Source organism: Ensifer sp. Root954 (assembly GCF_001429005.1).
Lineage (GTDB): Bacteria > Pseudomonadota > Alphaproteobacteria > Rhizobiales > Rhizobiaceae > Ensifer > Ensifer adhaerens.
In genome coordinates this window covers 54,691-111,018 of record NZ_LMJM01000024.1, presented here as the reverse complement: position 1 = coordinate 111,018, position 56,328 = coordinate 54,691, and the positions used below count along the sequence as shown (strand labels likewise).

54 protein-coding genes (1 of these 54 only partly in view) are annotated in these 56,328 nt (G+C 63.4%); 27 read left to right on the top strand and 27 right to left on the bottom strand.

The annotated features are described in order from the left end of the window. Positions 1-143: 143 nt before the first annotated feature. A complete protein-coding gene (locus ASE71_RS18420; protein WP_060518954.1) occupies positions 144-2,396 on the top strand; it encodes a glycoside hydrolase family 9 protein in 2,253 nt (750 codons plus the stop codon). A gap of 12 nt (positions 2,397-2,408) precedes the next feature. Next, positions 2,409-3,545: a Gfo/Idh/MocA family protein gene (locus ASE71_RS18415; protein ID WP_082566321.1), complete on the top strand. Its 1,137-nt coding sequence runs from the start codon at positions 2,409-2,411 to the stop codon at positions 3,543-3,545. 44 nt (positions 3,546-3,589) lie between these two features. Here the strand turns inward: ASE71_RS18415 and ASE71_RS18410 are convergent, their stop codons facing one another. The 6 genes from ASE71_RS18410 to ASE71_RS18385 form a co-directional block, all read right to left on the bottom strand. Further along, a complete protein-coding gene (locus ASE71_RS18410) occupies positions 3,590-4,627 on the bottom strand; it encodes a Gfo/Idh/MocA family protein (RefSeq protein WP_060518781.1) in 1,038 nt (345 codons plus the stop codon). A gap of 190 nt (positions 4,628-4,817) precedes the next feature. Further along, on the bottom strand, positions 4,818-5,162 hold the full coding sequence (locus ASE71_RS18405; RefSeq protein ID WP_034788940.1) for an ArsR/SmtB family transcription factor: 345 nt from the start codon (positions 5,160-5,162) through the stop codon (positions 4,818-4,820). Between the two features lie 119 nt (positions 5,163-5,281). Next, positions 5,282-6,025 (bottom strand): HugZ family protein, encoded by a 744-nt coding sequence (locus ASE71_RS18400; RefSeq protein ID WP_060518950.1) that lies wholly within the window; start codon positions 6,023-6,025, stop codon positions 5,282-5,284. A 92-nt stretch (positions 6,026-6,117) separates the two neighbouring features. After that, positions 6,118-7,167, bottom strand: a complete 1,050-nt coding sequence (gene choV, locus ASE71_RS18395; protein WP_060518773.1) for a choline ABC transporter ATP-binding protein — start codon at positions 7,165-7,167, stop codon at positions 6,118-6,120. Further along, positions 7,164-8,009, bottom strand: a complete 846-nt coding sequence (gene choW / locus ASE71_RS18390; RefSeq protein WP_034788930.1) for a choline ABC transporter permease subunit — start codon at positions 8,007-8,009, stop codon at positions 7,164-7,166. Before choW ends, choV begins: the two co-directional genes overlap by 4 nt. 82 nt (positions 8,010-8,091) lie before the next feature. Then, positions 8,092-9,048, bottom strand: coding sequence for a choline ABC transporter substrate-binding protein (locus ASE71_RS18385; RefSeq protein ID WP_034788927.1), 957 nt, complete (start codon positions 9,046-9,048; stop codon positions 8,092-8,094). A 249-nt stretch (positions 9,049-9,297) separates the two neighbouring features. Here ASE71_RS18385 and ASE71_RS18380 point away from each other — a divergent pair, with 249 nt between their 5' ends. From ASE71_RS18380 to ASE71_RS18345, 8 genes are all read left to right on the top strand, one after another. After that, positions 9,298-9,885: a thymidine kinase gene (locus tag ASE71_RS18380; RefSeq protein ID WP_034788924.1), complete on the top strand. Its 588-nt coding sequence runs from the start codon at positions 9,298-9,300 to the stop codon at positions 9,883-9,885. A gap of 77 nt (positions 9,886-9,962) precedes the next feature. Continuing rightward, positions 9,963-10,364: a c-type cytochrome gene (locus ASE71_RS18375; RefSeq protein WP_082566328.1), complete on the top strand. Its 402-nt coding sequence runs from the start codon at positions 9,963-9,965 to the stop codon at positions 10,362-10,364. Between the two features lie 221 nt (positions 10,365-10,585). Further along, positions 10,586-11,674: a hypothetical protein gene (locus ASE71_RS18370; RefSeq protein WP_060518771.1), complete on the top strand. Its 1,089-nt coding sequence runs from the start codon at positions 10,586-10,588 to the stop codon at positions 11,672-11,674. Between the two features lie 58 nt (positions 11,675-11,732). Further along, complete coding sequence (locus tag ASE71_RS18365; RefSeq protein ID WP_034788914.1) at positions 11,733-12,881, top strand: hypothetical protein; 1,149 nt, start codon at positions 11,733-11,735, stop codon at positions 12,879-12,881. A 2-nt stretch (positions 12,882-12,883) separates the two neighbouring features. Further along, positions 12,884-14,800: an AAA family ATPase gene (locus tag ASE71_RS18360; RefSeq protein WP_060518769.1), complete on the top strand. Its 1,917-nt coding sequence runs from the start codon at positions 12,884-12,886 to the stop codon at positions 14,798-14,800. Between the two features lie 19 nt (positions 14,801-14,819). Continuing rightward, positions 14,820-16,109: a DUF6638 family protein gene (locus tag ASE71_RS18355; RefSeq protein WP_060518767.1), complete on the top strand. Its 1,290-nt coding sequence runs from the start codon at positions 14,820-14,822 to the stop codon at positions 16,107-16,109. A 3-nt stretch (positions 16,110-16,112) separates the two neighbouring features. Beyond that, positions 16,113-17,339, top strand: coding sequence for a DUF2333 family protein (locus ASE71_RS18350; RefSeq protein WP_060518765.1), 1,227 nt, complete (start codon positions 16,113-16,115; stop codon positions 17,337-17,339). A 166-nt stretch (positions 17,340-17,505) separates the two neighbouring features. Further along, positions 17,506-19,185, top strand: coding sequence for a formate--tetrahydrofolate ligase (locus ASE71_RS18345; RefSeq protein WP_034788903.1), 1,680 nt, complete (start codon positions 17,506-17,508; stop codon positions 19,183-19,185). Positions 19,186-19,270: 85 nt separating this feature from the next. On the opposite strand, the gene ASE71_RS18340 is transcribed toward ASE71_RS18345, so the two are convergent. Further along, on the bottom strand, positions 19,271-19,780 hold the full coding sequence (locus ASE71_RS18340; protein WP_060518763.1) for a DUF1993 family protein: 510 nt from the start codon (positions 19,778-19,780) through the stop codon (positions 19,271-19,273). A 209-nt stretch (positions 19,781-19,989) separates the two neighbouring features. On the opposite strand from ASE71_RS18340, the gene ASE71_RS18335 reads away from it, so the two are divergent. Beyond that, on the top strand, positions 19,990-20,442 hold the full coding sequence (locus tag ASE71_RS18335; RefSeq protein WP_060518761.1) for a YiiD C-terminal domain-containing protein: 453 nt from the start codon (positions 19,990-19,992) through the stop codon (positions 20,440-20,442). Positions 20,443-20,469: 27 nt separating this feature from the next. On the opposite strand, the gene ASE71_RS18330 is transcribed toward ASE71_RS18335, so the two are convergent. Next, positions 20,470-21,378: an extensin family protein gene (locus ASE71_RS18330; RefSeq protein ID WP_060518759.1), complete on the bottom strand. Its 909-nt coding sequence runs from the start codon at positions 21,376-21,378 to the stop codon at positions 20,470-20,472. 296 nt (positions 21,379-21,674) lie between these two features. Here ASE71_RS18330 and ASE71_RS18325 point away from each other — a divergent pair, with 296 nt between their 5' ends. The 3 genes from ASE71_RS18325 to ASE71_RS18320 all read left to right on the top strand — a co-directional run bounded on the left by ASE71_RS18325 (position 21,675) and on the right by ASE71_RS18320 (position 26,247). Continuing rightward, the gene (locus ASE71_RS18325; RefSeq protein ID WP_060518758.1) at positions 21,675-23,777 is read left to right on the top strand and encodes a TonB-dependent hemoglobin/transferrin/lactoferrin family receptor; all 2,103 of its coding nucleotides are present in this window, start codon (positions 21,675-21,677) and stop codon (positions 23,775-23,777) included. Between the two features lie 124 nt (positions 23,778-23,901). Then, positions 23,902-23,946 (top strand): trpE operon leader peptide TrpLE, encoded by a 45-nt coding sequence (gene trpLE / locus ASE71_RS36490; protein ID WP_178385070.1) that lies wholly within the window; start codon positions 23,902-23,904, stop codon positions 23,944-23,946. Between the two features lie 111 nt (positions 23,947-24,057). Then, positions 24,058-26,247, top strand: a complete 2,190-nt coding sequence (locus ASE71_RS18320; RefSeq protein ID WP_060518756.1) for an anthranilate synthase — start codon at positions 24,058-24,060, stop codon at positions 26,245-26,247. A gap of 87 nt (positions 26,248-26,334) precedes the next feature. On the opposite strand, the gene ASE71_RS18315 is transcribed toward ASE71_RS18320, so the two are convergent. Further along, positions 26,335-27,261, bottom strand: a complete 927-nt coding sequence (locus ASE71_RS18315; RefSeq protein WP_060518754.1) for a LysR substrate-binding domain-containing protein — start codon at positions 27,259-27,261, stop codon at positions 26,335-26,337. 179 nt (positions 27,262-27,440) lie between these two features. Here ASE71_RS18315 and ASE71_RS18310 point away from each other — a divergent pair, with 179 nt between their 5' ends. From ASE71_RS18310 to queF, 3 genes are all read left to right on the top strand, one after another. After that, the gene (locus ASE71_RS18310; RefSeq protein ID WP_060518752.1) at positions 27,441-29,015 is read left to right on the top strand and encodes an MFS transporter; all 1,575 of its coding nucleotides are present in this window, start codon (positions 27,441-27,443) and stop codon (positions 29,013-29,015) included. A gap of 123 nt (positions 29,016-29,138) precedes the next feature. Continuing rightward, positions 29,139-30,059: a cation diffusion facilitator family transporter gene (locus ASE71_RS18305; protein ID WP_370689595.1), complete on the top strand. Its 921-nt coding sequence runs from the start codon at positions 29,139-29,141 to the stop codon at positions 30,057-30,059. Between the two features lie 144 nt (positions 30,060-30,203). Further along, positions 30,204-30,668 (top strand): preQ(1) synthase, encoded by a 465-nt coding sequence (queF, locus tag ASE71_RS18300; protein WP_034788869.1) that lies wholly within the window; start codon positions 30,204-30,206, stop codon positions 30,666-30,668. A 16-nt stretch (positions 30,669-30,684) separates the two neighbouring features. On the opposite strand, the gene ASE71_RS18295 is transcribed toward queF, so the two are convergent. Both ASE71_RS18295 and ASE71_RS18290 read right to left on the bottom strand, forming a co-directional pair. Next, positions 30,685-31,206 (bottom strand): chloramphenicol phosphotransferase CPT family protein, encoded by a 522-nt coding sequence (locus tag ASE71_RS18295; RefSeq protein WP_063891162.1) that lies wholly within the window; start codon positions 31,204-31,206, stop codon positions 30,685-30,687. Positions 31,207-31,218: 12 nt separating this feature from the next. After that, positions 31,219-31,797, bottom strand: coding sequence for a HupE/UreJ family protein (locus ASE71_RS18290; RefSeq protein ID WP_060518747.1), 579 nt, complete (start codon positions 31,795-31,797; stop codon positions 31,219-31,221). A 239-nt stretch (positions 31,798-32,036) separates the two neighbouring features. Between ASE71_RS18290 and ASE71_RS18285 the strand changes: the two genes are divergently transcribed. Next, positions 32,037-32,621: an ATP-dependent Clp protease proteolytic subunit gene (locus ASE71_RS18285; protein WP_034788862.1), complete on the top strand. Its 585-nt coding sequence runs from the start codon at positions 32,037-32,039 to the stop codon at positions 32,619-32,621. A gap of 410 nt (positions 32,622-33,031) precedes the next feature. Further along, positions 33,032-34,741, top strand: a complete 1,710-nt coding sequence (leuA, locus tag ASE71_RS18280; RefSeq protein ID WP_060518745.1) for a 2-isopropylmalate synthase — start codon at positions 33,032-33,034, stop codon at positions 34,739-34,741. 84 nt (positions 34,742-34,825) lie between these two features. On the opposite strand, the gene ASE71_RS18275 is transcribed toward leuA, so the two are convergent. Both ASE71_RS18275 and ASE71_RS18270 read right to left on the bottom strand, forming a co-directional pair. After that, a complete protein-coding gene (locus ASE71_RS18275; RefSeq protein ID WP_060518743.1) occupies positions 34,826-35,653 on the bottom strand; it encodes an anti-sigma factor family protein in 828 nt (275 codons plus the stop codon). A 3-nt stretch (positions 35,654-35,656) separates the two neighbouring features. After that, complete coding sequence (locus ASE71_RS18270; RefSeq protein ID WP_034788854.1) at positions 35,657-36,175, bottom strand: RNA polymerase sigma factor; 519 nt, start codon at positions 36,173-36,175, stop codon at positions 35,657-35,659. Positions 36,176-36,460: 285 nt separating this feature from the next. Here ASE71_RS18270 and ASE71_RS18265 point away from each other — a divergent pair, with 285 nt between their 5' ends. After that, positions 36,461-37,480, top strand: a complete 1,020-nt coding sequence (locus tag ASE71_RS18265) for a DUF3313 domain-containing protein (protein ID WP_082566320.1) — start codon at positions 36,461-36,463, stop codon at positions 37,478-37,480. Positions 37,481-37,553: 73 nt separating this feature from the next. Here ASE71_RS18265 and ASE71_RS18260 read toward each other — a convergent pair whose 3' ends face one another. Both ASE71_RS18260 and ASE71_RS18255 read right to left on the bottom strand, forming a co-directional pair. After that, entirely contained in the window at positions 37,554-38,102 is a 549-nt protein-coding gene (locus ASE71_RS18260; RefSeq protein ID WP_082566327.1) for a tetratricopeptide repeat protein, read from the bottom strand. A gap of 183 nt (positions 38,103-38,285) precedes the next feature. Then, on the bottom strand, positions 38,286-39,188 hold the full coding sequence (locus ASE71_RS18255; RefSeq protein ID WP_034788848.1) for a metallophosphoesterase family protein: 903 nt from the start codon (positions 39,186-39,188) through the stop codon (positions 38,286-38,288). 110 nt (positions 39,189-39,298) lie between these two features. Between ASE71_RS18255 and ASE71_RS18250 the strand changes: the two genes are divergently transcribed. Continuing rightward, positions 39,299-39,766, top strand: a complete 468-nt coding sequence (locus ASE71_RS18250) for an NUDIX domain-containing protein (protein WP_034788845.1) — start codon at positions 39,299-39,301, stop codon at positions 39,764-39,766. Positions 39,767-39,796: 30 nt separating this feature from the next. On the opposite strand, the gene ASE71_RS18245 is transcribed toward ASE71_RS18250, so the two are convergent. Next, on the bottom strand, positions 39,797-40,774 hold the full coding sequence (locus ASE71_RS18245) for a glutathione S-transferase family protein (RefSeq protein WP_060518739.1): 978 nt from the start codon (positions 40,772-40,774) through the stop codon (positions 39,797-39,799). 260 nt (positions 40,775-41,034) lie between these two features. Here ASE71_RS18245 and ASE71_RS18240 point away from each other — a divergent pair, with 260 nt between their 5' ends. Next, the gene (locus ASE71_RS18240) at positions 41,035-41,580 is read left to right on the top strand and encodes a GNAT family N-acetyltransferase (protein ID WP_060518737.1); all 546 of its coding nucleotides are present in this window, start codon (positions 41,035-41,037) and stop codon (positions 41,578-41,580) included. Between the two features lie 9 nt (positions 41,581-41,589). On the opposite strand, the gene ASE71_RS18235 is transcribed toward ASE71_RS18240, so the two are convergent. From ASE71_RS18235 to ASE71_RS18210, 6 genes are read right to left on the bottom strand one after another with little or no spacing between them, the layout of a single operon-like run. Continuing rightward, positions 41,590-42,012 (bottom strand): GNAT family N-acetyltransferase, encoded by a 423-nt coding sequence (locus ASE71_RS18235; RefSeq protein ID WP_060518734.1) that lies wholly within the window; start codon positions 42,010-42,012, stop codon positions 41,590-41,592. Between the two features lie 6 nt (positions 42,013-42,018). Further along, the gene (locus tag ASE71_RS18230; protein ID WP_082566318.1) at positions 42,019-42,498 is read right to left on the bottom strand and encodes a GNAT family N-acetyltransferase; all 480 of its coding nucleotides are present in this window, start codon (positions 42,496-42,498) and stop codon (positions 42,019-42,021) included. Beyond that, positions 42,495-44,564: a hypothetical protein gene (locus ASE71_RS18225; protein ID WP_060518732.1), complete on the bottom strand. Its 2,070-nt coding sequence runs from the start codon at positions 44,562-44,564 to the stop codon at positions 42,495-42,497. The genes ASE71_RS18230 and ASE71_RS18225 overlap by 4 nt, the downstream gene beginning before the upstream one ends. 10 nt (positions 44,565-44,574) lie before the next feature. Beyond that, positions 44,575-47,403, bottom strand: a complete 2,829-nt coding sequence (locus ASE71_RS18220; protein ID WP_060518730.1) for a DUF4159 domain-containing protein — start codon at positions 47,401-47,403, stop codon at positions 44,575-44,577. Beyond that, a complete protein-coding gene (locus tag ASE71_RS18215) occupies positions 47,400-48,320 on the bottom strand; it encodes a DUF58 domain-containing protein (protein ID WP_034788827.1) in 921 nt (306 codons plus the stop codon). The genes ASE71_RS18220 and ASE71_RS18215 overlap by 4 nt, the downstream gene beginning before the upstream one ends. A 3-nt stretch (positions 48,321-48,323) precedes the next feature. Beyond that, positions 48,324-49,337: an AAA family ATPase gene (locus ASE71_RS18210; protein ID WP_034789050.1), complete on the bottom strand. Its 1,014-nt coding sequence runs from the start codon at positions 49,335-49,337 to the stop codon at positions 48,324-48,326. A gap of 273 nt (positions 49,338-49,610) precedes the next feature. Between ASE71_RS18210 and ASE71_RS18205 the strand changes: the two genes are divergently transcribed. The 3 genes from ASE71_RS18205 to ASE71_RS18195 are packed head-to-tail and all read left to right on the top strand — an operon-like array spanning position 49,611 to position 52,119. Continuing rightward, positions 49,611-50,234 (top strand): DUF1285 domain-containing protein, encoded by a 624-nt coding sequence (locus ASE71_RS18205; protein WP_034788824.1) that lies wholly within the window; start codon positions 49,611-49,613, stop codon positions 50,232-50,234. Continuing rightward, positions 50,231-50,863, top strand: coding sequence for a CoA pyrophosphatase (locus tag ASE71_RS18200; RefSeq protein WP_060518728.1), 633 nt, complete (start codon positions 50,231-50,233; stop codon positions 50,861-50,863). Before ASE71_RS18205 ends, ASE71_RS18200 begins: the two co-directional genes overlap by 4 nt. Next, a complete protein-coding gene (locus ASE71_RS18195) occupies positions 50,860-52,119 on the top strand; it encodes a CCA tRNA nucleotidyltransferase (protein WP_060518726.1) in 1,260 nt (419 codons plus the stop codon). The genes ASE71_RS18200 and ASE71_RS18195 overlap by 4 nt, the downstream gene beginning before the upstream one ends. 45 nt (positions 52,120-52,164) lie before the next feature. On the opposite strand, the gene ASE71_RS18190 is transcribed toward ASE71_RS18195, so the two are convergent. Beyond that, positions 52,165-52,350 (bottom strand): DUF1059 domain-containing protein, encoded by a 186-nt coding sequence (locus tag ASE71_RS18190; protein WP_034788815.1) that lies wholly within the window; start codon positions 52,348-52,350, stop codon positions 52,165-52,167. Between the two features lie 194 nt (positions 52,351-52,544). Between ASE71_RS18190 and ASE71_RS18185 the strand changes: the two genes are divergently transcribed. Continuing rightward, a complete protein-coding gene (locus ASE71_RS18185; RefSeq protein WP_060518724.1) occupies positions 52,545-53,090 on the top strand; it encodes an adenine phosphoribosyltransferase in 546 nt (181 codons plus the stop codon). A gap of 45 nt (positions 53,091-53,135) precedes the next feature. Here ASE71_RS18185 and ASE71_RS18180 read toward each other — a convergent pair whose 3' ends face one another. The 3 genes from ASE71_RS18180 to ASE71_RS18170 form a co-directional block, all read right to left on the bottom strand. Next, positions 53,136-53,348, bottom strand: a complete 213-nt coding sequence (locus ASE71_RS18180) for a hypothetical protein (RefSeq protein WP_060518722.1) — start codon at positions 53,346-53,348, stop codon at positions 53,136-53,138. A 138-nt stretch (positions 53,349-53,486) separates the two neighbouring features. Then, positions 53,487-53,957 (bottom strand): MaoC family dehydratase, encoded by a 471-nt coding sequence (locus ASE71_RS18175; RefSeq protein ID WP_082566317.1) that lies wholly within the window; start codon positions 53,955-53,957, stop codon positions 53,487-53,489. Next, complete coding sequence (locus ASE71_RS18170; protein ID WP_060518721.1) at positions 53,957-54,409, bottom strand: MaoC family dehydratase; 453 nt, start codon at positions 54,407-54,409, stop codon at positions 53,957-53,959. The genes ASE71_RS18175 and ASE71_RS18170 overlap by 1 nt, the downstream gene beginning before the upstream one ends. Positions 54,410-54,597: 188 nt before the next feature. On the opposite strand from ASE71_RS18170, the gene ASE71_RS18165 reads away from it, so the two are divergent. Continuing rightward, entirely contained in the window at positions 54,598-55,704 is a 1,107-nt protein-coding gene (locus ASE71_RS18165) for a hypothetical protein (RefSeq protein ID WP_063891160.1), read from the top strand. Between the two features lie 59 nt (positions 55,705-55,763). On the opposite strand, the gene ychF is transcribed toward ASE71_RS18165, so the two are convergent. After that, on the bottom strand, positions 55,764-56,328 hold the 3' portion of the coding sequence (ychF, locus tag ASE71_RS18160) for a redox-regulated ATPase YchF (RefSeq protein WP_034788804.1). It continues 539 nt past the right edge of the window; the window shows 565 of its 1,104 coding nt (coding positions 540-1,104); its start codon lies beyond the right edge, outside the window; it ends in the stop codon at positions 55,764-55,766.

The following is a 56,328-nucleotide window of genomic DNA, read 5'->3' as shown; positions in this document are numbered from 1 at the left end:
GCGACGGGTCTTGGCGACAGCGAAATTTCGCCGCGCCGCCGGATCTTTTCTCAAGCTTAACTTGTTTGCGGCAACGCTCTGCTGCCATGGCTTGTCGGCTCCGTGGCGCCTTTTGGGTGGCCGGCGAGTTCGGAGTTGGAAACGTGTCGAGGTTCGGGATAGCACACGCGGCGATTGCCGCGCTCTTCCTGCCGGGCCTGGCAAGGGGCGCCGAACTGATTGCTGACGGCCACTTTGACAAAAGACAGGACACGTTCTGGGCGAGCGACGGGCTGGCGTTCGCGCGCGAGAACGGCCGGCTTTGCGTCGAGGCTGCACGGGGCGGTGAAGCCTGGAGCCAACTCATCGGCACCAATGGCTTGAAGCTCGAGCCCGGTCGCATCTACCGTTTGTCGATGAGGGTGATCGCCGAGCCGGCGCGCAGCGTCCAGGCAAGGGTGCAGCGCGCCGCCGATCCCTGGACCATGGTGGACGAATTCACGATGGAAGGCACGCCGGAGGGCAGCCTTTTTTCGGCGGAGTTCGCGGGGCAGGAGCCGGACGAAGCGCAGCTCGTTTTTCCGCTTGGCGGCGGCGAGGGCGGCCGTGTCTGCCTCGACGACGTCTCGCTGGTGGCGACCGGGGCTTCCTCGCCGGCGGCGCGGCGGGCGGCCGAAGGGCCGGCCATTCGCGTCAACCAGCTCGGCTACCTGACGGATGGCCCGAAGCGGGCGACCTTCGTCGCCGATGCGAAACAACCCATCGATTTTCAACTGTTGGATTCTGCGGACAGGATCGTCGGCAAGGGCAAGACGCAGCCCCACGGTTTCGATCCGACGGCCGGGGTCGAGACGCAGGTTGCGGACTTCTCAGCGTTCAAGACGCCGGGCGACGGCTATCGACTGGTGTCCGGCGACTGGGCAAGCGACCGCTTTTCGATCGGCGAGGATCTCTACACGCGGTTGCGGGTCGATGCGCTATCCTGGTTCTACCCGCAAAGAAGCGGGATCGAGATCAGGGGGGCGATCGCCGGCAAGGCCTATGCCCGATCGGCCGGCCATGTCGGCGTCGCGCCGAACCAGGGCGACAAGGCGGTTCCGTGCCTTGGCGGCGCGCAGGCCGAGGCGCACTACGGCGGCTGGTCCTGTTCCTACCAACTGGACGTCACCGGCGGCTGGTATGACGCGGGCGACCACGGCAAATATGCGGTGACCGGAGCGCTGGCTGCTGCGCAACTGCTTGCCGCCTACGAACGCGGCCTGACGTTTGCGCCCAAATCGGCGGTGACGCGCGATGGGCTGTCGCGTATTCCGGAAAACGGCAATGGCCTTCCGGATATTCTCGACGAGGCGCGCTGGGAGCTGGAGTTCCTGCTGCGGATGATGGTCCCGGACGGCGAGCCGCTCGCCGGCATGGTGCACCACAAGATCCACGATACGGCCTGGACCGCCGCACCGATGCTGCCGGGCGACGACCCGCAGCCGCGCGCGCTTTACCGCCCCTCGACCGCGGCGACGCTCGATGTTGCGGCGGTGGCTGCCCAGGGCGCGAGGCTCTTTGCCGAGCATAACCCGACATTTTCCGCGCGGCTGCTTTCGGCGGCGCGCAAGGCGTGGGTGGCGGCGAATGCCAATCCGGCGCTCCTTGCCCCCAAGTCCGATGGGTTCGGCGGCGGCGGCGACTACGACGACGACAGCATTTCCGACGAGCTTTTCTGGGCGGCGACCGAGCTTTATCTGACGACCGGCAACGGCGAATATCTCAAGACCCTGCGGGCCTCGCCGCTCTGGGAAGCGGATATGTTTTCGCCCGGCGGCGCTTTCAACTGGCGCGACGTTGCCGGCTTCGCGCGGCTGCAACTCGCCCTTTATGGCAGGGCGTTGCCGGCGGTCGATCAGGAAACGATCCGCAATTCGGTGCTCACGAGCGCTCAGCACCTGCTGTCGCTGCAACAGGCGGAGCCATTCGGTATCGTCTACCGGCCGAACGAGCGCCGCTACGACTGGGGATCGAACCAGTTGATGCTGCAGAACATCGTCGTGCTGTCGGCCGCCTACGATCTCTCCGGCGACAGGGTCTTTCTTGACGGCGCGCGCGAGGGCATGGACTACATCCTCGGGCGCAATGCGATGGGGCTTTCCTACATAACCGGCTATGGCAGCCGCTCGCCGCAGAACCAGCACAGCCGCTGGTATGCCCGTCAGCGCGATCCGCAGCTGCCAAATCCGCCCGTCGGTTCGCTTGCCGGCGGTCCGAACTCGACCTTTGTCGACGACATCGCCAGGGAGCGGCTGCGCGGTTGCGCGCCGCAAACCTGCTATGTCGACGATATCGAAGCCTATGGGTCCAACGAAATCGCCATCAACTGGAATGCGCCGCTCGTTTACGTCGCGTCGTTCCTGGCCGACGCGCGATAGGAGACTGAAAGCGTGACCGGGATTGCCTTTGTCGGAACCGGCTTCGTCGCCGACTATTACATGACGACGCTTGCCAACCATCCGGAGCTGCGGCTCACCGGCGTCTGGGACCGCGATGCCGAGCGCCTCGACGCGTTCGCACGCTACTGGAAGGTTTCGCCCTACGCCTCGCTCGACGCCGTGCTTGCCGATCCCGCGGTGTCGATCGTCGTCAATCTGACGACGCCGGAGAGCCACTATACCGTAAATTTCCGGGCGCTTTCGGCCGGAAAGCACGTCTATTGCGAAAAGCCCCTGGCGATGACGGTGGAGCAGGCGAGCGAACTCGTCGACCTGGCAAGGGCCAAGGGGCTTGTTCTGGCCGGTGCACCGGCCAATGGGCTCAGCGACGCGCAGGCGCTCTGCGCCCGTCTGCTTGCGGACGGTGCCATTGGCACGCCGCGGCTTGTCTATGCCGAGATGGAAGATGGCCCGGTGTTCAAGGCCAACTGGCGCGCCTGGCGCAGCCGCTCGGGCGCCCGCTGGCCGGGCGTGCATGAATTCGAGGTCGGCTGCACGCTCGAACATGCGGGTTATGCAGCAAGCTGGCTTGTCTCGCTCTTCGGCCCGGTCGCCGAAGTCAGTGCCGTCTCGGCGCTGACCTTTCCGGACAAGGGGCCGGGAACCGAGACGCTGGCGCTCGGGCCCGATTTTTCCGTGGGTTGCCTGACGTTCCGCTCCGGCCTGACGGCGCGGGTCACCTGCGGCCTGGCGGCGCCGCGCGACCGCTCGCTGACGATCATCGGCGAAAAGGGCATGATCGCCGTTCGCGATCTCTGGGACAATCGCTCGCCGATCCATCTGGAGATCTTCGGGGCGAAGCGGCCGCTCCTGCATCGCGGGCTCGACTGGCTGGAGTGGAAACTCGGCCGCAAGCTTCCGCTTCGGCTCTATCCCGGAACCAAGATGCGCTATCCGACGGCGCCATCGGCAAGTGCGCTTCCGGCCTTTCCGTCGCAGATCGATTTCGTGCGCGGCATTGCCGTGCAGGCGCAGGCGCTCAAAGGCGGTGAAACACCGTTCTTCTCCGGCGCGACCGCGCGACATCTGACGGAGGTGGTGTTGGCACTCAACGGCGGCTGGCGGGACTACCGTCCGCTCGACCTCTAGAGGCGCAGCGTCGGCCACGTTTTGCGTTCCGTTTCGAGGTAGAACTAGCCTGCCTCAGGTGTCCTTGAGCGGACCGTCTCGATGATTTCCAGGGCCTTTATGCTGGCCGATAGCGGCATCAACGGATGTTCGCTGCGGCCCTCGAGAATCGCCGCGCTTGCTGCCTCGATCTCGAATTGCAGGCCGCTCCCGGGGAAGTGATGATCGTGGCGGGTAAGGCCGGGCAGCGGGATATGCCGGGCCAGCCGGTAGGCCGTTTTTCCGTTGAAAGCCAGTAGCTTGCGCGCCGCGCCGCCGGTGGAAACGAAGAGGCGGCTTGCCTTCAGAAACGGTGTGTCGATAACCAGCGTGCCGCGCTCGCCCTCGATAACGAAGCGATTGTGCCCGTTTCGATCGAAGCCGCAGCCGAGTTCAGCGTCAAAGCCGTCATAGGCCAGCTTGATCTTGGCTGAACTGTCGACGCCGGTCGGCGCGCGCTTCCATGTGCCATCGACGGACCCGGGGTGCCCGAACAGATTGAGGCAAAGGGCGATCGGATAAATGCCGAGGTCGAGCATCGACCCGCCGCCGAGCGCCGGATCGAAGAACCGGCTGCCGGCGTCGAACGGTTTCTCGTAGGCGAGGTCCGCCCGGACATGGCGGATCGCGCCGAGCGTTCCGGCCGCGAGCAGTTCGCGAACCCTGGAAATCGCCGGAAGGAAACAGGTCCACAACGCTTCCATGGCGAAAGTGCTGCCGGCGGCAGCGGCGTTTGCAAGCGTGCGCGCGTCGGCCGACGACGTCGTCAGCGGCTTTTCGACGAGCACGGCTTTGCCGGCGGCCAAGGCGAGGGTGGCCTGTTGAAAGTGCTCAGCATTGGGTGAGGCGACGTAGATCGCGTCGATATCGGGAGAGGCCGCCAGTGCCTCGATGCCCTGATAGCCGCGGATGCCGCCGAAACGCCCAGCGAAGCTCTCGGCCTTCTGCGCGCTGCGGGACGAGACGGCGACGAGGCTCGCATGGGTTGCGAAGCGGAAGTCCGAGGCAAGACTGTTTGCGATCGTGCCGGTTCCGGCGATGCCCCAGCGGACCTTGTCACGCATATCCCGATGTCCGCTTTCCGGCTGATTCTGTCGCGGTGCATCGTGCCCCGGAAGTCTCAAGGCTCGGTAAATGCCAGCAAGCGCCGGCACCTTTCGCGTGCAAACTGGGAAGACTATCCGCCAAAGAATAAGCCCCGCGCGATTTCTCGTGTGGGGCTGTTCGAACGGGTCCGCAGGTGCGGACCGAATATCAGGCCGATTTACGGACCGGAGTCTTTTCTGCAGTGGCGCTCTGGTCGTCACCGTAGATTTGATTGAGCGTGCCTAGAATCCGCATGACCGCGTCGGATGAGCTCGAATAGTAAATCGTCTGCGCATCGCGACGGGTGCTGACGAGATTCTGAGCACGGAGCTTAGAAAGATGCTGGGAGAGAGCCGACTGGCTCAGCCCAACCTTGTTGGCCAATGCGCCGACTGCCATCTCTTCCTTCACGAGGGAATCGAGGATGAGGAGGCGCTTAGGATTTGCCATGGCCGAGAGGAAACCGGCTGCTACCTCGGCTTCATCGTGTTTTTCAGGCGAAAGTGGCTGCATTGCGTGCTCCATGCGAAAATTACATCACACGTAGTTATGGTTGACGAAGCAAGATAATTAGTCGTGATGCATAAAAGGGCAACCACCTACTGCAAGAAATGGGGGTAGCTCTCCAGCGATTAACCGTTAAGTTCACGCAAAATTGCCCGTAAATTGGAACTATCTTCGATAGGTGTCGGGAACTCAAGGCGTTTTAGCTGATCGCCATCTGCAAGATCGAGCCCCGCGGCGTCGATACCCACGACTTTCCAGTTGCCTTCCGGTGCCTTGCAGAGCTTCACCGCATAGCGCTGAACTGCGTCAGAATGATCCGTATTCATGTGATCGATCGCGTTCGCCTCCATCGCGGCGAGCGAGGCGATGGCAGGCGTGTCGATCAGAAGGTCTTCGGCGGTCAAGACATAGGCGCGGCCGAAGCCGCCGTTGAGACTGGCACGCAGCGGCGACAGCCGGAAGAAGCCGAAATCGGGAAAATCGACGTAAAGTTTCGACTTGGGGTGGCGGCGGACGAATCGCTCGCGGATGCGGATATGTGCTTCGCTGTCGCGCGCAACCTGTTCGGCGGTGCATTGCACGGTCAGGCGAGGATGGGCGAGGGGGTCGCCCTTGCCAGGCTCGCCGGTCAGGAGCGAGGCCCTGGCGTCGGCCAGCAGCGCCTGCGTGTGTGTCGACAGTTTCGAGATCAGGATGACAGGCACCCCGTCGACATCCATGCCGACGAGCACGCGGCTGACGAAGGGGAAGCCGCCGCTCTCCGGCTCAATCGCCGCAAGCGATGCGCTGCGCGCGCCCCGCAGAAGCGTGCGGGCCAGCGTGCGGGCTTCGTTATCGGTGTCGCGCAGAACGTTCGGCTTGTCGCTCATGGTCTTTCCCTTTCCTGCCATGCGGTCGTTGCCGGGACGAAAAAAGCCCGGAACGACGCTCCGGGCTTTTATTGGCTTGTTGAGCGGCTTCGTCAACTTTTGTTGCGGTGGCGCGTCAGTCCCTGGACGATATCCTGGGCGTCGATGGTGCCGACCACGGAACCGTTGTCGACGACCCCGATGCTGCCCGGCTGGCGGGACATTGCGTCGAGGATGTCGACGAGCGGTGTCGTGGGCTTGGCCGTCGCGGTCACGCCGGCAACAGTCACTCCGCGCTGGACGCCGGTCTGCATCACGTCTTTCGCCGTCAGCATGGTGATCGGGTTCATGTGCTGGACGAAATCGGCGACATACTGGTTGGCCGGGTTCTTGACGATATCTTGCGGCGTGCCGCACTGGATGATGCGCCCGCCCTCCATGATGGCGATGCGGTTGCCGATGCGGAAGGCCTCGTCGAGATCGTGGCTGACGAAGATGATGGTCTTCTTCAGCCGCCGCTGGAACTCCAGCAACTCGTCCTGCAGGCGGGTGCGGATCAAGGGGTCGAGGGCCGAGAACGGCTCGTCCATCAACAGGATCGGTGCACCGGTCGCAAAGGCGCGGGCAAGCCCGACGCGCTGCTGCATGCCGCCCGAAAGCTCGTTGACCTTGCGACCCGCCCATTTCGAGAGATTGACGAGTTCGAGCTGTTCGCCGACGCGCGCCTTGCGTTCGGCGTCCGGCATGCCGGCAAGCTCAAGCCCGAAGCCGACATTGTCGGCGACGGTGCGCCAGGGCAGCAGCGCGAACTGCTGAAACACCATCGAGACCGTGTGCATGCGGAAGTCGCGCAGCGACTTCGGACTGGTTCGATAGGGATTGAGCGCACCATTTGCGGTCTTCACCTCGACGTCGCCCCGCACGACCGGGGCAAGGCCGTTGACCGCGCGAAGCAGCGTCGACTTGCCGGAGCCCGAAAGCCCCATCAGCACGAGGATCTCGCCCTCGGTGATTTCGAGCGAGGCGCCGGCGACGCCGAGCACGAGGCCGGTTTCGGCGCCGATCTCGTCGCGGGTCTTGCCCTGGTCGACCATCTGCAGCGCGACTTGAGGGTTGTTGCCGAAGATGATGTCGACATTCTTGAAAACGACGGCGTTGGTCATGCGCCTTCTCCTTCGTCGGACGAGCGGAAAAGGCGGTCGAGAATGATCGCTAGGATGACGATGCAAAGGCCGGCTTCGAAGCCCTTGGCGATGTTGACCGTGTTCAAGGCTCTCACGACCGGAACGCCGAGGCCGCTGGCGCCGACGAGCGCGGCGATAACCACCATCGACAGCGACAGCATGATGGTCTGGGTGAGGCCAGCCATGATCTGCGGCATGGCAAAGGGCAGCTCCACCTTGCGCAATACCTGGCCGGGCGTCGCGCCGAAGGCCTGTGCGGCTTCCACCAGCGACGGCGGCGTCGAGATGATGCCGAGGCGCGTCAGCCGGATCGGTGCGGGAATGGCGAAGATCACGGTCGCGATCAGACCCGGAACCATGCCGAGGCCGAAGAGGATCAGCGCCGGGATCAGATAGACGAAGGTCGGGATCGTCTGCATCAGGTCGAGGATCGGCCGCATGACGGCGTAGACCCATGGGCGACGGGCGGCTGCGATGCCGAGCGGCACGCCGACGGCCATGCTCACGGCGGTGGCAGCGAGCACAAGCGCCAGGGTTTCCGTCGTTTCCTTCCAGTAGCCCTGGTTGATAATCAGGAGCAGGCCCAGGCCGGTGAACAGCGTTATGCCGATCGAACGGCGGAACCACCAGGCGAGCCCGGTGATGACGGCGACGACGATCAGCGGGTGCGGGGCATAGAGCACCCAGAGCAGCGAGTCGGCGACGGCCTGAAGGAAGCGGGCGAGCTGGTCGAAGAAGAAATCGAAATTCGTCGTCAGCCAGTCGACGAATGCCTTGGCCCAGCCGCCGATGGGGATGCGGTTATCGGTCAGATATTCCACGAAGGTAATCCGTCTCGTCAGGTCAAAAAGGAGCGCATGACGCGGTGAAAAAAGGCGGGGTCATTCCCCGCCTTGATGCCGATCAGAGGCCGAGCGCGGCCTTGACTGCGGCCAAGCCGTCGCCGCCATCCTTGGCGGTCACGCCGGCGAGCCACGGATCGACGGCAGTCGGGTTGGCCTTCAGCCATTCCTCGGCCGCCTTGTCCGGCTCCTGGCCGTCGTTCAGGATCTTGCCCATGATCTCGTTTTCCATCTGGAGCGAGAACTTGAGGTTGGTCAAAAGCTTGCCGACGTTGGGGCACTCGGTGGTGTAGCCGGCGCGCACATTGGTGAAGACTTCCGCGCCGCCGAAATTGGCGCCGAAGATGTCGTCGCCACCCGAAAGATAGGTCAGCTTGAAGTTGGCGTTCATCGGATGCGGTTCCCAGCCGAGGAAGACAACCGGCGCGCCGTCCTTTTCGGCACGGGCGACCTGCGCCAGCATGCCCTGCTCGGAGGATTCGACCACTTCGAAGCCCTTGAGGCCGAAGGTATCCTTGTCGACCATGTCGATGATCAGGCGGTTGCCGTCATTACCCGGCTCGATGCCGTAGATCTTGCCGTCGAGTTCGGTCTTCTTGGTGGCGATATCCTTGAAGTCCTTGATGCCGAGCTCGGCGCCCTTGGCGTTGGTCGCCAGCGTGTACTTGGCACCGACCAGGTTCGGCCCGAAGGATTCGACCGACTTGTCGTCGAGGAAGGGACGAACATCGTTTTCCTGGGTCGGCATCCAGTTGCCGAGGAAGACGTCGATGTCCTTGTTCTTGAGCGAGGTGTAGGTGACCGGAACCGAGAGAACCTTGATGTCGGTCTGGTAGCCGAGGCCCTTTAGAACGGTGGAAACGGTGGCAGTGGTCGCGGTGATATCCGTCCATCCGACGTCGGAGAAACGGACGGTGCCACAGCTTTCCGGCTCGGCAGCTGCAGCCTGCTGAGCGGTGATGGCGACGACCGAAACGGCGCCTGCCAGTATCAGTTTGAGAGAGAGTCGTTTTTTCATCGTTGTCGTTCCCCTGCCTCGATTATTGTTTTAGCCAAACACCATTGGATAGCGAATTCAAGCGCTTTGATGTCGGAGGAAGTGTATTGCGTCAATATGCTGGCGGGGTGCACGATGCGACGCTCGATGTCGCAATGTCCACGAAATAGTCTAGTCCGCCGAAAAACTGTGGGTGCTGCAAACGGGCTCTGGCCTTCCCGGCCAAGCCTCGTCATTACCCAAAAAACGGAAAAACCGGACGCGGTGACTATGGCCAAACTCTATTTCAGCTATGCGACGATGAATGCGGGCAAGAGCACGATGCTCCTGCAAGCCTCCTACAACTACCAGGAGCGCGGCATGCGCGTGGTGATGCTGATCGCCGCCCATGACGACCGGGGCGGCGTCGGCCGCATTTCCTCGCGCATTGGTCTTGGTGCGGACGCCATTCCCTTTCACGGCGACGACGATCTCTATGGGCTGATCGATCGGTTGCACTCGGATGGCGAAGGCGAGATCGCCTGCATCTTCGTCGACGAGGCGCAGTTCCTCAATGAGGGGCAGGTCTGGCAGCTCGCCCGCGTCGCCGACCGCATCGGTATTCCGGTCATGGCCTATGGTCTGCGTACGGATTTCCAGGGCAAGCTGTTTCCGGGCTCGATGGCGCTGCTGGCGATTGCCGACGAGCTGCGCGAGGTGCGCACCATCTGCCATTGCGGCCGCAAGGCGACGATGGTCGTGCGCCTGGACGGTGAGGGCAAGGTCGCGCGCGAGGGCGCCCAGGTCGAGGTTGGCGGCAACGAGAAATATGTCTCCTATTGCCGGCGCCATTGGGACGACCTGATGCGCTGCGAGTGAGTGCGGCGTCGTGGCGGCTTGAAACCGCCACGCGCGCGATGCCATTCTTCGCCTCTATCGCACGCCAGGGGTCTTCGATGTTGCGTCTCGTCACCAGCCTTTCCATCACGCTCTGTCTTGGCACGCTCTGTCTTGGCGCAACGGTCGCCCATGCCGGCGGCGACGCTACGGCTGGCGCTGCCGTCTTTCGCAAATGCGCGGCCTGTCACACGGCAAGCGAGCCGACAAACCGCGTCGGCCCAAGCCTCATGGGTGTCGTCGGACGCCCGGCCGCGTCCGTCGCCGACTATAACTACTCCGATGCAATGAAGGCCTTTGGCGCTGAGGGTCGCGTCTGGGACGAGGCGACGTTGAGCGAATACCTGCTGAGCCCCAAGGCAATGGTCGGTGCCACCAAAATGGCTTTTGCCGGTCTGAAGAAGCCGCAGGACATCGCCGACGTGATTGCCTATTTGAAGGCGTCGCCGGCTGCCAAATAGGGACGACGCAAACCCCGGACGGAGAACCGTTTCCCATCTTTCCTGGACCTGCGCGCGGCAATGCCGTCGATATCTCAAGCACTTCGCTGTGGTGGCTGATCAAAAAGCTGCCGGGAAAGGCTTGTTCTCTTTCGGTAAACACCCTTTATATAACTGCAATCGAAGGCTGAATAATTCAGCCGGGCTGGCGGATATCGCCACGGTGGACCGAGGGGCAGGGCATGGCGACTCTTCAGAATTTTGACGCGGAGATCGAAAAGACGAAGGGCGTGGTCGAGCAGATGCGCGGCAAGCTCCAACAATCAGGTGTCGTGCTCGAACAGTTCGCCAAGGCCGAAACCAAGCTCGGCGACGTCAATTTCGACATCGAGAATGCCCGCATCCAGGACGTGATCAACCAGCAAAAGGTGATGGAAGCCAACATCGCCGACCTGATCATCGGCCTCGAAGACGCGACCAATGTCTTCGGCTCCGAATTCGAGAGCATGAAGAACTATACGGGCTACGAGAAGTTCATCGGCATCTTCTCCAAGCAGAAGATGCAGCGCATGCGCACCGACCGCGTGCGCAACATGTCGCTTGCCGGCAACCTGCAGGAACTGCTTTCCAAGTCCGACATGATCGTCGGCATCCTCAAGGAACAGAAGTCGATCCTAGACCAGCGCTACAAGACTTCGGAGCAGAGCCTGATCCAGGTGATCGAGCGCCGCAAGGGCACGATGGCGAACCTCGAAGCGGTGCAGAAGCGCATCGAGGAACTGAACCCGCTGCTGCTCGACATCGAAAACCGCATCGCCGCCTCGACCGAGCAGAAGGTGCGCACCGAGCTCGAAGGCGAGCGCTCCGCGCTTGCGACCGAATATAACGAGAAGCAGGCCAAGGAACAGGAACTGCTGGCCGAGAGCCAGACGCTCGAGCGCTATACCTCGATGTTCCAGACCTTCGTCGATTCGCTCAACAACCAGATCGCCGCGCAGAACACGCTGATCAACAAGCTGACGATCGATACCGAGCAGCGCATCGTGCTCTACAAGGCGCTGGAAGATTCGCTGAAGACCGCCGCCCAGCAGGACGTCGCGCACAAGATCAACACGCTCGGCAGCCAGGTCGACACGGCCGCCGAGGAGACGATGGCCGGCATCGGTGCCGCCGCGCAACGCCACATCGGCGATCTCCTGGAAATGCATGAAAAGAACATGCTTTCAACGCAGGATATCCAGCGCCGCAAGAAGCTGGCAGACGATGCCTTTGCCCGCCGCTTCCAGGCTGTCATGGACAAGCACAACACTGCCAATTACGTGAAGCAGTGAACGGGCGGCGCATGATCCGAACCGAGTTTGCCTTTCGGCACGCGCCACGGGGATTTGCATGAAGGTCGCGGCTTCATCCGCTGTCGCACAGTATTTCGCGTCGATCCACGCGGCACTCGCCGGGCTTGAGCTCTTTCTCGGCGACCGCAACTCGCCGCTCTATCGCAACACCGTCGTCGGCGAAGTGATCGTTCCCTATCTTGGCCGGCTGAAGGCCTCGATCGACTGCTGGGAGAACAGGATCGGCTTCGTCGACCAGTTCCGGATTTCGCGCGCCGAAAGCGGCTTTCCGGTCTTTCAGAACGTGCTGGAACTGGAGAACGATCGCCAGACGGCGACGAAGCGCCTGGCCGATATTCCATCGGCCGATGCGCTGCGCGACGAGATGGTCGACTTCATCCTGCGCCAGAAGGCGTTTCCAGAAGCGCTGCAGACGCGCATGGCCGAGCGGCTCTATCTGGAGCAGATCGGCAAGGGCGAGATCTTTTCGCCCTTCATCCTGCCGGAGACCATCCGTGTCGCCGTCAATTCCAAGACGATGCGGCCCTATTACATCGTGAGCTGGGGCGCCTTCGACGGGGCCAATACTCTGCCGATGGTCTACATGGCGACGATCGAGGATTCCTCGGAAAAGATCGTCGACATGCTGGTGACCGCTGATGGCAAGCTCAACCCGCAGGTGGAAATTCCACTGCCGGTCGGCGGCCTGCTCAATCCGGAGCTTGCCAGCCGCTTTGACGATTTTGCGTCCAAGAACAGCAGCTATTCGCTGACACCGGTGACGATCGCCACCAATCTCGACAAGGATTTTGACGAGCTGCATCCGAAGCAGTTGCGCCGCATCGTGCTCGGGCCGTTCTACTCCGCCGGGATCACCGAGAACAATGCGCGCATCAACGACATCCTCTCGAAGGTACGCAAGACCGAGAACGCCTGGCTCCTGACCTGGACGGTGCAGGAGGTCTTCTCGAAATCGGAGCGGCCGGCCAAGCGCGGCTTCTGGTCGTCGACCCCGGCGCAGGAAGAATTCCACATCGACACCGCCAATCTGGAAGCGACGCGCATGGGGGTTTCTTCCTACGAGAAGCACGCGCTGGTGCCGCACGACGCCTATCAGGCGCTCTATGCCGCCGGCGAGGCGGAACAGGTGTTCGGCGACTACAAGGTCCACGTCATTTCCGGCAACCAGGTCGTGAGCGAGGTTTGACGATGACACTCAATACGGGGCTGACGACGCTGCACGAGGACGACATCGCCAAGCACCAGGCGGTGGCGCAAGGGTTGGTGACGAAGCTCATCATCCTGGAGCGGGAAGATGCCGCCGCCGGAACGTCGCTTGCCGGCACCGGCCGGCGCTTCGTGTCGACAGTTTCGACTGGCGGCCAGCGGCGCACGCGCGAGGTGGAGCTGACGAAGACGATTCAGGCGGTGCGCCAGGGCGACCCGATGTTCTCTCCGGCCCAGCACGCCGTGCTCTACCGGACGCGGCGCGGCATCCAGGTGGCGCTGGCCGTCGCCGATGTCTTTGCCCGCCAGACGAGCCTCGAACAGCTGCAGGCGAAGAACGCCACCTCGCCGCTTGGCGGAGAGGAGGCGAACCAGTTCAGGGCGCTGCTGTCGGCTTCGGCTTACGTCGCGGCCTTCACACTCGCTGCCTATCTCGGCGCGACCCTGGCGGGCGAGGGCGAGCCGGTCGACGATGCTGTCGAGCCCGACTTCCTGTTCGACACGCCGCAGGACGCGCTGAAGAGCCTGATTTCGGCGCTCGATCGCGGTCTTGCCGGGGCCCCCGATGATCTGGCGCTGACCGCCCGGGCGCGGGCCTTCTCGCGTGTGGCGATCGAAGGGCTGATTGCCCGCAAGGCGCGCTTTACCGGGCTGCAGAGCTTCGAGACCGTGCATATCCGGCTCGACCAGGACGATTTTACGCTGAACGGTTTGGACGTCGCACCCGGCCAGAAGCGCAAGCCACTGGTCATGACCTTCAAGAAGCCCGAGGAGATCATCGGCAACCACATCGCCAAGTATCAGGCGCTGAAGCTTGCCAAGATGCTGATGGCCTACGACTTCGACCGGCAGATGAACCCGTTCGTCGAGCTCGGCGGCTTCCTCTTCACCTTCATCGGCGACGGCATGCCGGGCACCGGCAAGACGATCCTGATCCAGATGCTGGCCGGCATGCTCAACGACTATTGCGAGATCGCCGGCTACGCCTTCCACTACGAGAACTTCGGCGTCGACCAGATCTCCTCCTATCAGGGCAAGTCCGGGCAGAACTGCAAGGAGTTCGTCAACAACGTCATCAATCCGCGGGCGATCGGTTTCGGCACGATCGATGATGTCGACCAGGTGGCGGCGAAGCGCTCCGACGATCGAGCCTCTGCCGGCCAGCACGAGGTGACGGCGGTGTTGATGGAGAGCTTTGCCGGCGCCTCTACCGTGGTGCGCGGCAACTGCACCTTCGGCATGTTCTCCAACTACCCGGAGAATGTCGACGACGCGCTGCGCCAGCGCGCTGGCGCCCGCTGGCTGGTCGACGGTCCGCAGACCGAAGACGACTACATCGACATCTTCGCGCTGCTCGTCGGCAAGAACCACAAGATCCCGCTTGGCGAGCACCAGCTTTTCGAGGGGCAGGAGATCAAACGCGCGGTTGCTCAGTCCTATGCTGAGCACGCGCGGCCGAAGGAAGATGGCCTCGCCGCTGTCTGGGAGCGTTACGAGAAGGAGAAGGGCGCGATCGCCTCGCTTGCCGATGTCGGCGCCTATCTGCACATGATCAAGGAGGCCGAGCCGCGCTTTACCGGTCGGGCGATCAAGAACATCACCGACGCGATCAAGCTGAGAGCAATGGACGTGGAACTGCCGGATGACTGGTTCAAGGACGCCGGCTCCTTCATGCACAAGGGCTATGACGAGAAGAAAGCGATGATCGAGGCGCTGCGGGGTCCGATCACCATCGACATGGTGCTGCAGGAGATCAACCGCTACGCCGACAGCGAATTCCGCTACACCGACAAGTCGGACGATGCCGCCGTCACCGACATCATCCGCCGCGAGCGCCAGCGCGAAAAGGCGATCCGCGAGATCGAGGCGATGAAACGCGACGGCCGGTGGCAGGGGTGATGCTAGGAAAAACTGACCGATGAAACGCCTGCTTGAAGCGGAACTCATCTATGGACGGCTGCTCGATATCTCCGAGCCGCATCTGATCGCGCGCTACAACAAGGCGCTCGAAGGGTTTGGCCTGCGACCGACGGCGCTGACCCAGTTCAGCATCGACATGACCGGCTTTTCGCCTGAGATCGCCGACGAACTGGGGGATCGTGACTACCTCGATCCGAACCGGGTCAACCGCCGCTTCATCATCATGACGCCGGAGCAGGCGGAGCTGCCGGTCGTGCATACGAGCTTTTCCAACACGGCCGCGCTGATGCACGAGTTCTTCAACGCCAACAGCCGTGCGATCAACGCGATTACCATCAAGGATGCGCTCTATGGCGAGATCGAGGATTCGGTCTCGGTCGTAAACGACATCGACGATCTCTTGTCGATCAACGAGGTGCGGTTCCGGGTGCTTTCGGCCGAGGACATGCTCGGCAAGGCGGCCGAGCTGCGTGGTCTCGTCGACCGCTTGAAGAAGGTGCCGACGGCCTGGGCCGACGACGAGATGCTGACGCGCATGGTCGAGCTTGCCAAGCAGACCGGCGATATCCGCCAGAACGCACTGGTGCCGGATCAGCTCGTCTTCCATCACGAAGCCTTCTGGGCCAATCATTTCGGCGGCGTCTATGTCTTTCTCGACGACAAGACGACGACAGTCATCTGCGACCCCTCGGTGCCAGGCTTCCGCCGCTCGCGGCCCTGGCAGGTGAGCTATATCGCCATAAACGATCACGCCCGGATCTACGATTTCCTCGCCTCGACCAAGCGGCTGCAACTGCCGCAGGCCTCCTGGGTCGAGGATTCCGGGCTCTATCAGCACCGCGCAGACATGGTGGTGCGCGGGCTGATCAACGAGAGCGACCCGACGGCCGATCTTGCCAATGCCGACCGGATCTGGCTGCAGACCTGGATGCACCGATATGCCGCCGCGGTCGCAAAAGACGGCGCCTATCCGTTCCTGCAGGAGATGATCCGCACGGTCGCTGCCACCGGCACGATCAGGATGCAGGACGTGGCGCCGGCAAATCGCTTCATGTTGGTGCGCGCAGCACCCACCCATCCGGACCAATGGCTGGTCAACCGGCTGATATCCCAGCTCGTGCCCCGCGATTTCGTCTCGCGCTTCGTCTTCGACAAGCAAGGTTTCTACGACGCCTACGAGCGTTATAGCGAAAGCTTCAAGGAGTACGTTGTGGCGACGCTGACCGGCACATATCTGAAAGACAAGGCGGCCTTCCGCCACAAGCTCTATGGGCTCAGAGAGGAATAGGACATGTTCGATCCGATCGTTGCGTTTTTCCAGCGTGTCTTCACCGCGATCGGGCGCGGCATCGGGCTCGTCGTTGCCTGGCTGCTTTGGCCCTTCGTGGCGGCGGGCAACTGGTACCGGCAGCGCAGCTGGCTGCTCAAGGGGCCGATCGGCCTCATCCTCATCGGTCTGGTCCTGTTCTACGGCTACTTCATCTGGCAGGCCCAGGCCTGGACGAACTTCAACGAAGACTACATCGACCAGTACAAGCTGGCAGAGCGCAAGGTGCCCGCCGGCTCGCCGATGAGCGGCCCCGGTGCGACGTCGACGGGACAATCGACGACCGGCGGCACTGCCAACAACCTTGCGGGTGTCGCAACGCAGCCGATGGAATCGACGCCGGAGGCGCTCGCGGCCGTTCAACTGCCGGCCGGCACCGTGTGCCAGACGTCGGCGATCGTCGATGTCACCGCCGACCTCATCGATTTCAATGTCAACGAGAATGCCTGGATCTCGTCGATGCTGCTCTACAAGGTCGGCCTCTTCGGGCTCGACTGGGACGACACGCCCTGGCTCGACAACAAGGCGTCGTTCCAGCGCGGGGTCAACCAGGCGATCCGCCGTACTTCCGTGGAGCTCGTCGACTCGCTCGGTCGCATGCGCGGCACCTCGGGCATCAACAACGCCCTGCAGAGCGCGCGCGGCAACATGCAGTTCGATGAAGAGACCTGGTACTTCGGGATCAACCCGTTCGGTCCGAAAACTCCGACGCCGAGCTTCTATCGCGCGGCGATGAAGGATCTGAGGTCTTTCAACACCTCGCTCAGCAAGTGTGAGGCGATTTTCGACGGCCGCTCCGATAACCTCGTCGAGTTCCTCGACCGTGTCGCCAACGACCTCGGCAACACCTCGGCGATCCTGCGCGAGCGCTCGGAAAACCACAATGGCGGCTGGTTCGACACGCGTGCGGATGACCGCTTCTGGTTCGCCTATGGCCAGCTCTACGGCTACTACGGCATCCTTTCGGCTGCCGGTGCCGACTTCGACAACGTCGTCGCTCAGCGCGGCCTGTTGCCGATCTGGACGGAAACGATCAAGCAACTGCGGGCAGCACTCCGCATCCAGCCATGGATCATCTCCAATGGCGAGGAAGCCGGCTGGATCATGCCGACGCATCTGGCGACGATGGGCTTCTATACGCTGCGCGTCCGCTCCAACATCGTCGAGATGCGCGACATCCTCGCGCGCTAAGACCGAACGGTAAGGTGGCGCCCGAGTATCCGGGCGCTGCCGATTACTTGAGTTCAAGCGGGACGCGGGTCGAAAACCGCAGACGCGTTTCCTCATCCCGCTCCGGTATCATGAACTGCGCCTTGAAAGGCGCGGGTAAAAACGAGACCCTGGGGAGGGGACTGTCATGGCGGAGGTCAAGTCCGATATCGAGATTGCGCGCGCGGCGAAGAAAAAGCCGATCCTGGAGATCGGGGCCGCACTCGGCATACCGCCGGAGGACCTGCTGCCCTACGGCCATGACAAGGCGAAGATCAGCGCCGATTTCATCGCCCGCCAGCGCGGGAAGAAGAACGGCCATCTGATCCTGGTGACGGCGATCAACCCGACGCCGGCAGGCGAAGGCAAGACGACAACGACCGTGGGCCTCGGCGATGGGCTGAACCGCATCGGCAAGAAGGCGATCATCTGCATCCGCGAGGCGTCCCTCGGGCCCTGCTTCGGCGTCAAGGGCGGTGCTGCCGGCGGCGGTTATGCGCAGGTTGTGCCGATGGAGGACATGAACCTCCACTTCACCGGCGATTTCCACGCGATCACCTCGGCGCACAATCTGCTCGCAGCACTGCTGGACAACCACATCTACTGGGGCAACGAGCAGAACATCGACGTCCGTCGTATTTCGTGGCGGCGGGTGATGGACATGAACGACCGCGCACTGCGCAACATCGTCGGCTCGCTCGGCGGGATCGCCAACGGTTATCCACGCGAGACCGGCTTCGACATCACCGTTGCCTCCGAAGTCATGGCGATCCTCTGCCTTTCGGCGGATCTTAGGGATCTCGAGCAGCGGCTTGGCAACATCATCATCGGCTACCGCCGTGACAAGAGCCCGGTCTTTGCGCGCGACATCAAGGCCGATGGGGCGATGGCGGTGCTGCTCAAGGATGCTATTCAGCCGAACCTGGTGCAGACCCTCGAAAACAACCCCGCCTTCGTCCATGGCGGCCCCTTTGCCAATATCGCCCATGGCTGCAACTCGGTGATTGCGACGACGACGGCACTGAAGCTTGCCGACTATGTGGTGACCGAAGCCGGCTTCGGCGCCGATCTCGGCGCGGAAAAATTCTTCGACATCAAGTGCCGCAAGGCCGGGCTGAAGCCGGATGCCGCGGTGCTGGTCGCGACCGTCCGCGCGATCAAGATGAACGGCGGCGTCAAGAAGGACGACCTCGGGAAGGAAAATCTGGAAGCGCTGCGCAAGGGCTGCGCCAACCTTGGCCGGCATGTGCAGAACGTCAAGAAGTTCGGCGTACCCGTCATCGTCGCGATCAACCACTTCACCTCCGATACCGAGGCCGAAGTGCAGGCTATCAAGGATTATGTGGCGACGCTTGGCGCCGAAGCGGTGCTCTGCCGCCATTGGGCCGAGGGCTCCGCCGGCATCGAGGAGCTGGCGATGAAGGTGGCGGCACTTGCCGAGGGCGGACACTCGCAGTTCTCGCCGCTTTACCCCGACGACATGTCGCTCTTCCACAAGATCGAGACGATCGCCAAGGACATCTACCATGCGAGCGAGGTGATTGCCGACAAGTCGGTGCGCGACCAGCTGCGCAGCTGGGAAGATCAGGGTTACGGCCATCTGCCGATCTGCATGGCAAAGACGCAGTATTCCTTCTCGACCGATCCGAACCTGCGCGGTGCGCCGACAGGCCATGCTGTGCCGATCCGTGAAGTGCGGCTGGCCGCCGGCGCCGGCTTCATCGTGGTGATCACCGGCGAGATCATGACGATGCCCGGCCTGCCGAAGGTGCCTTCGTCGGAAAAGATCTTCCTCAATGATCAGGGCTACATCGAGGGCCTGTTCTAGGCGCTTCCTGCCTGCCTGAAAAACAATGCCGCGCATCCGGGTGGATGCGCGGCATTGCTGTGTCCGGGGTCTTCCGCCGCGGAAATCAGGCAGTGAGGCTGAGGAAGTCTGCCTTGCCGAGCGGCACGCCCTTGTGGCGCAGGATGTCGTAGGCGGTCGTTAGGTGGAAGTAGAAGTTCGGCAGCACGAATTTCTGCAGGTATTCCTCACCCGTGAGCGTTACCTTCACGTTCGGGAAATTCAGCACGACTTCGCGACTGTCGCTGTCTTCGAGATCGACAGGGCGCACCGTTTCAAGGAAGGCGACGGACTTGGCGATGCGCTGGCGCAGTTCGTCAAACGTCTTTTCCTCGTCCGGGAACCGGGGCACTTCGATCGACGTCAGCCGGCCGACCAGGCCCTTGCTGGTGTCGCTGACACGCTGCACCTGGCCGGCAAGCGTCAGCATATCGGGCGCCAGCCGGGCGTGGAAGAGATCATCCGTGGGGATGCCCTTTTCCTCAGCGAAAGCCTCTGCCTTGTCGAGCAGCTTGGTGAGGACACCGAGGCCGCGAACGAGTGCGGGAATGGAGAGCTGGTACATCGTCAATGCCATGACAGATTTCCTTGAGATTAGGCGCAAAACGGGTGGATTTTCCTCGCGCCGTATTTGGGAGCCGGGGCGGGCTCCTGCAAGGCGCGCAGCCCGGTATCTTTTGGGCTACGAGGGGCTTGCGGGAGACGACAGGACGCAGGCGCCTTGCTCTGGTCAGGACATGTGGTCTCGTGCACTGATCCGCGCAGGAACGCATCAGGGATGCCACGATGACGCCAGAGGAACTCCAGTCCTATCTTCATAACCACATCCCGCTGTCAGCGGCGATGCAGGTCCGCGTGGATGCGGTGAGCGACGATCATGTGCTGCTCTCGGCGCCGCTTGCACCCAACATCAACTACCGTGACACGGTGTTCGGCGGCAGCGCCTCGGCGCTCGCGATCCTGTCGGCCTGGTCGCTGCTGAATGTGCGCATGCGCAAAAGCGGCGTTGCGGCGCGCCTGGTGATCCAGAGCAACCGGATGGATTATCTGAAGCCGGTCGCCGGCGCTTTCGCCGCACGCTCGTCGCTGGTGGATGCCGGGCAATGGCCGGGCTTTCTGCGATTGCTCGAACGTTGGGGCAGGGCGCGCGCCGTGGTCGTTGCCGACCTCCTCGACGGCGACACCTTGGCCGGTCGCTTCGAGGGCGAGTTTGTCGCCCTTGGCTACGACAACGCCTGACGAGCGCCAGCGCAAGGAGGCTCATTCCTAGCGGCAGTAGCGGTAGTCGTTGCGGCGCTCGATGACGTCGAGATGCAGGTGGGTTTCGTGGGCGGCGTCGCTGCCGGGGTCGAGCACAGTCTTGAAGTAGAGGCAGGCGGAAGCAGTGACCGCGCGCTGGAAGGCACCGTCCATGGTGCCATCCTCGTCGCGCGGCTGGATGGCGATCGTCGCGCCGTTGCTTAACGTGAAGGACGCGATGTCGACGGCGTTGCCGTGGGCGTGCTCGGAGATTTTGCCCGTCGTCGCATTGTTGCGCAGGCGGCAGATATAGGTCGATGCCTGGTTCAGCGCCTCGATCTTGATGGTCTTGTCGAAGGCGACTTCGGCGGCCGGCTGTGCGGTCTCCTTGGTCCAGCGTGCAAGCGCCAGCGCCGTTTCGCACCGCATAAGCCCCTTGGGCGCGAGTGTGACGGCGGGCAGGATGCTCGTGACCTCCAGTGGCTTGTCGATGCCGCAGCCCTTGCCGTCGTCGATGCGTTTGGCTTCGACAAACGTCGCTCCGATCGCCTTCAGGTCGGCGACACACTTTGCGTAGTCGGCGGCGTCCTCTGCTTCGACCGGCGGATAGACGATCGGTGCCGGCTTTTCCTCTTTCTTGTCGTCGGCGGGCTGGTCCTTTTCGCCTGTGGCCGGCTTTTGATCCTTCGCCGCTCCTTCACTCCCGTCCTTGGGCTTTGGCTGCGGCACGGGCTGTTCGTCGCCAGTCGGCACCTCTGGCTGATCGGCCTTGCCACCGTCCGTAAGCGTCGCCGGTTTCTCTTCGGGTGTGGGAGCAGCCTCTTTCTCTCCCGCTTCGATCGGCGGCTTTTTTAGCGGGATCGGTCCGGATTTCGGCAGGCTGGCGCCGGTGAGGATCAGGAGTGACAGCAGGATCAAGGGAAAAGAGCGACGCATCCGGGTCCTTTCGCATTGCCCCCGCAGCGGGGCCTGGAAGGGAGGGAACGCACGGAACCGGATCTGGTTTCATCCGGCCTTCGGCAAAAGCGTTGCAGTTTAGCAACGCCTCGAATTGGTACGACCCCATAAATTGTGGGGACTGCCTTTGTATGTTGACAAGAACACTCATGTTTTTTATGCGGCTTAAATGAGGCGACGACATGTCGCGCCGCTCTAGAATCTACCGCCCAGCCAGCCCCTTGAGTTTGCCGCTCAACAGCAAGCCCGGCCTCCGAAAATCAAAGGATTGGTCCATGCTCACCCGGCATCGTCGCCTGGCTCTTTTGGCTTGCACGACAACTCTTGCAATTTCAGTCGCTACCGTCGCATTCGCGCAAAGCGCAACAACCCAGGCTAAGTCGGAAGAGAAGGCCGAGGAGACAAAGAAGGGCGAAACTTACCTCTCGCCGATCGTTGCCAAGGGCGGGCGCACCGCTGACCCCTATGCCAAGCCCGGCCCCGTCAGCGTCGTCACGACGGACCAGATCGATCTGCAATCGGGGCAGGAGACTGACGACCTGTTGCGCAGCGTTCCCGGCACCTCGACCGCGAACAACCCGCAAAACCCGGGCGTCGCGGTCAACATCCGCGGTTTCGAGGGTTCCGGCCGCGTCAACATGATGATCGACGGCGTGCGCCAGAACTTCCGCTTCACCGGCCACGAAGCCCAGGGTTTTGCCTATTTCGACCCGGCATTCCTTTCCGAAATCGATGTGACCCGCGGCGCCGTGACCGGGGTTGGCGGCGGTGCACTGGCCGGTTCGGTCAACTTCCGGACCTATGATGTCGAAGACCTGATCCAGGACGGCAAGAACTACGGTGGCATTGCTTCGGCTACGTACGGCACAAACGGTGCCGGCTGGTCGGAATCACTGATCGGCGCTTACCGTTTCAATGACGTCTTCTCCGTGCTCGGCGGCATCAGCAAGGCTGATCCCGGCAACTATGACAACGGCAAAGGGGTCGAGGTACCCTTCACCGAGGAAGACCTTCTGTCGGGCCTGTTGAAGTTCGAAGTGACGCCGGACAAGGATCACACCTTCAAGCTCACCGGCCTCACCTATGACAACGACTTCTTCGCGAACTCCTACTTCCAGAACGTGAAGAACCAGACGGTTTCTGCAAGCTATTCCTACACGCCGGACAACGAACTCATCGATTTCCGTGCGAACGCCTACTGGAACCGGCTAAAGATGAAGTACGACACCGACATTCGCGGTGGCGGCACGGCGGCCGGTCGGCGCATCACCGACACGGGTAAGGGCTTTGACATCTCGAACACCTCTCTGTTCGACCTTGGCGACGTTGCCGTCAAGGCGAACTACGGCGTCGAGTATTTCCGCGACGACTACGATGTCATCAACAGCACGGCCCGGCCGGGCGCCGGCGTCAACGGCAGCGGCACCAATGCCACCACCGGCGTCTTCAGCAATACGACCTTCACCTATGGCATGCTGGATCTGACGGCAGGCCTGAGATGGGATCACTTCAGCCTCGATGGCTCCGGCGCTGTCGTTGCCGGCAACCCGATCGGTCTGCCGGCCGGCCCTTATACCGTCGATAAGTCCGAAGGTCGCCTCAACCCGAGCATCACGGTCGCGCTCAACCCGACGGAGTGGTTCCAGCCATACGTTACATACGCGGAAACCTCGCGTTCGCCGACGGTCAACGAGACCTTCGCCGGCGGCACACATCCGGGACCGTCGGGCCAGTCGTTCTTCCCCAATCCGTTTCTTGAGCCGGAAACCTCCAAGGGCTGGGAAATCGGTGCGAACTTCGCCTTCGACGGGCTGCTCGATCCCAGCGACAGCCTGCGGGTCAAGGCCAACTACTTCCATAACCGAGTCGACAACTACATCACCGCAGCGATGCTCAACGGCGGTCGTCAGATCTTCTTCGTCAACAATCCCGGGATCTCGACGGTCCAGGGTTTCGAGCTGCAGGCGGCGTATGACGCCGGATACGTCTTCGGCGACCTTGCCTACACCTACACCGAGAGCGATCTGCCGTCGCAGATCAATGGTTTCGGCGTGCAGAGCTACCTGCCTGAAAACATTGTCAGCGCAACGCTTGGCGCCCGCTTCCTCGAAGACCAGCGCCTGACGGTCGGTACGCGCCTCTACGCCGTTTCGAACGCGTTTGTCGGCGAAATCAATCGTACGCCGCCGAACGTTCCGGGCTACGGTCTCGTCGATCTCTTCGCCAACTACAAGTTCGAAAACGGCTTTGAAGTCACGGCCCAGGTCACGAACCTGTTCGACAAGACCTATACGCCGTCTTCGAGCACCATTGCCGGAAGCACGATCGATACCGGCCGCGGCCGCACCTTCCTGGTGACGGCGAAGGCGAAGTTCTGATAGGATCAGATCAATTCCAGTCGGGGCGGCTCTTCGGGGCCGCCTCTTTTTTTGGCGCAACCGTGACGATGCGCGCCGCTTTCCCGCTTGCGCAAGTTCGCAACCCAAGCTAACACTTTCGCCCATGGAAAACGCACGCAACATTTCGATCTGGTGGTGGGCTCGCTGAAGCGGCCTTGACCAGTCATGCGTGATTGAGAGATGAAGCCGCCCGGAGATTTCGAGGCGGCTTTTTTGTATCCAGGCCGCTCAAGGACCGGGCTTTTACGGAGCGAGGCGAATGGCAACGGTAATTCTCGAGGACGGCTCGGAGAGCTACACCACCAAGGGCGGCATTACGGTGACGCGCCGGCGGCGGGAAGCTTCCTATGGCCAGGCGATCGCGAGCTATGTGGACAAGCTCGACGAACGCCGCGGCGCAGTGTTCTCCTCCAACTACGAATATCCCGGCCGCTACACTCGTTGGGACACGGCTGTCGTCGATCCGCCGCTCGGCATCTCCTCCTTCGGCCGCTCGCTCTGGATTGAAGCCTATAACGGCCGCGGCGAAGTGCTGCTTGCGATCATCGCCGAGCATCTGAAGACCGTCGCCGACATCACGCTCGGCGCTTCGACCAGCCGTCGCCTCGACCTGACGATCAACGCGCCGGATCGCGTCTTCACGGAAGAAGAGCGCTCGAAGATGCCGACGGTGTTCAGCGTGCTGCGCGCCGTCACCAATCTTTTCCATTCGGCCGAGGATGCGAGCCTCGGGCTCTACGGTGCCTTCGGCTACGATCTCGCCTTCCAGTTCGATGCGATCGACCTGAAGCTGAAGCGTCCCGACGACCAGCGCGACATGGTGCTGTTCCTGCCGGATGAAATCCTCGTCGTCGACCACTACGCAGCCAAGGCCTGGATCGACCGCTACGATTTCGCCAAGGACGGCAAGACGACCGAAGGCAAGGCGGAAGAGATCGCCAGCGAACCCTTTAAGACCGTCGACAGCATTCCGCCGCATGGCGACCATCACCCGGGCGAATATGCCGAACTCGTCGTCAAGGCGAAGGAGAGCTTTCGCCGCGGCGACCTTTTCGAAGTGGTGCCCGGCCAGAAATTCTTCGAGCGCTGCGAGAGCAAGCCGTCGGAGATTTCCAACCGGCTGAAGGCGATCAATCCGTCGCCCTATTCCTTCTTCATCAACCTCGGAAATCAGGAATATCTCGTCGGCGCATCGCCGGAAATGTTCGTGCGTGTTTCCGGCCGCCGCATCGAGACCTGCCCGATCTCGGGCACGATCAAGCGCGGCGACGATCCGATCGCCGACAGCGAGCAGATCCTGAAGCTGTTGAACTCCAAGAAGGACGAATCCGAACTCACCATGTGCTCGGACGTCGACCGCAACGACAAGAGCCGGGTCTGCGTGCCGGGCTCGGTCAAGGTCATCGGTCGCCGCCAGATCGAGATGTATTCGCGCCTGATCCATACGGTCGACCATATTGAGGGACGCCTGCGCGATGACATGGATGCCTTCGACGGCTTCCTCAGCCACGCCTGGGCGGTGACCGTCACGGGTGCGCCGAAGCTCTGGGCCATGCGCTTCATCGAAAGCCATGAGAAGAGCCCGCGCGCATGGTATGGTGGCGCGATCGGCATGGTCGGCTTCAATGGCGACATGAACACGGGCCTGACGCTGCGCACGATCCGCATCAAGGACGGTATCGCCGAGGTGAGGGCAGGGGCGACGCTGCTCTACGATTCAAATCCGGAAGAAGAAGAAGCCGAAACCGAACTGAAGGCCTCCGCCATGATCGCTGCCATTCGCGATGCGAGATCCGCCAATGCCGGCAAGGCCGGTCGCGACGTTGCCGCTGTTGGCGCCGGCGTCAACATCCTCTTGGTCGATCACGAGGACAGCTTCGTCCATACGCTTGCGAACTATTTCCGCCAGACGGGGGCGACCGTTACGACGGTGCGCTCGCCGGTGGCCGAAGAGATCTTCGATCGGGTGAAGCCGGATCTCGTCGTGCTTTCGCCCGGACCTGGCAATCCCAAGGATTTCGATTGCAAGGCGACGATCAAGAAGGCGCGGGCGCGCGACCTGCCGATCTTCGGTGTCTGCCTCGGGCTGCAGGCGCTTGCCGAAGCCTACGGCGGGGATCTCCGCCAACTCGCGATCCCGATGCACGGCAAGCCGTCGCGCATCCGCGTGCTGGAGCCGGGCATCGTCTTCTCCGGCCTCGGCAAGGAAGTGACCGTCGGTCGTTACCATTCGATCTTTGCCGATCCGGCGAGCCTGCCCGCGGAGTTCATGATCACCGCCGAAAGCGAAGATGGCACGATTATGGGCATCGAGCACACGAAGGAGCCGGTGGCGGCGGTGCAGTTCCATCCGGAATCGATCATGACGCTCGGCGGCGACGCCGGCATGCGGATGATCGAGAACGTCGTGGCGCACCTCGCCAAGCGCGCCAAGATCAAGGCCGCCTGATTAGCCCGGCAATCCCTATTCCGGGATGGAGCAGATGTTGGCGAAGACAAGGTGCCGCTTCCACCGTGGAGGCGGCACTTTCTGTTCCTACTGTACCGCCTGAATGGCCGGCACATTCTCGCAGCGATCGGCAAACAGTCGCTCGCTCAGAAAATCGACGAAGACGCGGACCTTGGGGGAGAGGTGACGGTTCGACGGCCACAGCAGGTGGAACTGTCCGGGCGCGTCGAGATGGGCGTCGAGCACTGTGTGCAGTCTGCCGTCGCGAAGATGGTGGCGGGCGAGAAAGTCCGGCAGGCAGCCGATGCCGAGGCCGCTAAGCACGGCGCCGCCGAGCGCTTCCATGTTGTTGCAGTTGAGCACGGTCTTGAGGCGCGGCTCCTTTCCCTCAGGCGGCAGCGTGATCGGCCATTCCTGCAGCTTGCGGCTGTTGGGAAAGCGGAAGCGAACCGCATGGTGTCCTTCGAGGTCGCGGGGGCATTCGGGCCTGCCATGCTCTCGAAGGTATGACGGAGCAGCGCAGAGCAGAAGCTGGAACGGCCTGAGCGCGCGCGTCATCAGTCGTGAATCCGGCAGCACGCCGCTGCGGATCGCGACATCCACTTCCTCGTCGATCAGGTCGACGATGCGGTCGTTGAAGTCGAGGTCGAGTTCGATTTCGGGATAACGCCGTACGAACTCCGGCAGCACCGGCAACAGCAGGTGGTAGCTGACGATCGGCACGCTGACGCGCAGCCGACCGCGCGGCGTCGCCACGGCGTCCGCCAACGACGCCTCGGCGTCATCGAGATCATCGAGGATGCGGCGGCAGCGATCGTGAAAGAGGCGTCCCTCCTCGGTCAAGCGGATACTACGGGTCGAGCGCTGCAGCAGGCGGACGCCGAGTTCTCGTTCGAGAGTGGTAACAGCCTTTCCGACCGCGGAAGCGGACAGGCCGAGCACGCGACCGGCCGCGACGAAACTGCCGAGGTCGGCGGTGCGGACGAAGGCGGTCAAGCCGCTCAAGCGATCCATGCTACCTCCATTCGAGCGTTTTGTTCCGGTATGATCGGAGCCTTGATGCCGTTCTCATCGAATTATGTCGAAACTATCCTGCATTCGTCAATCGATACCCGGCAAGTGTCGACCTCAAGACGCAAGGTCCTACCGGGCCTGCGCGGGTATCCCCTTTGCTCGAACGGATGGAACGGGGAATGAGAACCGAAATTCGAGAACCACGCGGGCGCCGGCTCGTCCTTCTTGCGGTCTGTTGCGCCGCGGCGGCAATGCCGCTCACCTTCACCGGACCGGCGGTGGCGCTGCCGTCGATCAGTCACAGCCTCGGCGCCGATCCAGTTGCCCTCAACTGGGTCACCAACGCCTTCATGCTGACCTTCGGCAGTTCGCTGATGGCGGCCGGTGCGCTTGCCGACAGTTTCGGTCGCAAACGCGTGTTCCTGGGTGGTCTTGCGGCCTTCCTGCTGTTTTCGGCCGGGCTCGCCTTCGCTCGGGATATCCTATGGTTCGATGCCCTGAGAGCGCTTCAGGGTATTGGGGCAGCCGCCGCCTTTTCCGGCGGCATGGCTTCGCTCGCACAGGAGTTCGACGAGAACGAGCGGCTCCGGGCCTTCAGCCTGGTCGGCGCCAGCTTCGGTGTCGGCCTTGCCTTCGGGCCGATCGCCTCCGGCCTGATGGTCGAGGCCTTCGGCTGGCGGACGATCTTCGTCCTGGTCGTGGCGCTCGCCGGCCTGTCTCTGGCACTCGGTGCGGTCTTCATGCGGGAAACGCGCGATCCGGACGCTGCTGGCCTCGACTGGAAGGGAGCGGCAAGTTTCACGGCGGCGCTCACCGCACTCACCTTCGGCATTCTGCAGGGTCCGGAAAGCGGCTGGAGCCATCCGCTCGTGCTCGCGATGCTCGCGGCATCGGTGTTCTTCTTCCTGGCCTTCTGGCGGATCGAGCGTTCGGTCGCGCGGCCGATGCTGGATCTGACGCTGTTTCGATATCCGCGTTTTGTCGGCGTGCAATTGCTGGCGGCAGCCCCCGCCTACGGCTTCGTGGTGCTGCTCATCCTGCTTCCGGTCCGCTTCATCGGTATCGAAGGCATGAGCGCCGTCGCGGGCGGGCAGATGATGATCGCCATGTCCGCGCCGCTTCTGATCCTGCCGATCGCGGCGGGCCTTCTGACGCGCTGGTTCACGCCGGCGGTTATCTGCGGTGTGGGCTTGCTGATATCGGCGGCCGGGCTCCTCTGGCTCAGTCTGTTTCCGGCGGGGTCCGGGCCGGCCACGCTGCTTGCACCACTGATGATGATCGGTCTCGGCATCAGCTTGCCTTGGGGGCTGATGGACGGGCTTGCGGTCAGTGTCGTGCCGAAGGAGCGCGCCGGCATGGCGACGGGCATCTTCAGCACCACGCGCGTGGCCGGGGAGGGCATTGCGCTGGCGATCGTGACCGCCATCCTCTCCGCGCTTACGGCCTGGAACCTCGGATCGGAAGCCGGCGCCACTGCGGCTCCCATGGCGCAGCGTATCGTCACCGGCAATCTGCCCGCGGCGATGCAGCTTGCCCCTGAGACATCGCACGCCGCGCTGCTGCAGGCCTATGGCGACGCGTTCAGCGTCCTGCTTCTGGTTTTGACCGGCATCACTGTCGCAACTGCGGCCGTGGTATTCTTCTTCATCGGCCGGGGCGATAGGGCCGCCGGTGATGCGGAGATCGAAGCCGGTGCTCTGCCTTTCGAGGCGATTGCCTGCGGAGAAACCGGAACCGGCCGATCCAATCTTTGACAAGCGCCGCTTAATCCAGCATATGCTTGTCCATCGACCGCCTGCGCGAAAATTCGCGCGGGCGGTTTTGCGTTTGAATGGGCTTGCGTTTGCAACTCGTTTGCATCTGCACGAGGAATGACAATGACGACTGGAACCGAAAACCGCACCGTGCTCCGCCTTGCTTTCTGGGGCATACCGCTCTCGCTCGCTGTGCTCGGCCTGAAGCTGCTTGCCTGGTGGCTGACAGGCTCGATCGCGCTTCTCTCCGACGGGCTGGAGTCGACCGTCAACGTGATCGCGGCGGTCATCGCCTATCTGATGATCGGCTATGCTTCCAAGCCGGCCGACGCCGGCCACCCCTTCGGTCACCACAAGGCGGAGTATTTCTCGGCCGTTATCGAAGGCGTTCTGATCGTCGTTGCGGCACTGCTCATCGTCTGGGAGGCGGTGCCGGCAATGATGGCGCCAGTGTTGATGGAAGCACCGGCTCTGGGCCTGGCGATCAACTTCGTCGCCGGCGTCATCAACGCCATCTGGGCCTATGTGCTGATCACCGCCGGCCGCAAGCACCGCTCGCCGGCACTCAGCGCCGACGGCCACCACATCCTGTCGGACGTCGTCACCTCGATCGGCGTTCTCGTCGGCCTCGTGCTTGCGATCGCCACCGGCTACGCGATCCTTGATCCGCTGCTGGCCGTCATTGTCGCCTGCAACATTCTTTACCAGGGCTGGATGGTGATCTCGCGCTCGATCGACGGGCTGATGGACCGGGCCGTCTCGGGTGAGGAAGAAGAAGCGATCAAACAGGCGATCGCCGCCAACGCCGCGGGTTCGCTCGGCGTGCACGATCTGAAGACCCGTCAGGCCGGTCCGGCGATCTTCGTCGATTTCCACATGGTCGTGCCGGAATTGATGCCGGTCGGCGAGGCGCATGACATCTGCGACCGGATCGAGGATGCGATCCGGGACGTGCATCCCGGTGCCAAGATCGCGATCCATGTGGAGCCCGAAGGTGAGAAGGCGCACGGTGTGCGCGTCAAGACGACGGTCGGGCGCCACTGATTCAAGGTCGACGGCACTTCAACCGTGACGAGGTTTTCTTCTTGAGGCAGTTCTGATTTAAGGGCCGCAAACGGAGCGGGCCGACGAGGGCAAAGGCCAGTCGACCGCACCCACGTGCGGATGTTCTCATGGAGCAACAGGCAAATGAGCAAGACTGACGTATCCGGCCTTTCGCAACTGGGCGCAAAGGTCGACCTGCCACAGAGCCCGGAAGACGCGGTGCTGGAGCGGGTCCCGAGCGGCAACAAGGGCAAGGACTATCTGGTGCGCTTCACCGCGCCGGAATTCACCTCGCTCTGCCCGATGACCGGCCAGCCGGATTTCGCCCATATCGTCATCGATTATGTGCCGGACGAATGGCTGGTGGAATCGAAGTCGCTGAAGCTGTTCCTGCATTCCTTCCGCAACCACGGCGCATTCCACGAAGACTGCACCATCGAGATCGCCCAACGGCTGGTGTCGTTGCTTCAGCCACGCTGGCTTCGCATCGGCGCCTATTGGTATCCGCGCGGCGGCATCCCGATCGACGTCTTCTGGCAGACCGGCAAGCCGCCCGAGGGCCTGTGGCTGCCCGACCAGGGCGTGCCGACCTATCGCGGTCGCGGCTAAAGCGGGAGATCCCCCGCTACGGCCTGAGTGACGGGCGTTTGAGCCAGGCGTCAACGATGCGCGCGGCAACCTGATCGGTCGGGTCGCGCGTGTCCACTTCTAGGTCGTAGGCGCAGTAATCGTGCGTCTTCAAGTGAAAGCGGGCTTCGCCGATCGTGCGGTCGCCACGCTCGCGCTCGCGACGCTCCAGGTCTTCGATGGGCGCGTGCACTCCGACCCAGAAGATGTCCAGATGCGCGGTTTGCCTTCTGATATCGTCGGACCAGCTTTTCTCCTCGACGATATGCTCGACGATCAGGTCGTTGCCGGCCTCGGCGAAGGCTGCGATCGAGCGATGAAATCCGTCGAAGAACCTCGCGCGCTCGCCGCGCATTCCATGATGCATGCCGCGCCTAAGGACCCGAAATCCGGCGTCGGCAAGCTGGTCGGAGGCATAGTAACAAAAGGGCTCCGGGAGGATTTCCCGGAGCGCCTTTGCCAGCGTTGACTTTCCGGCACTCGACGTGCCGTTCAGAAAGATAATTCGTCCGTGCTGCATGCCCGTTTGATTTCAGCCGAAGATCAAGGCAGCGCCGGCCAGAGCCGTGAGGCCGCCGAGGAGGCGGGCAAGCAGGCCGCCGCCGGAGAGGCGCTGAAGGGCGATGCCGAGGCCGATGCCGGCCACGTGCAGCGCGGCGGTGGCGAGGATGAAGCCGACCGAGAAGGCAAGCGCCCCGGCGCTGCCGAGTTCGCCGCCATGGGCATGGCCGTGGAAGAGGGCGAAGACGCCGACGATCGCAGCGGATGCTGCCGTGTCGAGCCGCACCGCCATGGCAACAAGCAGGCCGAGTGCCACCACCGAGGCGAGGATCGCCGGCTCGACGAAGGGCAGGCCGACACCGGCAACCGCCAGCGCGAAGCCCGCTGCCATCATTGCGACGAAGGCCGCCGGCACGACAACGAGCGCCCGACCGCCGATCTGCGCCGCCCAGAGGCCGACGGCGACCATGACGAGGATATGGTCAAGTCCGAACAGCGGATGCGAGAAGCCGGCGGCAAACGAGCCGTGCTCTGCCGGATTGAGATGGGCGAAGGCGGGTGCGGCGGAGGCGATCAGCGCCGCAGTGGCGATCAGGATGCGTCTGTTCATGCGTGTCCCCATGGATCGGCGGGACCTGGGAGGCTGGCCCCACTCTTGAGTGTTTGACGCGACCGATCTTATTGGCCTCCGTCCCCCTGTCTATACGGCATTTGGCGGTAGGTGTTTTTACCATAAGCATAGTCGACCTTGCTGCTTTGTCGCCGCTTCGGTTTGTTGCATTGTCTTCGGGGTCGAGTCGCATTATCTGACTTTGACTGAAGACTTCATGAGACGCCGGAGAAAAACGGATGATGAACGACGACGAGGACGACAAGAAGACCGAATTGCCGCTCGGCAAGGAAACGGAGGCGAACCTTTTCAAGTCGCGTTCGATTTTCATCTACGGGTCGATCAATCAGGAACTGGCGCAGAAGGTCTGCTCGCAGCTCGTGGCGCTTGCCGCCGCCAGCGACGAAGACATCCGCATCTTCGTCAATTCGCCGGGCGGCCATGTCGAATCGGGCGACAGCATCCACGACATGATCAAGTTCGTGAAGCCGAAGGTCTGGACCATCGGCACCGGCTGGGTCGCTTCCGCCGGCGCGCTGATCTTTGTCGGCGCTCCCAAGGAGCGTCGCATTTGCCTGCCGAACACCCGCTTCCTGCTTCACCAACCGTCGGGCGGTACCCGCGGCATGGCGTCGGACATTGAGATCCAGGCACGCGAAATCATCAAGATGAACGATCGCCTGAACAAGATCTTCGCCGACGCAACCGGCCAGCCGGTCGAGAAGATCGCCAAGGACACGGACCGCGATTACTGGCTTTCCGCTGAGGAAGCGAAGTCCTACGGCCTCGTTTCGCGGATCATCTCGTCTGCTGCGGACATCTGAGTTCGCAAGCAAGTCAAGGATTTGGAGGGCATCGGCATTTCGCCGGTGCCCTTTTCTTTTTGCGGTGATCCTCGCCATCGCGTGGCTTGCTCCACTCTGGCAGGCCGTGTATAGGCTTTGAGCATGACCAAGGCTGACGCATATCGGATCGCCTCGATCCCCGCCGGACACGATACCAATCGTGCGCCGTCGCGCGCCTTTGCCTCGCTTCTTCTTCTCGGCCTTACTCGCGGTTGCCGGGTTCGCTGAGGAGCGCCCGGCGGCCGAAAAGCCACGCCGGCGGATGCTCCTCGACCCCATCAAGTGTTTTAGGATAAAGGCGCGTTCGGCGCGGCATTAGCCATCGCAATCCGATCCCCGATCGGGTATGGCAAGGCGGCCAGGACGTCCAGTGATGAAGAGAAGCTGCAATGATCCAGAAATCCCATCCCGTTAAGATTGGCATGCCGGAAGCGGCGGTGAAGTACCAGGCCTATCCGCAGATCGCGCTCACCGACCGCACCTGGCCGTCGAAGACGATCACCAAGGCGCCGATCTGGTGCTCGGTCGACCTGCGTGACGGCAACCAGTCGCTGGTCGACCCGATGGGGCACGATCGCAAGGCCCGCATGTTCCAGCTGCTGCTCGACATGGGCTTCAAGGAAATCGAAATCGGTTTCCCCTCGGCCTCGCAGACCGATTTCGATTTTGCCCGCTGGTGCATCGAGGAAGGCAATGTCGCCAAGGATGTGTCGCTGCAGGTGCTGGTGCAGTGCCGGCCCGAGTTGATCACCCGCACCTTCGAAGCGCTGGAAGGCGCGCACCAACCGATCGTGCATTTCTACAATTCGACGAGTGAACTGCAGCGCCGCGTGGTGTTTGCCAAGGACGTGCGCGGCATCAAGCAGATTGCGACCGACGCCGCCAAGATGATCACCGACATGGCGGCCAAGGCCGGCGGCGGCTACCGCTTCGAGTATTCGCCGGAAAGCTTTACCGGCACCGAGCTCGAAGTGGCCTTGGAGATCTGCAACGCGGTCACCGAGATCGTCAAGCCGACGCCAGACAACAAGCTGATCCTGAACCTGCCCTCGACCGTCGAGATGGCGACGCCGAACATCTATGCCGACCAGATCGAATGGATGTGCCGCAACCTCGACAACCGCGAAAGCCTGATCATCTCGCTGCACCCGCACAACGACCGCGGCACCGGCATCGCCGCCACCGAATTGGGCCTGATGGCTGGCGCCGACCGCGTCGAAGGCACGCTGTTCGGCAATGGCGAGCGCACCGGCAACGTCGATGTCGTGACGCTGGCGCTGAACATGTTCACGCAGGGCGTCGATCCGCAGCTCGACTGCTCCGATATCGAGCGGATCAAGGAAGTCTACGAATACTCCAACCAGATGGTCATTCCCGAGCGCCATCCTTATGTCGGCGAACTGGTCTACACGGCCTTCTCCGGCTCGCACCAGGATGCGATCAACAAGGGCATGAAGGCGATCAAGACCGCCAACAAGCCGCTCTGGGAAGTGCCGTACCTGCCGATCGATCCGCGTGACGTCGGCCGCTCCTACGAGGCGATCATCCGCATCAACTCGCAGTCGGGCAAGGGCGGCATCGCCTACATCCTGCAGGAAGACTACGGCATCAACCTGCCGCGCAACCTCCAGGTCGAGTTCCGCGAGGACATCCAGCGCATCACCGACGAGGAAGGCAAGGAGCTGCCGTCCAAGCGCATCTACGAGCGCTTCATCGAGCGCTACGTCGAGCAGCCGGGCGCGCGCATCAAGTTCGTCGACCATCACACTTATCCGGTGGGCGAGCACAAGGGCGTGCGCGTGGTGGCGGCCGAGATCACCGACAATGGCGAGGTCAAGCGCATCGAAGGCAAGGGCACCGGCCCGATCGACGGCTTCATCAATGCGCTGTCGATCTATCTCGGCATCGACCTCTCGGTTGCGGATTACTCCGAGCACTCGCTGCAGCACGGCTCGAACGCAGCCGCGATCGCCTATGTCGAGATGGAGCACCCGGGTGGCAAGCTGTTCGGCGCCGGTATCAACACCAACATCGTTGCCGCCTCGCTCGAAGCGATCGTTTCGGCGGCAAACCGCGTACTCGAGATGAAGCGCGGCTGATACACTTCAGCGTTACGAATGAAGCCGCGTCGGGGAAACCCGGCGCGGCCTTTTCGTTTCAGGGGTAGGGGAATGCCGTCGATCTCAGATCGTCGCGGCGACGGCTTCGGCGATGTCCTGGATGCCGACATGGGAAGACGGGCCGACGAGCACGAAAGAGGCGCCGCCTCGCTGCCAGGAGACCATGCCGAGATCGTCGCGGATGCTCTCGTCGAACTGCTCCGCCTGCGGGCCGGTGGTGTTCTTGAGGAAACAGATCGCGAAGATTTCGCCTTCGGTGCTTCGGTAGACGAGCTGCGCCACGGGCTTGCCGTTGGCGACGAGCAGCCGCGCGCCCTCGAAGGTCAGGCCCTTGCCGGAAAGCTGCGGGACCTTGAAGGGAACGCCGACGCTTGCGGCAAGCCAGGTCTCGATCTTCGGTCCCTCTGTCGCCGGGACCTCGACTAGATGCTCCTTCTGCCGCGAATAGATGCGGTGATAGTCGGCGATGTCGTCGAGCCAGCCACGCGCTGCGGCGAGCTTGGTCGGCTCGCTCCCGCTGTTCGCCGTCCCGACGATGAAGCCGGCGCCGCCGCCGAGCAGCAGCAGGGCCACCGATGCGGCAAGCATGCGCGGCCAGACCCGCGCGTGCCGGACAGTGGTCGTCGTTGCCGCAATCCGCTCGGTCTTCGGATTGACCCCCGGACCCTGCTTGATTTGCCGGACAAGAGCGAGCGGCACGGGATCGTGCAGGAAATCTTCGAAGGCGGTATCGCCGAAGCTGCTGCCGGCCTTCAGCCTCTCGAACAACGCCTTGGCGTCCTCGTCGCGGGCGAGAATCGCGTCGAGTTCGGTTCGTTCAGCTTCGCCGATCTCGCCGTCGATATAGGCAGAAAGGCGCACTTCGAGCGCTTGACCCCTTGTCTGTTGCAACGGTCAGGCCCTCCTTTCGGTATTCTCTGAGATCATCGCCGCGAGCCTGAGGCGCGCGGTCGACAGTCTGCTCATGACGGTGCCGATCGGAATGCCCAGGATATCGGCGGTCTCGCGATAGCTGTGGCCTTCGACATTGACCAGCAGGAATACGCTCGCCAGCCCCTCGGGCATCGACAGGATCATCTTCTGCAACTGATTGGCGTAGACGGCTTTTTCGGCCGACGGCTCGATGCTGAGTTCGTCATGTCCGAGCGCATCGACGGTGCCGCTGCCGGTGCGAACCTTGCGCTTGCGGATTTCGTCGACCCAGAGATTGCGCGTCATCGCGTAGACCCAGCTTTCCAGCCGGCCCTCTCCGTTCCAGAGGTGGCTGCGGGTGATCGCGCGCTCGCAGGCTTCCTGGACGAGGTCGTCGGCGTCATTGGCATTGCGCGTCAGCGTCATCGCGAAACGGCGCAATTTGGGCAGCAGGCTGACCAAGTCGCGTCTGAAGTCCTTCGTTTCTGCCGCTGGACGCATTTCTCTTCCAATGAAACGTGCCGGATCATGCATTTATTCGCCGTGCTGCGCACGAGCGGATGATATGAAACATTTGCTCCTTAGTCTGCAAGGGAAGTCCCGGAACGGAAAGCAAATTCTGCTGCTTCATGGCGCCTTTTCCCAAAAAGCTTTCGCTTGCCCGCGGCCGTTAATCACGCGCTTCGTTACCGTTAACTGCAATGGTGGCCGGAGATCGCGTCAAAGTTCGGCCCGAATCTGGCCGGACCTCATGCACAACTGCAGGTCGACGTCGGGGATACGCCAATGAACGCACAGCATCGCAATGGCATGAGTATTGTCAGGTTTGTCGGGAGACATTGTGGCGGACGCCGCATTCGGGGAGGTGCGGCCGTCATTCGCACGGCTGCGCTGGTGCCTTTGTTTGCGGGGCTCGCCGCCTGCCAGAGCGCCCAGGTCATGGAAACGGGGTCTCTATCCTCCTACAAGGATTTCGTTGCCAGCGACGGGATGGTGACCAAGACGAAGTACCGGGTGGATTCTGCTGCCACCAAGAACGTCAAGACGGTGCATGTGATCCCGACGACCTTTGCCGCCACCGCGGATCTCGACAAGCTCGGGGATCTGCAAAAGAAGCTGGTGGCCACGGCGATCGACCGGTCGCTCTGCGAAGCCCTGAGCGAGCAATTCGACGTCGTGCCGATCTCCAAGCCCGCCGACATGGCGGTGCGCTCCGTGATCAGCAAGGTCAAATCGACCAATGCAGTCGTCGCCGGCGTGTCGACCGTCACCTCGGCCGTCGCTCCGATCCCGGTTCCGCGCATTCCCATCGGCCTTGGAAGTCTCGCGGTCGAGGCGGAGGCATTCGACCCGATGGGCAAGCAGATCGCCGGGCTGGCATGGGCGCGTGGCGCCAACATCCTCACCAACGGGTCCCGCGCCTCGACGGCCGCCGACGCCTTCGAGCTTGCAGGCGACTTCTCAAGCGACTTCAGTGCGCTGCTCGAAAAATCGGGTGACCCGATGAAGTCCGATTTTGAGCTGCCGTCGATGAAGAACGTCAAGAACAGCGTCGCCTATGCCGTCACCGGCAAACCCACCGATCCGGATTGCGCCGTGTTCGGCAAGGGATCCGGTCTCGGCGGCATCGCTGGCGGCGCGCTCGGCCTGCCGCCGGAATGGTCGGAGAAGAAGAACGAGGCAAAGTCGATTGCTGACGGCACGATGGGAGGCGGTCCCTCAGCAGGCGGGGCGAAGGGAAATGCAGCCAAGGCAAGCGAGCCCAAAAAGAACGGGCCGGCGGCAAGCGGGTCGAAGAAAACCTAGCGTCCCAGTCCGTGTCTGTGGCACGTCGGATCGAGGGCGGCGCCTGGCGCCGCCCGTCCATGTTACCGCCCGGTCAGTACTGGCGGACGCCGCCGAGCGACTGCAGCAGGGCGCGGTAAGCCCAGGTGTTTTCGCCGCCGCGGTCGCGGATCTCGACGAGCTGCACACGCGCTTCCTCGACGCGGCCCTGTTCGATCAGCGCCTGGCCCATGTAGGAGCGGGCGAGGATGTAGTTCTCGTCGGCCTGGAGCGCGCGTTTGTAGTACTGCATGCCGAGTTCCATGCGCCCCGCCTTGCGGTTGGCATAGCCGAGGTAGTTGAGCACCCGGGCGCTCTGCTGGTCCTTGACGGCGCCGAGCACCCTGATCGAATTTTCATACTGGCCGGCATAGGCGAGTTCGCGGGCAGCCTGGAACAGGATATCGTCGCCAAGGTCGCTCTTCTTGGCGTCAACGCAGGCCTTTTTCTTGGCGTCCCACACCTTGCCGTCGGTGCATTCGCTGGTCGTCTTGGTTTTCTTCGGCGGTTCGCTCGTATCCTCGCCGGCGGCCATCACCGCATGCGCCATGAAGCTGGTTGCCCCGGCGGCAAACAGGGCGAAAACGAGGTTCTTGTGGTTCATCATGCCATCTCCCATTGCTGGCGCATGACCGCGAAAGCCTCGCGCTGTTTCAAACGACTGCGTGTCCTGCATTCGCGCAGAGGCGGGCGCGCTGCCATGCGGCGGCGGACCGGAGTATGACGCAGCAGGGCCGGGGTTTATTCGCCGGGCGATGAATTTTCTGCGGAGGGAGGCTGCGTTCGCCTAGAAGCGTGTGGTTTCGGCGAGCGACACCGTGGTGGCATCGTCGTTCAGGGCGTAGCGCTCGCGCGTCAGGTGCCAGTTCCCGGCTTCACCGGCGACGGTGAACAGGTTGTAGGCTGCCGGCGGCTTGTGGCCGCCAGGACCTTGCGAGGCCGAGGCGATGCCGACAACCGGGACAGGGGCATGCTGGCCCTTCAGCCAATAGACAGTGTTGAGGTGCGTGTGGCCGTGGATCACGAGTTCCGCGCCGCCGGACGAGATCGTCGCAGCAAAGCGGCGAATGCCGATCATGCGCTTGTGCATCGAGGTTGCGCCGCGGATCGGCGGATGGTGGATCATGACGATGCGGAAGAGCCCGGCTTCGCCGGCTTGTCTGAGCAGGTTGACGGTGGCGCGGGCCTGGCGTTGGCCGAAATAGCCGCTGGCGGCAAAGGGCGGGGTCGCAACGGCGGTTGAGCAGCCGATCAGTGCCACCGGGCCGCGCACGCGCATATAGGGAAAGCAGCGGTGCCGGTCATGCCAATGCGCCGGCGCATCGTCGCCGCGCATATAGGGATACCAGGCACGGGTGGTCTTCTCGTAGGCGCCCGGAACATAGGCGTCGTGGTTGCCCGGAACGACGGAGATGTTCTCCGGCTTGCCCGCATCCTCCAGCCATTCTGTCACCGCCTTGATCTCGAGCGAGGAGGCGAGATTGACGAGATCGCCCGTCATCGCCAGATGGTCCGGATCCTTCTTCTCGATGTCGGCCAGCAGGGTGTCGAGCGTACCGGTGAAGAGATGGCGGCTGCGGTTGCGGTGCCAGTTGACGAAACCGGTGATGCGCTTGGAAGCGAGTTCCCTGAGGGATAGCTCGGGCAAGGGCCCGAGGTGGACGTCGGAAATATGGGCGAGTTTGAACATCGACCCCGTCTAGCGCATATTCCGGCCGAGGGGAATCAGGTCGCCCGATGAATCGCGTGTGGCCGGGACGAGGAAGGAAAAAACGCCTGGAACAGGATCGGCCACCGGAGATGCGGCGCTGGTATCTCCGGCTGCTGATGTGGCTTGCGCATGGCTACTACGCTGTTGCGCGCGGCATGACGATGGGTGTGCGGGCGGCCTGTTTCGATGGCGAGGGCCGCGTTTTCCTCGTCCGCCACTCCTACCTGCCGGGCTGGCACCTGCCGGGCGGGGGGCTCGACCGCGACGAGGCCTCGATCGACGGCTTGCTGCGGGAGTTGCGCGAGGAGGGGAACCTCGAAGTTTCGGCGCCGCCGGTGCTCATCCAGGTCTACTACAACAGGCGCACGAGCCGCCGCGACCACGTCGTCTTCTACCGCTGTGACGGTGTCAGCCAGAGCGCGCCGAAAACGCCCGATCTCGAGATTTCCGAAAGTGGCTTCTTCGCACTGGACGCGCTGCCTGACGACACCACGCCGGCAACACGCCGCCGGCTTGCGGAACTTGCCGGCGGCATCGCAATCGATCGCTACTGGTAGCCGCGATCGATTGCCCGTTTCATTGCGGGCTTACAGCGCCTCGCGTCCGTGCGGGGCGGTGAGGTCGAGCACCGGGCCCACCGGCACGACGCCGGTGGGGTTGATGGTCGTGTGGCTGCGGTAGTAGTGCTCCTTGATGTGGCGCATATCGACCGTCTCGGCCACGCCCGGCACCTGATAGAGTTCCCGCAGATACCCTTGGAGGTTCGGATAGTCGGCGATCCGGCGGATGTTGCACTTGAAGTGGCCGACATAGACAGGATCGAAGCGCACCAGCGTCGTGAATAGCCGCCAGTCGGCCTCGGTGAGGCGGCTGCCGGTGAGGTAACGGTGCGAGCCGAGGCGCTCTTCCAGCTTGTCCAGCCGGGCAAAGAGTGCCGTCATACTTTCCTCGTAGGCGGATTGCGTGGTGGCAAAGCCTGCCTTGTAGACGCCGTTGTTGACGTCATTGTAGACGTCGGTGTTCATCGCATCGATCTCGCCGCGCAGCTCTTCCGGATAGAAATCGAGCGTCGAGCCGGTCAGGCCATCGAAGGCGGAGTTGAACATCCGGATGATCTCGGAGGATTCATTCGAAACGATGGTGTTCTGCTTCTTGTCCCAGAGGACGGGCACGGTCACGCGGCCGGAATAGTTGGCATCGGCGCGGGTATAGACCTGCCACAGCGCCTTCGAGCCGAAGAGATGATCGCCGGTGCCGATGCCGCCGTCCTTGAATTCCCAGCCCTGGGTGAGCATCAGCGGATCGACCACGGAAACGGAGATCAGGTCCTCGAGCTTTTTCAGCTTGCGGAAGATCAGCGTACGATGGGCCCATGGACAGGCGAGCGAAACATAGAGGTGATAGCGATCGGCTTCGGCCTTGAAGCCGGCGTCGCCGCTCGGGCCGGCCGACCCGTCCGCCGTCACCCAGTTGCGGAACTGCGAAGCGCTGCGCTTGAAGTGGCCGTTCGTTGCCACCGTGTCGTACCAGACGTCCTGCCAGACGCCATCTACCAACCTGCCCATCGGACAAACTCCTTCGTGATCGTTGCGTCAATAGATAACGCTTCCAGCGACATTCGATAGGTGGCGAAATCGGAACAGTGCGTTTTAGGCTTTGACAGAGGGCAAATTTCTGCTATCGGCGATTTCACAACTTTTTTCGTGTCTGGAAGAATCCACACAGATGATGTTCTCGGGAAACCTGCGACGACGCTGATGCTGCCAACGCCCTCATCGGGCGAAGCCATCCCTATGTCTGTTCGCATGCCTGGTTTCTCGATCTCATGAAAAAGCACGATCTCGTCTATCTGACCGAAGACGCGTCCCATGACGCAGCCATCGAAATCATCAACGAAGAAGCTTTCGGCCCCGGCCGGTTTGCCCGGGCGGCCGCGCGCATCCGCGAGCAGGGGCCGCATGACCGGTCGCTGTCCTTCATCTGCGCCGACAATGGCGAGACGATCGCATCGGTCCGGATGACGCCGGTCATGGCGGGCTCGATCAAGGGCCACCTGCTCGGACCGCTCGCCGTCAGGCCGTCGCACAAGAACCAGGGCATCGGCCGGGAACTGGTGCGTATCGCGGTCGAGGCGGCGCGGCGCAAGGGCTCACACGCGGTGATCCTTGTCGGCGATCCGCCCTATTACCAGCCGCTCGGCTTCGAGAAGGTGCGTTACGCGGCACTCGAGTTCCCTGGGCCGGTCGACCCGGCGCGGGTGCTCGTCGTGCCGATGGCAGAGGGTGTGCATGCCGGACTTGCCGGCGTTATCGCCTGGCGGGATGATAGGCTGATGCAGGCGGAGCCGATTGCGTTGCCGCTGGCCGTCTGATCCCGGACCTTATCGCGCGACGAGCGATTTCTTCAGAAACACCCGGGTTCGGCCAACAGGGAAATCCGGCAGTTCACCGAAGGCCGCATAGCCCTGACGCTCGTAGGCGCGCAGGGCCTGCGGGTTGAAGGTGTCGATCCAGGCGCTGTGGCAGCCGCGATTGCGCGCTTCGTCCTCGGCCGCCTGGAGCAACTTGCCGGCAAGCCCCTGTCCGCGAAGATCTTCCGGTAACCACAGCCATTGCACGAATAGCCAGCCCCAGCCGGTGTAGCCGTTCAGGCCGCCGCGGGCTCCCTGTGCCTCGAGGCCGCCGACAAGGACGGCGAGGGGGCGTCGCTCCGACGGGCCGACGTCGGCGGCGTTGAAGGCGGCAAGACCGTTGCCGATTGCTTCGATCGCCTCTGGCGGTGGGGTGTCGGTGACGACGAACATCGGCCTTTACCTTTCGACACGGCGCATGCTGAAGACATCCAGGCGGTCTTCGCCGACATCCGTCTCGTCGAGCTGCCAGCCGAGACGCTCGTAGAAGGCGCGCTTGCCCGAGAGGGCGCAAAGATGCACGGCTTCGGCGCCGGTATCGAGCGCCGCCTGCGCTGCCTTCAGCACGATGTCGCCGCCGATACCTGCCCCGCGGAACGGCGGATCGACCCAGACGGCAGCAACCCACGGCGTGAGATCCGGTCGCTCCTCAAGATCGGAGGCGATGACCGAGGCGGTGCCGACGAAACGGTCGCCGGCATGCGCCACCAGACACAGCGGCTCGGCATCGTCGGCAAGGCTCGCCTGAAGCAGGCCGGTAATGTGTTCCAGCGGAAAGCCATGCGGTTCCCACCGGGCGCGCCAGACGCGGTCGGCCACGGCATCGAAGAAATGCGGTGCGTCGCGAAGGTCGCTGACGACCATGGTGCTGTCGCTCATCGTCCCTCGCGATACCAGGTGGCGGAAATCAGCAGCAGCAGCGCCGCAAGACCAAGGAAGCCGGTAAACAGCGGCACTGAATTGACGCCCTTCAGCACGGTTTCGTCGGTCATGCGGATCGAGAGCCGCTGGTCGTCTGCCGCTCGGATCGAGCCCCTGACCGGCAGAACCGTGGGCAGGTCGAGCGGTCCATCGGCACTTGCGAGGCGCCGCACGATGCCCTTGGTCTTTTCCGCCCAGGGACGCAGCTTGTCCTCGGTCGAGATCGCGGCCTTGAATTCCGGAGCGTTGGGGTCGCCGACATGGGCAAGAGCCGTGAGCTCGCCGTTCGACATCTCGAAGAGCCCGGTTTCCGTGGTGGCGACTTCGGCCGAGTAGAGGCCCGGCTGGCGTTCGGTCAGCTTGACGTCCCGCTTCCCGCCGGAGGGAGCGACCAGCGTCACCGGACCCGGATCGCCATCGATCGTCTGGCGGGTGATTTCGAGTGTCCGGCCGCGTGCGCGTGCCGTCAGCGCCTCTTCTTCGAGCGAGGGCTCTTGCATCAGCCAATGGGCGGTGCGCCGATAGAGCGAAACGTGGGGTCCGCCGCCTTCGAAGCCGCGAGCCCAGAGCCAGCCCTGATCGGAGAGCAGCATGGCGACGCGGCCCTTGCCGACACGGTTGAGCACCAGCAGCGGTTTGCCGTCGGCCGCTTCCATGACCGTATGGCCCTGCGGTCGGTTGACGTCGACGGTGCGGAACCAGCGGCCCCAATGCGGCGGCTCGCTGTCGGAGCCTTCCAGACCGCGGGTCACCGGATGCTTCTTTCCTTCCTCCGACAGGCGCGGGAAGAAGGCCTTTTCGTTCATGACGCCCGTCGGCGCGGCCGGCAGCACTGCCTCAAGCGGTGTCGCTGCAATCGAATCGTCGCCGGCATGTTCGGGACCTGCCGCGATTAGCAGCGCGCCGCCGTTCTCCACATATTGCGCGATGTTGTCGTAGTAGAGGATCGGCAACAGACCGCGGTGCTGGTAGCGGTCGAGGATGATCAGATCGAACTCGTTGATCTTGTCGACGAAGAGTTCGCGCGTCGGGAAGGCGATCAGCGATAGCTCGTTGATCGGCGTGCCGTCCTGCTTTTCCTGCGGACGCAGAATGGTGAAATGTACGAGATCGACGGCCGCATCGGATTTCAAGAGGTTGCGCCAGGCGCGTTCGCCGGCATGCGGCTCGCCGGAGACCAAGAGCACGCGCAGGTTCTCGCGAATGCCGTCGAGCACGTGGACCGCGCGGTTGTTGGCCGTCGTCACTTCGCCCGGAACGGCATCGACGGCGAATTCGAGCACGTTGTTGCCGCCGCGCGGAACGTTGAAGGCGAACGGCACGTCCGTGCCGGGCTCGGCCCGCTCGCGGGCGATCTCGTTGCCGTTGAGGCGGATCGTGACTTCGGCGCTGCCGCCGGGTGCCGCCCCGTCGTCGACCACCCGGAACGAGAGCTTCTGTTCCTCGCCGACGATGCCGAAGCGCGGCGGGTTGATCAGTTCGACACGCCGGTCGAATTCATCGGGCTTGCCGGTGATCAGCCCGTGCACGGGCGCGTCGAAACCGAGCGCGCGAGCGACATCGGGCACATCGTGGATCTGGCCATCGGTGACGAAAATGGCGCCGCCGATGCGCGCCGGGGGAACGTCAGACAGCGAGGAGGCAAGCGCGCCAAAGAGATTGGTCGACGGCGAGACATCTGCCGGATCGGTGTTTGCCTCGATGATACGCGGCTCGATCAGCGGTATGGCCGCCAGCCGTTCCTTCAGGCCCTCGACGGCGCGATCGGTCTGCGCGGTGCGGTCGCCGTTCTGCTGGCTCTGGCTGCGGTCGACGACGACGGCGACGATGGTCGAGAGCGGATCGCGCAACTCCACGAAAATGGAGGGGTTGGCGATCGCCAGTCCGAGCGCTGCGAGTGCGGCCAGGCGCAGCCAGACGCCGCGCACCTTCTGCCAGAGGCCAAAGGCGATGAACAGCGCCGCGATTGCGAGCAGCGGGACGAAGTAGATCCACGGGATCAGCGGGGCAAAGCCATAGGTCATCGATCGGCCCTCACTGTCCAAGCCTTTGCAGAAGGTCCGGCACGTGAACCTGATCGGCCTTGTAGTTGCCCGTCAGCATATACATCATGATGTTGACGCCGGCGCGGTAGGCATATTCGCGCTGCATCTCGTCCGGCGGCACTGTCGGCAAGAGCGGCGCGCCGTTGACGTCAACGGCCCAGGCACCGGCAAAATCGTTGCCTGTGATCATGATCGGCGTGACGCCGTCGCCGCCGCGCACGGGGCGATTGCTGCGGTCTTCGTCGCCATTGGGGGCGGCCTCGACCCAGAGCTGGCTTTCCGCATAGCGCCCGGGGAAGTTCGAAAGCAGATAGAAGGCCTTCGTCAGCACGTGATCGGAGGGCACCGGCTCCAGCGGCGGAATGTCGAGCCCGCTCAGCATCGCCTGCAGGCGCTGCACGTTGGGACTGTCGCCGGCGTCCGACGGTGTCAGCGAGGAAAACTGGTCGCGCGTGTCGAAGAGAACGGTGCCGCCGTTGCGCATATAGGCGTCGATCCGGCTCATGACCCGGCTGCTTGGCATCGGAGCGGTGGCCGAAACCGGCCAGTAGATGATCGGGTAGAAGGCCAGCTCGTCCTGTTCGAGGTCGACGCCGACGGGCGCTCCGGGTTCGAGCGCCGTCCGGTAGGTCAGATAGTTGCTGAGGCCGATGAGGCCCTGTTCGGAGAGGCGGTCGACCTCCTGCTCGCCGGTGATGACATAGGCGAGATGGGTCGTGTCCAGCCGCTGCAACGTCTGCTCGTCGCTCGGCTGGCTGTCCTGCGCATGTGCGATCGCCGGGGCGAGAGCGGCTACAAGGCCGAGCGTCGCAAGGCCAAGGGTTGCGACCAGTGCCGCGGCCGCGGCGCCGCGCCCTGCGCGCCGGCGAAGCCCGGCGAGACCGCCGGCCATATAGAGAACGATCAGCGTATCGAGGACGAAGAGCGCCAGCGCCAGCCCGAAGAGGTAGGGTCGGATCGAGAAGGGCCGGGCGCCCTCCAGTCCTTCGGCCCGCGCTCCGACGAGATTGCCTGTAATCGGGGTGAGCTTGCCGCCGTCAGGCAGCAGATTGTTGGCGACGAAACCTTCCTCCGAGCCGTAGAGGCCGGGGGGCGTGTCGGCGGAAACGGTGGGCGCGATGCCGGGTGCGATTTCGAGCGGTCGAGCGCTGCCGGTGTCGCCGGTCAGTTCGCCGCGGGCGCTCACCAGGCGATAGGGGGGCAACGTCTGCGCCATGCTTGGCTGATCGCCGGCAACGCCGCCGGCGCGCGAAAGCTGGATGGACCGGCGAAGCATGTCGACGAACGAGCCGGAGATCGGCAGGTTCGACCAGTTCGGATCGGCGCTCACGTGGAAGAGCACGATGCGGCCGCGGCCGCGCTCGGCGGTCGTCACCAGCGGTGTGCCGTCGGCGAGGTTGGCCCAGGTCCGCTCCGTGAGATCGGGTGTCGGTTGCGCCAGCACCTGGCGCTTTACCAGGACGTCACGCGGGCGTTCCAGTCCGGCAAAGGGGCTCGAGGACGGATAATCGGCAAGCGGCTGCGGTTCCGACCAGGAAAGCGCGCCGTCGAGCGTACGCTCGCCCTGCCGGAGCACGACCGGTACGAGCGGGTCGTCGGCGGGCGCGCCGGCGAGCCTCGGGCCGGCGAAGCGCACCAGCATGCCGCCATTTTCCAGCCAGCGCGTGACCAGCGGGTAGCTTTCGTCCGGCAAACGGCCGACGTCGGCCATGACGAGGATCGACGGATTTTGCGCCAGAAGCTCGGCGATTGCCTTCCCGACCGCCTCTTCGCGGGGTTCGATCAGGTCGGCATGCGGCTCGAGCGCGCGCTTGATGTAGTAGAGCGGCGAAAGCAGCGGTTGCGACTGATGGACCTCGCCGCTGAGCAGGGCGACCCGGCGGCGGCGGTTGCCGTCATCGAGCAAGTGCAGGCCACCGGCCGTCGCCTGGCCTTCGATCGTCAGGCGCGCGAAGTCGTTGCGCAGCTCGAAGGGCGCCTTCAGCAAAGCATCCGCCGTGGTGGCGCCCGTCGCGAAGCGAAGCTCGCCCTCGGCGATCGCCGTGCCGCGAATGTCACGGGCAAGCACGTAATAGGCGCGTGGCTCGCCGAACGGCAGGCGCGAGGCGGTAACCCGCATTCCGTCGTTTTCGTTGGTCGCTGCCGTCAGCGCGATGGCGCTTTCCGCATTGCCCTCGACCCGGCGGACATTCGTAGCGCCGAGCTCTGCGATCTGCTGCATCGTCCCGCCATTCGACGCTTCGATGCCGTCGCTGAGGAAGGCGAGGGTGCCGGGCGGAGAGCCGGCAAGCGCGGCCTTCATGGCAGCGAGTGCCCGCTCACGGTCGGCCGGCAGCGGTTGCGGCTGGGCGGCGGCCAGGCGGTCGCGCGCCGCGGCGGCGGAAGCGGGCGTCGCGTCGTGCTGGCGGTCGGTGGTAAAGACGATCGAAACGGGAAGCTCCTTGGCTTCCGCGTCGTCGATCAGCGCACCGGCGGCTTCGACCCGCTGGTTCCAGTCGGAGACTGTCGCCCAGCTGTTGTCGATGACGAGGGCAAGCGGACCGGCTGACGAAAGCGTGTTCTGCCGCGGGTTGATCACCGGATCGGCAATCGCAAGGATAAGGGCGGCGGCCATCAGCATGCGCAACAGCGTCAGCCACCACGGGCTTTGCGCCGGGGTCTCCTCACGCTTCATCACCGACGCGAGGATGCGCAGCGGCGGGAAGACTTCGGCCGACGGCCTTGGCGGCGTCATCCGCAGCAGCCACCAGATGACCGGCAGGGCAACCAGGGCGGCAAGGATGGCGGGATTGGTGAAGAGGAAGGCGAGGCCGCTCATAGCTGGCCTCCGTGGGTCGCGCGTCCCGGCATGCCGGAGAGATAGGTGTGCACGGCGACGAGCGCCTCGGAGGCGGGCCGGTCGGTCTTGTGCGGGGTGAAGGTCCAGCCGAGATGGCGCAGCGTCACGCCCAGCGTGTCGCGGCGGCCAATATAGGCGCGCTGATAGTCTTCACGCAGCACTTCAGCGCGGCCGGCGGTCAGCTTCTCGCCGGTCTCCGGGTCGGTGAATTCGGTCCGGCCGGAATAGGGAAACACTTCTTCGGCCGGGTCGGCGATCTCGACCACATGGCCGCGCAGGCCGCGTCTGGCCAGCGGGCCAAGGCGGTCCATGATCTTTTCGGCAGGATCGAGAAAATCGCCGATCAGCACGAGGTCGCTGGCGCTGCGGATCATTCCGGTTTCCGGCAGGCCCTCGGCAAGTGGGCTCAGCATGATGGCGGTCGCCAGCCGTTCGGCGGCGTTGCGCGCCGAGACCGGCTCCATGATGCCCGGGCAGCCGATGCGCTCGCCCGAGCGCGCGAGGATTTCGGCGAGCGCCAGCATCAGCACCAGCGCACGGCTCTCCTTGGACACGGTGCCGAGCTTCGACTTGTACATCATCGACGGCGAAAGATCGGCCCACAGCCAGATGGTGTGGGCGGCTTCCCATTCGCGGTCGCGCACGTAGGTATGGTCGTCACGGGCAGAACGCCGCCAGTCGATGCGCGACATGCTCTCGCCGTCCGAATAGGGCCGGAACTGCCAGAAATTCTCGCCGATGCCGCGCTTGCGCCGGCCATGCCAGCCGGAAATTACGGTGTTGGCGATCCGTCGCGCCTCGACCAGGCAATCGGGTACGAGCATGGCGCGCTGCTGCGCTCGTGAAAGCACTTCACTGGCGGGAGTACGCGAGACTATGTGCCCGACGGTGGCCATGCGTCAGCCTCTGGCCTGCTTCACCAGATCGGCGACGACGTCGCGCACGGTCATGCCTTCGGCGCGGGCGGCGAAGGTCAGCGCCATGCGGTGCTGAAGCACCGGTTCGGCCAGCGCCAGGATATCGTCGATCGAAGGCGCCAGACGGCCGTCGTAGAGCGCGCGGGCACGGGCGCAAAGCATCAGCGCCTGGCCGGCGCGCGGGCCTGGACCCCAGGCGACGTTCTTGTCGGTCGCAGCATTACCGTTGCCCGGACGGGCGGAGCGCACCAGCGAAAGGATCGCGTCGACCACCTTCTCGCCGACCGGCATCTGGCGGATGAGGCTCTGGATCTGCAGCAGCCGGGCGGCATCGATGACCGGATGGGCGGTCGCTTCGCCGACACCTGTGGTTTCGAGCAGGATCTGCCGCTCGGCCGTGAGGTCCGGATAGCCGACGTCGACCTGCATCAGGAAGCGGTCGAGCTGCGCCTCGGGCAGGGGATAGGTGCCTTCCTGCTCCAGGGGGTTCTGGGTCGCGAGCACATGGAAGGGCGCCGGCAGGTCCTTGCGGGCGCCGGCAACCGTGATGTGGTACTCCTGCATGGCCTGCAACAGTGCCGATTGGGTGCGCGGCGAGGCGCGGTTGATTTCGTCGGCCATCAGCAACTGCGTGAAGATGGGGCCGGGAATGAAGCGGAACGAGCGATGGCCGGCCCCGTCCTGGTCCATCACTTCGGAACCGAGAATATCCGACGGCATCAGGTCGGGCGTGAACTGTACGCGGCTGGAATCGAGCCCCAGCACGGTGCCGAGCGTGGCGACGAGCTTCGTCTTGGCAAGGCCGGGAACGCCGACGAGCAGCGCGTGACCGCCGGAGAGGACCGCGAGCAGGGTCTGCTCGACGACGCTTTCCTGGCCGAAGATGACTTTGCCGACTTCCGCACGCACCCGGGCGATTTCGCCCAGCGCGCTTTCGGCCGCAGCGACAATCGCCTTCTCGTCGATCGCGTCAGCCGCGCCCTTCATCACACTCATGGTCATACTCCCCGGTCGCCCGTTGTTAAACCGAATCGCCCCTACAGCGCCGCGCGTCCTTATAGAGCGCGCCAGGCTCGCTGTAATATTGAGCCGCCGCATGACGCCTGTCCTTAGATCGATCCCGATTCAAGGAATCATGCGGTAGCCTGGATTTCAGTCGCCAAAATCCAATTTAGACCCTGCCGGACGGCTGACAAGTCGGCGCCGACGCACTATCTCGTGAGATATCAAAGGTCTCGATGCAAAATCGAGGTCAAACGGGACGGAACAATGGCAGAAGCCGAAATTCAGCAAACCGGCGATGCGGCCGGACTGGCGGCCCTGATTGCGCGTGCCGCCGGGCAGACCGGCGAAAAAGCGCGCGGCCTGCCACCGGTGGACCGCTGGAATCCGCCGTTTTGCGGTGACATCGACATGGAGATCCGCGCCGACGGAACCTGGTTCTATCTGGGCACGCCGATTGGCCGGCAGCCCTTGGTGCGGCTGTTTTCCACCGTTTTGCGCAAGGACGAGGATGGGCGCACCTATCTCGTCACGCCTGTGGAAAAGGTCGGCATCCGCATCGTCGATGCGCCCTTTGTCGCCGTCGAGATGAGCGTGACCGAGGGGGAGGAGGGGCAGGTCCTGACCTTCCGCACCAATGTCGGCGACGTGGTCGAAGCCGGGCCGGAGCATCCGCTGCGCTTCGTCATCCATGGCGAGAACCGCGAGCTGAAGCCTTACCTGCATGTTCGAGGGCGGCTGGAAGCCCTGGTGTCGCGGCCGGTCATGTATGACATCGTCGAGCTCGGCGAGACGGTTGCGATCGACGGCACCGAGATGTTCTGCGTGCGCTCGGGCGGTGCGGTCTTCCCGATCATGCCGGCAGCCGAGCTGGAAGCGCTTTCCCGATGAATGCACATCCCTTCTCAGCCGACGAGTTTCGTCGTCGGGCGCTGACCCAGATGGGTGGGCCGATCGAGACCTCCTGGCGCGAGCACGGCGACTTCCTGCTCAATCCGGGCATCGTGCCCTATCTGGAGACGCTGAAGCTCAAGGATGCCGCGGTCCTGGTGCCTGTTGTTGATGATGGCGACGATGCTACGGTTATCTTGACGCAGCGCACCACCAGCCTGCGCAAGCATTCCGGCCAGGTCGCCTTTCCGGGCGGTGCCGTGGACCCCGAAGACCGGTCGGTCGAAGTGGCGGCGTTGCGCGAGGCGCAGGAAGAGATCGGGCTCGATCCGCGCTTCGTCGAAACCATTGGCCGGCTTCCGCATTACATGGCCATGTCCGGTTTCCGCATCACCCCGGTGCTGGCGGTGGTCAAGCCGGGTTTCGAACTGGTTCCCAACCCGGAAGAGGTCGAAAGCGTCTTCGAGGTGCCGCTGTCGTTCCTGATGAACCCCGGCAATCACGATCGCGGCAGCGGGCACTGGCAGGGCGAGGAACGGCATTTCTACCGGATGCCCTATGGCGACCGCAACATCTGGGGTATCACCGCCGGAATTCTGCGCATGCTCTATGAAAGGCTTTATGCATGACCTCGGTTGCTGGCGAAGGCTGGTTCTCGACGCCTTCTCTGCGTCGCGTTTTCGATGTGCTCAATGTCGACGGCGGCGAAGTCCGGGTCGTCGGCGGCGCAGTGCGCAACAGCTTGATGGGCTTGCCGGCCGGCGATATCGACATGGCGACCACCTGGCGCCCCGACGAAGTCGCCGAGCGGGCGAAGGCAGCCGGCATCAAGGTGGTGCCGACCGGCATCGACCATGGCACGGTGACGCTCGTCATCGACGGCACGCCCTATGAGGTCACGACGCTTCGCCGTGACGTTGCGACCGATGGCCGCCGTGCGGAAGTGGCCTTCGGCACCGACTGGAAGGCCGATGCCGAGCGGCGGGACTTCACCATCAACGCACTCTACGCCAACGACCGCGGCGAGGTCTTCGACGATGTCGGGGGGCTCGCCGACATCGAAACGCGGACGCTGCGCTTCATCGGCGATGCCAGCGAGCGTGTCGCCGAGGACTATCTGCGCATCCTGCGCTTCTTCCGCTTCTTCGCCCATTACGGCCGCGGCCGGCCGGATGCCGACGGCTTGCGTGCCTGTGCCCGTGCGCGCTCGAAGCTTGCAACGCTTTCGGCCGAGCGGGTCTGGGCGGAAACGAAGAAGCTGCTTTCGGCCGATGATCCCGGCCGCGCGCTGCTCTGGATGCGCCAGGCCGGCGTGCTCACCGAAATCCTGCCGGAAACCGAGAAATGGGGCATCGACGCAATCCCGGAACTCGTTGCCGCCGAGCGAGCCTTCGGCTGGAAGCCGGACCCGCTTCTGCGCCTTTCCGCGATCGTGCCGCCGGATGAGGAGCGTCTGGAGGCGATGGCAGAGCGTCTGCGTGTCTCGAAGGCGGAGGCTGCCTATTTCAGCCGCTGGGCGAAGGCGCCTGCGGTCCCGGCGACGACCGTCGACACGGCATTCGATCGGCTGCTCTATCGTCATGGCGTGGAAGGGATCGTCGTAAGACTGCGACTGGCGCTCTCAACAGCGCGGCGCAAGTCGGAAGGCGACCCGGCGTTTTTGTCCGAGACCGCTTCGCTGCGGCGGCTCCTGGCGCGGGCCGAGGCCTTCAAGCGGCCAAGCTTCCCGCTGAATGGCGGTGACGTCCTGAAGGCCGGCGTGCCGGCCGGCCCGCGTGTGGGGGAAATCCTCGGCGAACTCGAAAATCTCTGGATCGAGCGCAACTTCAATCTCGACCGGGCAAACCTTGTCGCCCGGCTCGAAGCCATGGTGCAGCCGTCCTGATCAGGCCGCCTTGGCCGGACGGCTTAAGCCGCCTTGGCCGGACGGCTAGGCCGCCTTGGACTCGTCGGTGATCCGGGCCTTGATGTTGTCGATCATGTTTTCGCGGATGACGGTCTCGCCATGCGTTTCACGCATGTGGTCGACGACGCGGCGCACGATTTCGGCATCGTTGTCGGCGCGGGTGTGCCATTCGCAACCCGGGACGAGGGAACCGCATTCAAACAGGCGCATGGTTGCTTCCTTCCCTGTGTAAGTTTGATGCGAGAGCGCGGCGCGCCGGTCGGGCGACCGCACGGTCAGAGTAGCATCAACCCCCGGCACGGCCAATTGTTCCCGCCGAACGCGCGACAAGAAACCGTTATAGACAAGCGGGCCGATGGTGTTATGGGTTTGCGGTAACAAGAGACGCAAAGGCCCTTTTGCCCATGACCTCCACCGTTCAATCGGAACTGATGGCCGCCATCCGGAACATTCCTGACTATCCGAAGCCGGGCGTGATGTTTCGCGATATCACCACGTTGCTCGGCAATCCGCGCGCCTTCCGCCGCGCGATCGACGAACTGGTGCATCCCTATGCCGGCACCAAGATCGACAAGATCGCCGGCATCGAGGCGCGTGGCTTCATCCTCGGTGGTGCGATCGCGCATCAGCTCTCGTCGGGCTTCGTGCCGATCCGCAAGAAGGGCAAGCTGCCGCACGACACCGTGCGCATCGCCTACAGCCTGGAGTATGGCGTCGACGAGATGGAGATGCACAAGGATGCGATCCAGCCAGGCGAAAAGGTGATCCTGGTCGACGACCTGATCGCGACCGGCGGTACGGCGGAAGCGGCCACCAAGCTCCTGAAGCAGATGGGCGCCGAGATCGTCGCCGCCTGTTTCGTCATCGACCTGCCTGAACTCGGGGGGCGCAAGAAACTCGAAGCGCTCGGCGTCAATGTCCGCACGCTGATCGAGTTCGAGGGCCACTGATCGGTCGTTGCGGGATGGGTGCGGGAACCGCGCCCTTCCTTTGGCCTACATGCGGTTGATCGTCCGCAGCATCAATTGCACTTCGCGCTGGGCTGCCGGCGACAATGTCTCCACTTCGGTGAGCCAGAATTTTTCGGCTTCCGGCGGCTCGTCTTCCCAGCTTCTGACCGATGTTTCGTTATCATCGATGACGACGCGACGGTGACCGCCAAGACGCAGATACTCGTCCGCCAGTTCGCGGGCGTGGGTTTTTTCCATAGCCGCTCCTCCGCTAGCAATGGTCGCTGCCCGCAAGCCGCTTGGGCGCGGCCAAGGGCGCGCAACCTTTATCCCGAGAGTGTACACCCGGCGAAAGGCGATTTTAAGAAATGATGGTGTTTGGCCGGTTTCGTCCGGTCAGACGAACTCGATGACCTTGCTCTCGAAACGGATCACCGCTTCGCCGTGCTGGTTTTCGCCTTCGCACAGGATCGTGTTGACCCGCCAGCCGGGCTTTGAAGCAAGCGACCGGCTTTCAAGAAACGTGACGAAGTAGGTGACCGTGTCGTCGGCATAGACGGGCTTCAGCCATTTCAGGTCACGAAATCCGGGTGAGGGGCCGAGGTTCGGCGCCTTCAGGCCTTCCGCGGCAAGCCGCCGCTGCTCGTTTCGCCAGAACTTGACGAAGCACTGCATCCACCCGGCGCAGGTATGCCAGCCCGAGGCACAAAGGCCGCCAAACAGCGCATGCCGCGCCGCTTCCGCATCGAGATGGAAGGGTTGGGGGTCGAAGTCGGTGGCAAACCGGATGATGTCCTCGGCCGTAAAGGTCAGGCTGCCGATCACGGTCCGGCTCTTGGCCGCGTAGAATTCTTCCATCGTCATCATCAGGCTTTGCCCTTGTCGCGGCAGCGAAAGAGAACCGAGCATTCGGAAACCGCCACGGGTTCACCGGCCTGGTTATTGATTTCGTTTCGGAATTTGACGATGCCGAGATCGGGTTTCGACTTCGAACGGCGCGCCTCCAGCACGAGGCTGAAGCCCGAGAGCACGTCACCGGCAATGACCGGCTTCCTCCAATCCATGAAATCGATGCCGGGCGAGCCCTGGGACGTGGAATTTCCCATGAAGGCATCGAGCATCATGCGCATGCCGATGGCGCTGGTGTGCCAGCCGGAGGCGGCGAGACCACCAAGAATGCTGCGTTTTCCCGCTTCCTCGTCGAGGTGCATCGGCTGCTGATCGAATTCCTGGGCAAACGCGATCATCTCCGGTGGCTTCATCTCGACCGGCTTGTAGTCGAACCGCCGGCCTTCGGAAAAATCCTCGAAGTAGAGCATGCTTGCCTTGTCCCGTCTGATTTGTTGCCGCATTACCTACTGCATAATTTCCGGAAGCGGAATCGATTTGAGCGGAGATGCGCAACATCGCAGGTCGCTCGCGACGTTTCGCGGTTGCGCTTGGCTCTTGTCCATGCAACCAGCTGATATTCCGTCCCATCCGCTCGTGTCTTGACTGAGGAAAGCGCGTGACCGAACTGAACAGAGCGCTCGCGGGCGCAGCCGAAAAAGGCATCATATCCGCGCATCAGGTGCGCGATCTCGAAGTCTATCTGGCTGATCGCGGCTTCCGTTTCGGACCGGCGGCATCGGATGCCGCGGCCGACAGGGCCGACGCCGCGCTCGATGCGCGGGCGGCGGAAGACAGCGAACAGCCGCGCTTCATCAGAGGCTTTCACGACATCCTGATCACCATCGGCATCGTGGTCGTGCTCATCGGCCTGTGGGGCCTGACCGGTCCGCTTGCAACGCTGCCGGTCATTCTCGTGCTTGCGGAAATTCTCGTGCGGCGCCAGCGTCTGGCGCTGCCTTCGGTGGTGCTGACGCTCGCGCTCGTCCATTGGGTCGCAATGACGTCGATGTGGCTGGTGGACGATCATGAGGACACCTGGCACCCGCTTACCTTCACCCTGGTCTACGTTGCTACCTTCCCGATCCCGCTGGCGCTGTTCTACTGGCGCTATCGCGTTCCGCTTGCGCTGGCCGGTCTGGTGCTGTCGATCGCGCTCACCTGCGTGGTGGCGGTCCTGCTCGCATTCGAGAGGGCCCTCGGTATCGACGTGGCCAACCCCGATTACGTCCTGCTGCTTCCATTGACCCTGCTCGTCGGGGCACTGGCTGTCTTCGCGATCGCCATGCGCTACGACGTTTCGGACCCGCAGCGGCTCACCACCCGTTCGGACATCGCCTTCTGGCTGCATCTCGCAGCCGCGCCGGCTCTGCTTTACTCGCTGATGGGACTGGTGTTCCTGGTCAATGGCGGTGCAACGTGGTGGGACGGACAGGCGAGCTTCAATCAGGCCACTTCCGCCATTGTGATCGTCGCCGTGTTCATGCTGGTCGGGCTCGTCATCGACCGCCGCGCCTTCGTCACATCGGGGCTGTTGTCGCTGGGCGGCGCGATCTGGACCGTGCTGAGCAAGACCAATGCATCGCTCGACAGTTACGTCTTCATCGCCTTGGCGGTCGTCGGGGTAACGGTCTTGTTCATCGGGATTTTCTGGCAGCGGCTGCGCCGCATGGTCATCGACCTCTTGCCGGAAACGATAACGGCGCGGTTGCATGCCGCGCCGTAGTATCAAGTTCTGATGCGCTCCGATCCCGCGCCTTGAGTGCGGGATCAGAGCGACAGGTCTTACGTGTTGAAGCGGAAGTGGATGACGTCGCCGTCCTGGACGACGTATTCCTTGCCTTCGTCGCGGGCCTTGCCGGCTTCCTTGGCGCCCACTTCGCCGCCAAGTGCGATGTAGTCTTCAAAGGCAATGGTGTTGGCGCGGATGAAGCCGCGCTCGAAGTCGGTGTGGATGACGCCGGCAGCCTGCGGAGCCTTGGTGCCGCGCTGGATTGTCCAGGCGCGCGTTTCCTTGGGGCCGACGGTGAAATAGGTGATGAGGTCGAGCAGCTTGTAGCCGGCACGGATCAGTCGGTCGAGACCGGCTTCTTCGAGACCGAGCGCGCTCAGGAACTCCTTGGCTTCTTCTTCCGGCAGCTGCGCCACTTCCGACTCGATGGCAGCGGAGATCACGACGCTTTCCGCCCCTTGCGCCTTGGCCATTTCGGCAACCGCGCGCGTGTGTTCGTTGCCGTCGACGGCATCGCTTTCCGCGACGTTGCAGACGTAGAGAACCGGATGCGCGGTCAGGAGGTTGAGGCCCTGCAGGATGCGCAGTTCTTCGGCATCGAGCGTCGAAAGCAGCGTG

Bases quoted from the DNA above. Each gene is read 5' to 3' on its own strand.
- ASE71_RS18350 (WP_060518765.1), top strand. From the start codon at position 16,113: ATGTTCGATCCGATCGTTGCGTTTTTCCAGCGTGTCTTCACCGCGATC.
- ASE71_RS18290 (WP_060518747.1), bottom strand. From the start codon at position 31,797: ATGAACAGACGCATCCTGATCGCCACTGCGGCGCTGATCGCCTCCGCC.
- ASE71_RS18340 (WP_060518763.1), bottom strand. From the start codon at position 19,780: ATGGCATTGACGATGTACCAGCTCTCCATTCCCGCACTCGTTCGCGGC.
- ASE71_RS18360 (WP_060518769.1), top strand. From the start codon at position 12,884: ATGACACTCAATACGGGGCTGACGACGCTGCACGAGGACGACATCGCC.
- ASE71_RS18380 (WP_034788924.1), top strand. From the start codon at position 9,298: ATGGCCAAACTCTATTTCAGCTATGCGACGATGAATGCGGGCAAGAGC.
- queF (WP_034788869.1), top strand. From the start codon at position 30,204: ATGAGCAAGACTGACGTATCCGGCCTTTCGCAACTGGGCGCAAAGGTC.
- ASE71_RS18335 (WP_060518761.1), top strand. From the start codon at position 19,990: ATGACGCCAGAGGAACTCCAGTCCTATCTTCATAACCACATCCCGCTG.
- ASE71_RS18305 (WP_370689595.1), top strand. From the start codon at position 29,139: ATGACGACTGGAACCGAAAACCGCACCGTGCTCCGCCTTGCTTTCTGG.
- ASE71_RS18170 (WP_060518721.1), bottom strand. From the start codon at position 54,409: ATGCTCTACTTCGAGGATTTTTCCGAAGGCCGGCGGTTCGACTACAAG.
- ASE71_RS18175 (WP_082566317.1), bottom strand. From the start codon at position 53,957: ATGATGACGATGGAAGAATTCTACGCGGCCAAGAGCCGGACCGTGATC.
- ASE71_RS18225 (WP_060518732.1), bottom strand. From the start codon at position 44,564: ATGACCTATGGCTTTGCCCCGCTGATCCCGTGGATCTACTTCGTCCCG.
- ASE71_RS18220 (WP_060518730.1), bottom strand. From the start codon at position 47,403: ATGAGCGGCCTCGCCTTCCTCTTCACCAATCCCGCCATCCTTGCCGCC.
- ASE71_RS18230 (WP_082566318.1), bottom strand. From the start codon at position 42,498: ATGAGCGACAGCACCATGGTCGTCAGCGACCTTCGCGACGCACCGCAT.
- ASE71_RS18295 (WP_063891162.1), bottom strand. From the start codon at position 31,206: ATGCAGCACGGACGAATTATCTTTCTGAACGGCACGTCGAGTGCCGGA.
- ASE71_RS18270 (WP_034788854.1), bottom strand. From the start codon at position 36,175: ATGCGTCCAGCGGCAGAAACGAAGGACTTCAGACGCGACTTGGTCAGC.
- ASE71_RS18245 (WP_060518739.1), bottom strand. From the start codon at position 40,774: ATGGGCAGGTTGGTAGATGGCGTCTGGCAGGACGTCTGGTACGACACG.
- leuA (WP_060518745.1), top strand. From the start codon at position 33,032: ATGATCCAGAAATCCCATCCCGTTAAGATTGGCATGCCGGAAGCGGCG.
- ASE71_RS18405 (WP_034788940.1), bottom strand. From the start codon at position 5,162: ATGCAGCCACTTTCGCCTGAAAAACACGATGAAGCCGAGGTAGCAGCC.
- ASE71_RS18330 (WP_060518759.1), bottom strand. From the start codon at position 21,378: ATGCGTCGCTCTTTTCCCTTGATCCTGCTGTCACTCCTGATCCTCACC.
- ASE71_RS18410 (WP_060518781.1), bottom strand. From the start codon at position 4,627: ATGCGTGACAAGGTCCGCTGGGGCATCGCCGGAACCGGCACGATCGCA.
- ASE71_RS18190 (WP_034788815.1), bottom strand. From the start codon at position 52,350: ATGCGCCTGTTTGAATGCGGTTCCCTCGTCCCGGGTTGCGAATGGCAC.
- ASE71_RS18315 (WP_060518754.1), bottom strand. From the start codon at position 27,261: ATGGATCGCTTGAGCGGCTTGACCGCCTTCGTCCGCACCGCCGACCTC.
- ASE71_RS18185 (WP_060518724.1), top strand. From the start codon at position 52,545: ATGACCTCCACCGTTCAATCGGAACTGATGGCCGCCATCCGGAACATT.
- ASE71_RS18180 (WP_060518722.1), bottom strand. From the start codon at position 53,348: ATGGAAAAAACCCACGCCCGCGAACTGGCGGACGAGTATCTGCGTCTT.
- ASE71_RS18205 (WP_034788824.1), top strand. From the start codon at position 49,611: ATGGCAGAAGCCGAAATTCAGCAAACCGGCGATGCGGCCGGACTGGCG.
- ASE71_RS18325 (WP_060518758.1), top strand. From the start codon at position 21,675: ATGCTCACCCGGCATCGTCGCCTGGCTCTTTTGGCTTGCACGACAACT.
- ASE71_RS18310 (WP_060518752.1), top strand. From the start codon at position 27,441: ATGAGAACCGAAATTCGAGAACCACGCGGGCGCCGGCTCGTCCTTCTT.
- ASE71_RS18365 (WP_034788914.1), top strand. From the start codon at position 11,733: ATGAAGGTCGCGGCTTCATCCGCTGTCGCACAGTATTTCGCGTCGATC.
- ASE71_RS18240 (WP_060518737.1), top strand. From the start codon at position 41,035: ATGAAAAAGCACGATCTCGTCTATCTGACCGAAGACGCGTCCCATGAC.
- ASE71_RS18235 (WP_060518734.1), bottom strand. From the start codon at position 42,012: ATGTTCGTCGTCACCGACACCCCACCGCCAGAGGCGATCGAAGCAATC.
- ASE71_RS18210 (WP_034789050.1), bottom strand. From the start codon at position 49,337: ATGAGTGTGATGAAGGGCGCGGCTGACGCGATCGACGAGAAGGCGATT.
- ASE71_RS18250 (WP_034788845.1), top strand. From the start codon at position 39,299: ATGCGGCGCTGGTATCTCCGGCTGCTGATGTGGCTTGCGCATGGCTAC.
- ASE71_RS18400 (WP_060518950.1), bottom strand. From the start codon at position 6,025: ATGAGCGACAAGCCGAACGTTCTGCGCGACACCGATAACGAAGCCCGC.
- ASE71_RS18375 (WP_082566328.1), top strand. From the start codon at position 9,963: ATGTTGCGTCTCGTCACCAGCCTTTCCATCACGCTCTGTCTTGGCACG.
- ASE71_RS18195 (WP_060518726.1), top strand. From the start codon at position 50,860: ATGACCTCGGTTGCTGGCGAAGGCTGGTTCTCGACGCCTTCTCTGCGT.
- ASE71_RS18345 (WP_034788903.1), top strand. From the start codon at position 17,506: ATGGCGGAGGTCAAGTCCGATATCGAGATTGCGCGCGCGGCGAAGAAA.
- ASE71_RS18370 (WP_060518771.1), top strand. From the start codon at position 10,586: ATGGCGACTCTTCAGAATTTTGACGCGGAGATCGAAAAGACGAAGGGC.
- ASE71_RS18215 (WP_034788827.1), bottom strand. From the start codon at position 48,320: ATGGCCACCGTCGGGCACATAGTCTCGCGTACTCCCGCCAGTGAAGTG.
- ASE71_RS18320 (WP_060518756.1), top strand. From the start codon at position 24,058: ATGGCAACGGTAATTCTCGAGGACGGCTCGGAGAGCTACACCACCAAG.
- ASE71_RS18355 (WP_060518767.1), top strand. From the start codon at position 14,820: ATGAAACGCCTGCTTGAAGCGGAACTCATCTATGGACGGCTGCTCGAT.
- choV (WP_060518773.1), bottom strand. From the start codon at position 7,167: ATGACCAACGCCGTCGTTTTCAAGAATGTCGACATCATCTTCGGCAAC.
- ASE71_RS18285 (WP_034788862.1), top strand. From the start codon at position 32,037: ATGATGAACGACGACGAGGACGACAAGAAGACCGAATTGCCGCTCGGC.
- ASE71_RS18265 (WP_082566320.1), top strand. From the start codon at position 36,461: ATGAACGCACAGCATCGCAATGGCATGAGTATTGTCAGGTTTGTCGGG.
- ASE71_RS18385 (WP_034788927.1), bottom strand. From the start codon at position 9,048: ATGAAAAAACGACTCTCTCTCAAACTGATACTGGCAGGCGCCGTTTCG.
- ASE71_RS18255 (WP_034788848.1), bottom strand. From the start codon at position 39,188: ATGTTCAAACTCGCCCATATTTCCGACGTCCACCTCGGGCCCTTGCCC.
- ASE71_RS18200 (WP_060518728.1), top strand. From the start codon at position 50,231: ATGAATGCACATCCCTTCTCAGCCGACGAGTTTCGTCGTCGGGCGCTG.
- ASE71_RS18260 (WP_082566327.1), bottom strand. From the start codon at position 38,102: ATGAACCACAAGAACCTCGTTTTCGCCCTGTTTGCCGCCGGGGCAACC.